The organism is uncultured Winogradskyella sp., assembly GCF_947495255.1.
Taxonomy (GTDB): domain Bacteria; phylum Bacteroidota; class Bacteroidia; order Flavobacteriales; family Flavobacteriaceae; genus Winogradskyella.
The window spans coordinates 115344-173014 of the sequence record NZ_CANLYI010000006.1; the positions used below are offsets into that span (position 1 = coordinate 115344).

The window sequence follows — 57671 nt, forward strand, 5'->3', positions numbered from 1 at the left end:
CAGCTAGGCATAAATACATTATTGAGAAATATCATGAAAGGTCTATCACTAATCGCTATTTCAAGTAAGGTTTTACAAAAACAGGAATAGACTAATATTCTACTTTAAAAACAAAGGTTGCTATTGTAACAACGATAGACCTCATACTAAATACATAAAAAATGACAGCTATAACAGCAGAATTAAAAAAGAAAACCAAAAAAGTGCCTGTAAGAGGTATGATGGATAATGTTATGGAGCAGTTTAATAGTGCTGCGAATCAAATTGATTTACATCCTAACATTAGAAAAATTTTAAGTATTGCTAATAATGAGATTATCGTCAATTTCCCTGTAAAAATGGATAATGGCGAAGTTGAAATTTTTACAGGTTACAGAGTGCAACATAATAATGCATTAGGACCTTATAAAGGTGGTTTACGTTACCATCCAACGGTAGATATTGATGCGGCAAGAGCTTTAGCGATGTGGATGACTTGGAAAACATCTTTGGCAGGATTGCCATATGGTGGAGGAAAAGGAGGCATAAAGATTGATCCTTCAAAATACTCGAAATCAGAATTAGAGCGTATCACCAGACGTTTTACGTTTGCTTTAGCAGATAATATTGGTCCTGAGCACGATATTCCTGCTCCAGATGTAAATACCAACAGCCAAACCATGGCTTGGATAGCAGATACTTATATGAGTACACGTCCACCAGCAGAACGTGCAGCAAACCAACATGTTGTTACAGGAAAGCCAGATGGAAGTGGAGGATTAGAAGGTAGAGATAGAGCGACAGGCTATGGTGTGTATTTGTCCATTAAGTTTTGGGCAGAGAAGAATAACGAATCATTAAAAGGTAAGAAATTCATTGTGCAAGGCTTTGGTAATGTTGGTTATTGGTCGTCTCATTTTTTAGAGAAAGATGGTGCAATATTGGTTGGTGTACAAGATGCTTTTGGTAGTCTTTATAATCAAAAAGGAATCACTGTAGAGGATTTGTTTAAGTACAGTAAAATAAACAATGGAAGTATTGTTGATTATCCTAAAGCAAAGTCAGTAAATAAGAATAAATTCTTTGCTTTAGACTGTGATATCTGTATTCCGGCTGCATTAGGAAATCAAATCACCAAAGAAATAGCACCAAGTATAAAAGCAAAACTTATTGCAGAAGGTGCTAATGGTCCAACAAACGTTGAAGGCGAAAAAATTCTATTAGATAGAGGAATTACTATCATTCCAGATATTTTATGCAATTCTGGAGGTGTTGTGGGAAGTTATTTTGAGTGGTTACAAAATCGTAATGGAGAACTTTGGCAATTAGATGAAGTGATGATGAAACTTCAGAAAAAACTAAAAGAATCTTTTGATAAAGTATATGCTTATTCGGAGCGTGAAGCAATTGATATGCGCACTGCAGCATATTGTATAGCTATACAGCGCATAGAGAAAGCGTATTTACAAAGGGGAATTTTTCCTTAAAAATAATTTAAAATATGTAGAGATGAAATACGGCAGTTTAATAATTGAAAAGAAAGAATATGTATACTTAAAACGTATACTTAACATATCTGGTTATGCAGAAGATCATGAAACTCAAAAATGCTTAATGAAACTATCTGACGAGCTTAAAACAGCACATATTGTAGATGCTAAAGAGGTGCCTTTAGATATTATAAGGTTTAATAGTAAGGTTACTGTAGTTTTTGAAAATGGTATAGAAAAGAAAGTGCAACTCGTGATTCCTATGGATAAAGATGTCACTAAGAATAAAATTTCGGTGCTTACACCAATGGGTTCTGCATTAATAGGATATTCTACAGACGATGTTATAGAATGGGATTTTCCAAACGGTAAGCAGCAGATTAAAATTACAGAAGTGTCTCAAGAAGAAGAAGCTTTTAGTAATAGTGACTTAGTAATTTAAATTAGAAAACATGACAACTTTAAACACCCAAATATTTCATCATGATTCTAATGTTGATGTTACTCACAAAATCAACACTATGGAATTAGATAATTGGATCAATCATCTAGAATACATAAATAAGGAATTGAACAATTTAATAAGTATTTGTACTAAAGACCTTAAGAACAAATTAAATGATGAGAGTGTGCAAGAGCGCTTTAATAAGAAGAAAATTGAAAACGAAACCTTATTAAAAGCACTTCAAAAATATGGAAACTCTAGAGCTCATATTGTAGAGTGTGAAGACACACAATGTGATATGGTTTATATTACAGAGCACGAAAGTTATAGAAGAAGTTATTTATATCATTTAGATAAATATAGAAGGTTAAAGGATGGGTTTTTTAATAAAATACAAGGTAAATTTACACTATTAAAATCGCACTAATCTATTATATATTAATTCGCATTTGACTTCAATTTCGCAACATAAAATAGACGTGCATAGACGACTGTGCATTCAAAAAGATTTCAATGAATTAAATTCATGGATTAATGCTATGGAGTGTTTTAATAGTGAGTTAGACCATTTTTCTGTCATTGAAAAACAGCTCATAAAAAATACTTCTGTTTCTGGTACTATACAAGCTATCCGTAGAAAGAATGTTTTAAGTATGGCGAATTTGTGTAAATACGAGCAAGAACTTAAAACGGAATATGAATACGGAAAATTAGAATATGATTATAGCAGATTAAAACTGCATGAGCAGAAACGTGCCATTTATAACAAGCTTTTTGAGGATTATAATGCGTTTAAAAATCAATTCTATTTAATAGTTAGAAAGTATCAACGTTAATTAGAAATCAATAAACATTTACTTGTGTTCACTTAATAATGAGCTTTAAAACAATATTTTAAAACGTTTAATTAAACAATCCTGAGTCCTAGACTTGGGATTTTTTGTGTTTATTCTGCTTTTTTAATAGTTAATTAATTGGTTTTAAGTAAAATACGTAGTTGTACGTATGCTGAAGTTATTTTATTTTATATAACTTCAACTCCTTGTTAATCAATTAAATATAAATTATGAAAGCTAAAATAACATTTGTATTCCTTCTGATTTTCTCAATTGTAGCTTTAGGATGTAAACAAAAAGAAGAAAAAGTTGAGATAGTAGAAGTAGAGGAGGTTAAAGTTGATTTAATCAATGACGAGTTTCCGGAAGCTGAAAAAGAAATAATGGAAACATGGGAAGCTATAGTGCAAAGTCTTAAAGATGGCGATTTGGATACGCTGATATCTTTTCATGCATATAGTTCAAAATTTACGGAATTTAAAGATGGTGCATTGCGTAATGGAAGTGAAGAAAATGAGCAATATGAGCGTAATACCTTTGGTGCAGTTACTGAAATTGTAAAATTCGATGCCAACGATATGCATATTGCCGTTTATGGTGATGTAGCTAATGTGACTATGCATACTGATTTTCATCTTAAATTTGGAGAAAAGTTAGTGGTTGTAAACGACCAAATGACGATTTTGTTTGTAAAAACAGATAAAGGCTGGAAAATTGTTAGTGAGCATCATTCGCCTTTAAAAGTGGAAGAGAGTTAAAACACCTTCCTGTTATCCCTTAATTGATTATTGAAAACCTAAGTCTTTGGCTTAGGTTTTTTTGTATGTAGCGCAACAGACTTGGACTATTACAGTTTATAAGAACTTGTTTTAGTATCTGCTGTAAATCCGATAATTACAAATATCGGCTCTAAAGACGATAAAATTGCATATTGGCAGAAAAACCGATATATTTGTTAGAAAGTCCTAAAAATGATAGCAGTAATAACAGGAGATATTATTAACTCTAGAGACGTAGAGGTGGAGAATTGGTTAAATTCCCTTAAAAAGATACTTAATTATTATGGTAAAGAGCCAAAAGATTGGGAGATTTTTAGAGGTGATAGTTTTCAGCTATCACTAGCTCCAGAGAAAGCATTGCTGGCAGCTATACATATTAAAGCAACAATTAAACAACTAAAATCGCAAGATGTTAGAATGGCAATTGGCATTGGAGAAGAAAAATATACGTCTCCTAAAATAACAGAATCTAATGGTTCTGCTTATATAATGTCTGGAGATTGTTTTGAGTCCTTAAAAAAGCAAACTTTGGCCATAAAAACAACAGATAACGATTTAAACGAATCCATTAATATTATGCTTAGTTTGTCGCTGTTAACTGCAAATAACTGGAGTAGTACAGTCGCTAACGTTATTAAAACAGCAATAGAAAATTCAGAAAAAAAACAACAAACCATAGCTAAACTTCTTCATAAGTCTCAAAGTAGTATTAGTGAAGCTCTAAAAAGAGGTGGATTTGAGGAAATAATGACTATGAATAATTTTTACAAAGCTAAAATCACTAAGCTATGATGGTACTAATCGTAAAATTTTTAATTGCTCATATCATTGGCGATTTTGTCTTACAGCCAGACAGTTGGGTAAAGGATAAAGCAATTAATAAGCACAAATCAAAATTTTTATATCTACATGGTTTAGTTCATTTTATAGCGCTACTTGTGTTATTTCAATTTAACTGGTACTTTTTACCCTATTTTATAATCATAGTTATCAGTCATCTCGTTATTGATCTAATTAAGATCAGCCTCGAAGGCAAAATTAATACAAGATGGTTGTTCTTTGCTGATCAAATACTTCATGTCATCATCATAGGCGCAGTGGTCTATTTTAAAGAACCCTATAAATTAGATGTTGACATTTTTTATTCAAAAACATCACTATTGTTTATACTCGCGCTATTATTAATTTCATTTGTATCTGCAATTATTATGAAAATGGTAATGAGTAAATGGAATTTAGAAGAAGATAATTCTGAAGACTCTCTAAAAAGCGCCGGAAAATATATAGGTATATTAGAACGTCTCTTTGTATTTAGCTTTATTTTATTAAATCAATGGAGTGCCATAGGATTGCTCATTGCAGCTAAATCTGTTTTTAGATTTGGTGATTTATCCAGAGCAAAAGATAGAAAGTTAACGGAGTACATACTAATAGGCACTTTAATTAGTTTTGGTTTAGCAATAGCTATAGGATTGTCATTTAAATTTTTACTCCAATTTGTAAAAGAGTAAAGAAAACTTGTTATTAAGAGTTAAGGTGTTACCTTATATAATAAGCACCTCAAAAAAATAAGATATTTTAATTGAAACCTTAACCGGAAATTCAGTATCATTAGCCACTAATTATTTAAAGTATATGACATACCAAGACGTTTTTGTAGAGTTCTGGGAACAAGTAAAGGAAAGCATTAAAGAAGAGACTTTTGCGAAATTAACCATGGCGAAAACCATAGGTAAACCCGAATTAAAAAATATATTTCTCAGACCAATTTATGCAGATGATGATTTTAGAGTATTGCTTAAATATAACTTTAGGCCAAGAGAAACTGAAGATATAGAAGAGGAGATGTCTTTAGAAGAGGCATTAGTGATTATAAAATCGCATTTAAAAACTTCATTTTTATCTGTTTTGTTATTTAGCACAACTAAGGATGTTGTTTTTAAAGTGAATAAAAAAGGTGTAGGAACTATTACAGAGAACCATCCGACTTTTAAAAATGTGAATTAATTGTTTAATTGAATAAAGGTCAATAGGTTTTGTAAAAGATGAAAACAATCTTCACTTTATTATTGTTAATTAATACAGTTGTGAGCTATTCTCAAATGGATAGCATAGCCATGAAGAAGCTTATTGATAAGTCTTTTGTTTCTGATGAAGATACTAATGAATTAAATTTTATTAATAAATTTGAATTAGATAGTTCAGAAGTTAAGATTTGGAAATATAAAACGAGAATTACATCTGAAGTGTTTTTGCCTAAGAGCGGAACTGAACTTTCAATAACCTTGTATTCTGATAATGATAGCATATATCTTATCCGAATAATAGAAAAAAGCTCAGGGAAGAATAAAATGGAAGAAGCTTTTAAAGAAACCGAATTATTCTATAACAATGATGAGTTAATAGAAGAAAGTGTAGTCTTTGGTATGCCTGCTTGTTTGTGGCAAGATCATATTAATGATTTTTTTGAGTACAATAAGAATTTGACAATTGAAGTCTTATCTCAGCTTGCATTCAGAATTTGTAAAATAGCTAAGGACTGAAACATGCAATTATTTTAGCTAAAAATCAACAAAGTGGCATAATAAATGTGAGGTTTTAGAACTAAACAAACCTAATCAATTATGAAAAACACTTTTTTACTTTTTGGACTATTATTACTTTTAACGCTTTCCTCTTGCACAGATAATGATGACTTGGCAACCACTGAGGTTTATCCCGAAAATCTATTAGCATATTATCCATTTAGCGATAATGCGCTTAATGAAGTGAGCTTAGATCATAACGGTATTGTTGAAGGTGCTATTTTAGCTTCAGATATTGGTAATTATGAAAGCAGTGCCTTCCTCTTTGATGGTGTTGATGATGTCATAGAAATTGCTCACAGTGAAGAATTAAATTTATCTAATGATTTTACAATTTCTGCACTTGTTAAACCAGAGGAAATTAAAACTCAAACTATTATTAGAAAAGGAACTAATACAAACGGAACAGGTTCTTGGCCTTATGGTGTTAGTTTTTCAGGAACTGGTGAGATTGTTTTTTCCCTTACTACTGAAAACGGAGAAACATTAAATCAAGTTAGAAAACAAGGCTATGAGATAGGCGAATGGCTTTTAATAACAGGAGTTTTTAAAGATTCAAAGATGTTTCTTTATGTTAACGGAGAACTTGAAGGATTTGAAATTATCGACGGTGAAAAAAACACAAATTCGTCACCTTTGCTAATTGGTTCAAGATTAGGTTTGCCAAGTGATACCTTTAAAGGCATTATTGATGAAGTTAGAATTTATACTTCTGGTTTAAGTGAATCAGAAGTAATAGAACTATATAATAGTCTTTGGTTTTAATTATATAAAAATAGAATAAATATTAAAGAGAGCCAGCTTAGTATAGAGTTTGGCTCTCTTTTGTTAAGTGAAAATTTTACAATCAGCGGTTTTACAGCATTTTTTTAAGCAGTGCGAGAACTTTAATTGTCATCATCTTTAGGTTTTATAAATTCGGACTGATATTTTTCTAAAAAGTCGCGCTGTCTCGCAATCATTTGTTGGCGCATTTGGTCTATATCCATAAAGTCTTTTCCAAAACTACTTCCAAAAAAATCGTTATTAAAAAAACGCTTGCTAAATAGCGAGTCTTCAGAAAAAATAGCGTCAAAGCCATCATTCTCAAAATGCGAAAAGTTTGAGAAAAACTTAGATTTAAAAGACTGCATCATACTATCTCTTTCTGTTAGCGATAAATCATCTAGCTTACCACCAGAAGACCATGAGTAAATGCTATCATATCTAATTAAATTTCCGTTTTCATCAAATTCTTTTTCAACTTTCCAATCGCCTTTAGGCACTTCAATACTTTGGTTTTCTTCTTTTTTTAGGTCTTTGTTTTTCTCATTATCTTTTTGTCCGCTGCAACTCACACTCAAAAAAGATAACATTAATAATAAAATATGTTTTTTCATCATTTTAAGTTTTACGTTAAACATCTTATGAGGTTTGTAAAACCTTAAGTTTTAAACAAACCACCAGTTTTAATCATTTTTATTAATCTATTCTGATGGAAAACTTCTAACTTTCGTTCACCATTTTTATACCAAACACACTTTAAATAGGTATCAGTATCAATCAAACCAAAAACAGCATCCTTTTTTGCTATATATTTTAGTACTTTCATTTGTGGTGCGGAAGCTCTCCCTTTTAATTTTACCCAATCACCAGGTGCAAACTTTCTTGGCATAACACAATCATATTTAAATTAGTAGTATAAGAGTAGAGGTGAGGCTGAAAAATCAACCTCACACTCTAAACCTAATAAAACCTCAGTGATACAATTAAGTGATCTTAATACTTCTTACTGGCTTTTGTTTTGCTTCTTCTTTTTTTGGTAAGAGAATACTTAAAATACCGTCTTTATAATTGGCATTAATCTTTTCATCATCTACAGTTTCGGGTAAGTTAAAGGTTCTTTTAAACGAAGCATAACCAAACTCTCTACGTGTATAGTTATCTTCTTTTTGTTCGTTTTCTTCTTTTGTTTCTGTAGAGATAGACAGCACCTCATTGTCTAGGTCTATATTAAAGTCCGACTTTTTAAAACCAGGAACAGCCATTTCTATCAAAAAAGCATCAGCTGTATCTTTAATATTAACTTTAGGTAAGGAAAGGCCTGTATTAAAATTAGAAGTTAATACAGAAGGCAAATCTCTATTAAAGATATCCTCTAACCAATTAGGTACAGAAGGGAAGTTTGTGTTTGAATTATTGTTTGACAAACTTCCGTTTTTAGGAACACTTACTAAATTGCTCATAATTACAAAATTTTAAATTAAACATTATTTCAAAATTGAAATCTTAATAGACTTCACAACAACTTTTGCAAATTAAATACCAAAATGAATTCATCGCTTTTTTATGCAAAAATTTCATAAAAACAAGATGAGTAAATGCCAAATTCTCAGAATTATTGACATTTTTTCACTCAAATAAATGTCAAATTGACATTTTAGTTACTAAGATTTATTTGTGCGAAAAATACGTAGATCTACGTATAGCAATTCTGTTTTTTAAATGGTAACTTCGTTTATCGGTTGAGATGAGTCATTGAAATGGACTTATATCATTAAAGTTAGGCACAATTACAAAAACCAGATATGGCAAGCATAGATCAAAAAATTGAAACATTTATAAATAATCACTTTCCTGATATAGATTATTCTATTCTAGGTAATAATTCTGAATCCGAAGCGCATCGTAAAGCTTTAAAATATGAGTATTTCGTAAACTCGATCGAATATTACACTTTACAAAAAGTAATTGATAGCGAGGAAATCAAATCAATTTCTACTGGAGATATGAGAGGAATTGATGGTCTATATGTTGTATTAAATAATCAATTTATTGGTTTCCCTGAAAAAAATGAAACAGACTTCTTTATAGATTGGAAAAATCGAATTATCGAAATAATTGATGAATCTTCTAAAATTGATGCAAAATTTATATTCATTCAATCAAAATCATCAAAAATAGAATTAGATAAGTTCAAAGGTGTTTGTGATGCTGTGTATGATATTTTTAATGAAGAACCATCTGACTTGCACTCTAATAAGCAAGTACAATCAGTCAGGTTTCTGTTTGAGAAGGTTTGTGAAAAAGAACATAACCTAGAGTTAGTTGTAAAAATATGTGCTATAAACAAAGACAACAGAACTCTTGAAAGGACAATTTCTAATATCCAATGGAGTACTGCAATTGCCAAGCAAAAAAAGGACTTAAAGTCAATCATTTTTTCAAATGTAGATATCGAAATAAAATCAGGTCAAGAATATCTAGAAAAGCTTGAAGGAATACTAGCACCAAACCAGCGTGATTATCCAGTTAAAGACCTAAAAGATCGTTTTATAGAAATAACTAATGAAAAAGCTACGTGCTTCATTGGTTATCTCAACCTAAATGAAGTTAATGACCTGATTACCTCAGAAGATGGTGATCTAGATGACGTATTCTTTGATAATATTCGATATTTCGAAGGTTTTGGCGGAGAAGATAGTGTCAATAATAAGATATTTAATAGTTTATCAGTAAATGATGATATTTTCCATCTTCTACATAACGGTATTACAATTACGGCTCATTCCAAGCATTTTAACCCTCAAAACGGGAACCTAGAAATAAAAGCATTTTCAATTATTAACGGGTGTCAAACATCTAATATCATATATGAATGGGTTAAAGAAAATACACACACAAGTGAATACTTAAAAACTTTGAACATTCCTGTTAAAATTATTATCACTGGAAACACTGATCTAAGATCTCTTATAACTGAAACTGCAAATACAGCAAATGATGTAAAAACAATTCAGCTCATTTCAATTACTGATGAAGCTAAAGCTGTCCAAGGTATGTTTAATAATGAAGTTAGAAGTGGAGATAGGTTGTATTATGAAAGATTATCTAACCAGTATCCTGAAGTTGGGAATGCCTATAAAATTCAAACTACCGATTTATTTAGAAGCTATTATTCATCTTTCGGCGTTGCTCCGCATAGATTAACTGTTGGATATGGCGGTTTTGAAAGAGAAATGCTGAAACAAAAAGATTTCTTAGGAACAAAAAATAATGGTCAAACAAAACAAGATTTAAGGTCATATTACATTTCTTCACTTGCCTTTAATTATTTGGATAGATTCTTAAGGTCTAAGTATCCATATCTATTAAGTTTAAGACACCATTTCCTATTATTACTCTTTATATCAATAGATAACGAATTCCACACAAAAGTGGATATTTACAAGAAAAATGTTCCTGATAAAATTATTACCGGAATCAAAAATTTAGCAGAATCAAAAACCAAATTTGATAAAATAATGACGAAGATTTGCGACTTATCTATTGAACATTTTGACTTCTTTATTGAGCAGACAGCTGAAAAAACCAAAGTTAAATCAAAAAGTTACTACACAGAGGAAGGGACAAATAAAATGATTGAAAAATTCTTAAAAAAAAAATAACAGTACACAACACTATGTATAGTGCATATGAACCCTCTGGGCTGTAAACGCACCATACTTTAAACGATAAGCACAACCCAAAAACCACTTTGTAATTATTCCAAAAACTTTTAACTCAACTATTCCACGAATTACTTACATTTGCACTCGCAAAAATAATATCTCATGAAAGCCGGAATTGTAGGATTACCAAACGTAGGAAAATCAACCTTATTTAACTGTTTATCTAACGCTAAAGCGCAGAGTGCCAACTTTCCGTTTTGTACTATAGAGCCTAATATTGGTGTGGTAAATGTACCAGACCCAAGATTAGAGAAATTAGAAGAATTAGTAAATCCAGAACGTGTATTGCCAGCAACTGTAGAGATTGTTGATATTGCAGGTTTAGTAAAAGGGGCTTCTAAAGGTGAGGGTTTAGGAAATCAGTTCTTAGCTAACATTAGAGAAACCGATGCTATTTTGCACGTATTACGTTGTTTTGATAACGAAAATATTGTGCATGTTGATGGTTCTGTAGATCCTATTAGAGATAAGGAGACTATTGATATGGAATTACAGTTAAAAGATTTAGAGACTGTAGATAAGAAATTAGAAAAAGTAAAGCGTGCTGCAAAAACTGGTAATAAAGAAGCGCAGAAAGAAGAAGCGATACTTTTAAAAATAAAAGAAAATTTAGAAGCTGGTATTTCGGTAAGAGCTTTAGAGTTTTCAGAAGAAGATTACGAAGATTACGTGGTACCATCTCAATTTATTACAGACAAACCAGTTATGTATGTGTGTAATGTAGATGAAGGTGCTGCCACTACAGGTAATGCTTATGTAGATAAAGTAAGAGAAATGGTTAAAGATGAAAAAGCGGAAGTTTTAGTCTTGGCTGTTGGTACAGAAGCAGATATTAACGAATTAGACGACTACGAAGAACGTCAGATGTTTTTAGCAGATATTGGTTTAGAAGAACCAGGTTCGGCAAAATTAATTCGTTCAGCATACAAACTTTTAAATCAGCAAACTTATTTTACAGCTGGTGTAAAAGAAGTTAGAGCTTGGACAGTAAATGTTGGTGCAACAGGACCACAAGCTGCAGGCGTTATTCATACCGATTTTGAAAAAGGATTTATTAGAGCAGAAGTTATTGCTTATAATGATTTTGTAGAATACGGAAGTGAAGCTAAAGTAAAAGAAGCTGGTAAAATGAGAGTAGAAGGGAAGAATTACGTTGTTAAGGATGGCGATGTAATGCATTTCTTGTTTAACGTTTAAAGAGAACAAGGACTGGTCTGCTTTTAAAAGTAAGAATCAAGACGTGTTATGTCATTGTGAGGACAAAGGACGTGGCAATTTCATAATCTAAATTAAATGCCAACTATAGAAATCAAAACCCTAATTAAGGCAGATATAAAAACCTGTTTTGATTTAGCGCGTAATATTGATTTTCACAAAGATTCTATGGCACATTCTAATGAACGTGCTGTAGCTGGTAAAACCTCTGGTTTTATAGAATTAGGAGAATGGGTCACTTGGGAAGCAACACACTTTGGTTTTAAACAAAAACTGACTTCAAAAATCACAGAATTTAAGAGTCCAACTTATTTTGCAGACGAAATGGTTTCTGGCGCTTTTAAATCCTTTAAGCACGAGCATATTTTTACACATCAAAATGGACAAACCGTAATGGTTGATAAATTTCATTTTCAATCACCTTTTGGTCTTCTTGGTAAATTAGCAAACGTACTTTTTCTAAAACAATACATGGCGAATTTGTTAAACACTAGAAATAAGCTATTAAAAACACAAGCAGAAGCGATTGTTGAGCTTGAACGTCGTAACTCATAAATTATCAATTTGTTATTAAAACAAGACTAGTCTAATTTCAATATATGAAATCTAAGGAAACTTTTATTTACGGTATTTTATTAGGTGTTTTAGGCATTGTTTTGTTTTCTTCTAAAGCAGTTATGGTGAAGTTAGCCTATCAATATAATATTGATGCGCTAAGCATGTTGCTGTTGCGTATGTTATTTGCGTTTCCGTTTTATATGGTTATTGCGTATATCTACAGAAAGGAACAAAAAGAAGATGTGCAAAAGAAAGACTATCTATGGTTGGTGTTTTTTGGGTTTGTAGGTTACTATTTGGCGAGTTATTTCGATTTTGTAGGACTCACATATATAAAAGCCAGTTTAGAACGTATTATCTTATTTGTTTACCCAACTATAGTGTTGCTGTTTAATAAGTTATTCTTAAAAAAGCCGATAACGAAACTTCAAAAATTAGCTATTTTAATCACTTATATAGGTATAGTAATTACGTTTGGTAGTGAAGTTTCTGTTTCTGGTGATAACACGTATTTAGGTGGCTTTTTTGTAATGCTTAGTGCAATTACTTACGCATCTTATTTAGTGGGTAGTGGTTGGTTGATTCCTAGATTTGGAGTGATGCGTTTTACCGCTTATGCGATGTTGGTGTCTTGTGTTTGCGTATTTGTTCATTACGGATTTTTTTTTAAAACTGAGATTTTCAATTACCCTTGGCAAGTCTATGTTTTAGGCTTGTGCATTGCCGTTTTTGCCACTGTAATTCCGTCGTTTTTAGTCTCTATTTCTATTAAATTAATCAATTCATCTAACTTTGCGGTTATTGCAGGTATTGGGCCAATTTCAACCATAATTTTAGCAGTTATTTTCTTAAATGAAAGTTTAACAACGCTTCAGATAATAGGAACTTTAGTAGTGATTTCAGGAATCCTTTTAATTTCAAAAAGTAAAAAATCTTAAGGATTTTTATTCAGATTTAAGCGTTTTACCATTCAATAGTAGCGTTTATCAATGTTCTCAACAGAATTATATAGATTATTGTTAATTACTTTACTCATTCCGTATTTCATTTTTTGCGGTATAGTATTATATTAGCGTTCCATCTAAAAATTTTACCCATTTCTATGTCAGAACAGTCTAATTATACCGAAGATAACATACGCTCACTCGATTGGAAAGAACACATCCGAATGCGACCTGGTATGTATATCGGAAAATTAGGTGATGGTTCCTCTCCAGATGATGGTATTTATATTCTTCTAAAGGAAGTTTTAGACAACTCTATTGATGAGTTTGTGATGGGAGCAGGTAAAACCATTGAGATTTCTATTCAAGGAGAACGCGTTATAGTTAGAGATTACGGTCGTGGAATTCCGCTAGGGAAAGTTGTAGATGTGGTGTCTAAGATGAATACAGGTGGAAAGTATGACTCTAAAGCTTTTAAAAAATCGGTTGGTTTAAATGGTGTTGGTACAAAAGCAGTTAATGCGTTATCATCTTATTTTAGAGTTGAATCTACAAGAGATAACAAATCGGCTTCAGCAGAATTTGAACAAGGAAATCTTACCAATCAAGAACTTTTAGACGAAACAAGCCGAAGAAAAGGAACTAAGGTTAGTTTTATTCCAGATGAAATCATCTTTAAAAATTATAAGTATAGAAATGAGTATGTCATTAAAATGCTTAAAAACTATGTATATCTAAATCCAGGATTAACCATAGTATTTAATGGCGAAAAATATTATAGTGAAAATGGTTTAAAGGATTTATTATCCGAAAATATTAAAGAAACGGATATGCTATATCCAATAATTCATCTTAGAGGTGATGATATTGAATTAGCCATAACACATAGTAAAACGCAGTATAGCGAAGAATATCATTCGTTTGTAAATGGTCAAAACACCACACAAGGTGGAACGCACTTAGCCGCTTACAGAGAATCTATAGTTAAAACAATTAGAGAATTTTATGGTAAAAGTTACGAAGCTTCAGATATTAGAAAGTCTGTAGTAACTGCTATTGCAATAAAAGTAATGGAACCTGTTTTTGAGAGTCAGACCAAAACCAAATTAGGTTCTACAGATATGGGAGGCGAATTGCCAACCGTTAGAACCTATATTAATGATTTTGTAAAGAAGTATCTCGATAATTTTTTACATAAAAACCCAGACACAGCTGAAAAAATCCAACGTAAAATTCTGCAAGCAGAACGCGAGCGTAAGGAATTATCTGGAATTAGAAAATTAGCAAAAGACAGAGCTAAAAAAGCGAGTCTTCACAATAAGAAATTGCGAGATTGTCGTGTGCATTTCGGAGATACTAAAAACGAAAGAAATTTAGAGACCACACTGTTTATTACAGAGGGAGATTCGGCTTCTGGTAGTATTACAAAATCGAGAGATGTTAATACACAAGCGGTTTTTAGTTTAAAGGGAAAGCCCTTAAACTGTTATGGGTTAAGTAAGAAGATTGTTTATGAGAATGAAGAATTCAACTTACTACAAGCAGCTTTAAATATTGAGGAATCACTTGAGGATTTACGTTATAATAACGTAGTGATTGCAACAGATGCCGATGTCGATGGTATGCACATTAGATTATTGCTGATTACGTTCTTCTTGCAATTCTTCCCAGAAGTGATTAAAGAAGGGCATTTATATATTCTGCAAACACCATTGTTTAGAGTGCGGAATAAAAAGGAAACGATTTATTGTTATTCTGAACAAGAACGACGTGATGCTATGGAAAAGTTAAAGCCAAAACCAGAAATCACTCGATTTAAAGGTTTGGGTGAGATTTCGCCAGATGAATTTGTTCATTTTATAGGAGAAGATATTCGTTTGGATCCTGTGATGTTAGATAAGGACATGTCTATTGAAGATTTACTATCGTTCTATATGGGAAAAAACACACCAACGCGTCAAGAATTTATTATTGATAATCTTAAGGTTGAACTCGATGTCGTAGAGGAAGCATAATGAGAACGGATAACAGGACTATAAAAAATACAATTATTTCCATCTATTTTATTTTGGTGTTATTTGCGATTTTATTCGCAACGGTTTTTAAGCCTATATTGATGTTTGATGGTCATTTGTTTCATATCATTATTGGGTTGTTTGTGGCTGTATTAATTGTATATTTTATTGCGAGATTCTTTGAGTATGATAGTGATGGAACTAATCTTATAATTAAAAATAAAGGTTTAATACTAACCGATTTTGTTAATTATAGGGAGCATAAAATAGAAATCCCGAAGCGTAAGGTGGTTGGTTTTAAAATATATAATTATTTGGTCTTTAAATCTTTAGTGTTGACTGTAAAAAACAGTGAGGGCAGTTCTATGAAGGTGCGGTTCAATATGACATTATTAAAGAAAAAGAAAACAAAGTACGTGAGGCAGTCTTTAAAAAAGATTATTAAAGAAAATAAAAAAGTTAAACTAGGATAATGGCAGAAGAACATGATGAGTTATTAAATGAAGACAACGGTAGCCAAGAAACAATTAAGAAGGTCACCGGAATGTATAAGGATTGGTTTCTAGATTACGCATCCTACGTAATTTTAGAGCGTGCTGTACCAGCAATTGAAGATGGTTTTAAGCCAGTGCAGCGTCGTATTATGCATTCTATGAAAGATTTAGATGATGGTCGCTATAATAAAGTAGCAAATATTGTTGGTCATACCATGCAATATCATCCACATGGTGATGCAAGTATTGCTGATGCCATGGTGCAGATTGGTCAAAAGGATTTGTTAATAGACACCCAAGGAAACTGGGGAAATATCTTAACAGGTGATCGTGCTGCAGCTTCACGTTATATTGAAGCAAGATTATCTAAGTTTGCTTTAGATGTTGTTTACAATCCTAAAATTACTGAATGGCAAGCATCTTATGATGGGAGACGTAAAGAGCCTATAAATTTACCTGTAATGTTTCCGTTGCTTTTAGCACAAGGAGGCGAAGGAATTGCAGTTGGTTTGTCAACTAAAATTTTACCACATAATTTTATAGAATTAATTGATGCTTCTGTAAAACATTTAAAAGGCAAACGATTTACAATATTGCCAGATTTTCCAACAGCAGGAATTGCAGATTTCTCTAATTATAACGATGGGTTAAGAGGAGGAAAGGTTAGAGTGAGAGCAAAGATTTCGCAACGCGATAAAAATTCTTTAGTTATTACGGAGATTCCTTTTAGTACCACAACGTCGTCTTTAATTGATTCGATTCTAAAAGCGAATGATAAAGGGAAAATTAAGATTAAGAAAATTGAAGATAATACAGCAGCAGAAGTTGAAATCTTAATTCATTTACCTTCTGGTTTGTCACCAGATAAAACGATTGATGCACTTTATGCATTCACAAATTGTGAAACTTCAATATCACCTTTAGGCTGTGTAATTGAAGACAACAAACCTTATTTTGTTGGAGTTACAGAGATGTTACGTCGATCAACGGATAACACAGTAGAACTTTTAAAGAGTGAATTAGAAATTCGATTAGGTGAGTTTCAGGAGCAATGGCACTTTGCGTCTTTAGAACGTATTTTTATTGAGAAACGAATCTATCGTGATATTGAAGAAGAAGAAACTTGGGATGGTGTTATTGAAGCCATTGATAAAGGCCTTCAACCGCACATAAAACATTTAAAAAGAAAAATTACAGTTGAAGATATTACACGTTTAACTGAGATTAGAATTAAGCGTATTTCTAAATTTGATATTGATAAAGCACAACAAAAAATCGATGCTTTAGAAGATCAAATAGCTGAAGTAAGACATCACTTAGCGAATCTAATTGATTATGCTATAGCTTATTTCGAAAGATTAAAAAAGGAATATGGCGAAGGTAAGGAGCGTAAAACAGAAATTAGAATCTTTGATGATGTTGACGCAACCAAAGTGGTTATTAGAAACACAAAACTTTATGTAAATAGAGAAGAAGGTTTTATTGGTACAGCTTTAAAACGTGATGAATATGTTTGTGATTGTAGTGATATTGATGATATCATTGTTTTTACAAATAATGGAAAAATGATGGTGACAAAAGTAGATTCTAAAACCTTTATTGGTAAGAATATAATACATGTTGCTGTTTTTAAGAAAAAAGACAAGCGTACTATTTATAATATGATTTATCGTGATGGTAAAGGCGGTCCTTCTTACGTGAAGCGATTTGCAGTTACTAGTATGACTAGAGATAGAGAGTACGACCTCACAAATGGAAATAAAGGTTCTGCTCTATGGTATTTCTCAGCAAATCCTAATGGAGAAGCAGAGGTTGTTTCAATTTCATTGCGTCAAGTAGGTAGTATTAAGAAATTGAAATGGGATTTAGATTTTGCAGACGTACTTATAAAAGGTAGAGCTTCAAAAGGAAATATTGTTACAAAATATGCTATTAAGCGTGTAGAGTTAAAAGAAAAAGGTGTTTCTACATTGAAGCCAAGAAGAATTTGGTTTGATGACACTGTACAGCGTTTAAATGTTGATGAAAGAGGTGAGTTAATCGGAGAGTTTAGAGGAGAGGATAGATTGCTAATTATTAGCCAGTCTGGAATAGTGAAAACAATAATTCCGGAATTGACTGCACATTTTGATAGTGATATGATTGTTATGGAAAAATGGATTCCTAATAAACCAATTTCAGCAATTTATTATGATGGTGAGAAAGAGCGTTATTATGTGAAGCGTTTTTTAATAGATCAAGAAGGGAAAGAAGAGTCTTTTATTTCTGACCATGCAGATTCTCAATTAGAAATTGTTTCAACGGATTGGCGACCAATAGCAGAAGTGGAATTTACAAAGGAACGCGGAAAAGAGCGCAAGCCAAATCTAGAAGTTAATCTTGAAGAATTCATTTCGGTAAAAGGTATTAATGCTCTTGGAAATCAGTTGACTAAAGATAAAATTAATCAGGTTAGTTTGTTGGAGTCTTTACCTTATGAGGCTCCTGAAGAAGTACATGCAGATGATTTAGAAGTGGTTGATGAGGAAACTGTAGATTTAGGCTCAATGAGCGATTCTAATTCGGAAAAATCAACAAATGAAAAGACTAATGATGACGATGATTTAGATACGGATGATCAAGGTCAGGTGACTTTGTTTTAAAAGGATTGTTTTTTAATCTTTCTTTTTAACTGTTTTAAAATTCAAAAATTCAACTAATAAAGAAAACGCTATTGCGAAGTATAAGTAGCCTTTTGGAATTGCACCAACGGATTTTCCAAATAATTCAGTGTGAGATAAATGTGCTGCTTCCGTGATTAGCATAAAACCAATTAAAATTAAGAAAGCAAGTCCTAAAATCTGAATACTAGGATGGTAGTCTATGAATTTTCGTATTGGATTTGCAAAACCTATCATTATACCAATAGAAATCATTACGGCAATAATCATTAGTGCTAATGTGTAATTGTGATTTTCATGCAATCCATTAGTCATACCAACTGCAGTAAGAATAGAATCTATTGAAAATATAAAGTCTATTATTACAATCTGAACAATGGCATTGCTAAGTGACTTTATTACTTTTGATTTTGCTTCATCTTCATCATGCGTTGGATCTTCTACTTTTTCTCTTATTTCAGTTGTGCTTTTATAGATTAAAAACAATCCGCCTACAAATAGAATTACAGCTTGCCAGCTAATCTTAATAGTTAGCCATGATGTTTCTATAGTGTAAAATGGTTCGCTAAGTCCTACTAAGAAAGATACGAAAAACAGCAAGATAATTCGCTGTACCATGGCTAATAAGAGCCCTATATTGGTCGCTTTACTTCGTTGTTCTTCTGGTAGTTTATTTGCTGCAATAGAAATAAAGACAATATTATCTATACCTAGAATTATTTCCAGGAAAGTTAGAGTTAATAATGCCATTATAGCATCTGAAGTAAATAGAAAATCAAGCATAATGTTAATCTATTTTTTTTGCAACACCGTGTTCTACATTTAAAGGTTTATTGGGTCTTTTTACCGCTAGTTTGTAATCAAAGGTGTATGAATTTGCTGTTGTGTTTAAGATTTTCATATGAATAGCGTCTTTTTCAGAATTACTAGTTGGGTGTAGCTTCTTGAGTATAAACTCACAATCATTTATCCAACGTATAGATGATGAATCAGCTTTGCCTTCGTGGTAATCGATATTAAAATCTTCTGTTCGTTTAAATTTTGTTGTTTGTTCAATACCATCTAAGGTATAAGTGAATTCAAATGTCCCAGTTTTAAAATCAGAACATTTCCGTTCAACAGAGTAGCAGCTTGTGAGTAGTATTAATATTAATAGGGTTGAAAACACCTTCATATTTATTCTTTTTACAAAGATAATAAATAGCCCATTGAAAATTATGGTTTGTAACTTTTAAAAGTGCCGTCTTTATAAAAGATAACGATTTTTTCAATTGCAGAATCCTTAGCTGAATCAGAATCTAAATTAGTAATTGGGAGGTTTGGTTTGGTTTCGGTTTCTTGGAGATTAGAATTTGGTGATGCTGAGATTTTAGCATCATTAGGAAAATCACCTTTGCCATTTAATAACCAATATAATTCAACCTCAGGATAGGTGTGTAGCACCTTCATTACAAAGTCTAAGCTGGGTTTATTTCTACCTGATAAAATATGGGAAATACTAGAGCGTTGTACACCTATTTTTTCGGCAAAACTAGAAGCGCTTTCATTGTAAAAATCAATCACTTTTTGGAGTCGTTTTGTAAAATCAGTTGAGTTTATCATTGTAAACTTTAGAATTGTAAATTTATCTGCACAAATGTAAACAATTGTTATTTGAATAACGCTAAAATTCCTTTTTTAGTATATTTAAACTTAAATTCAATTATTGGTAAATGAGTTTAATTAACTGAAATAAAGTGTTTTAGTTCGTTTATTATATGTTGGTTGATTTTTATTCAATTAACATTAAAGCTTTCAGTCAATACTTCTTGAGATTCGTTTAACATTGTAACAAATCGTATATTTTTTAATGTTTACAATTGTAAATTTTCAAATGATTACATTTGTATCCAATTAATTTGTGATATGAATTTAGAGCTTTTAAATAATACGTTTTCTTTGGTAAAAACTTTAGAATTAAGTGGTCGATATATTACCAATTCTCATATCGAAAAATGCTTCGATAAATATTCAAAATATAGAATTTCTATACTTGGAGATTCAGTTGAAAAGCGACCTATTTATAGTTTCAAATTTGGTAATGGACCTATTAAAATTTTAATGTGGTCTCAGATGCATGGAAATGAATCAACATCAACCAAAGCTCTTTTTGATTGTTTTAATTTATTTGAGTCAAAAGATATTCTTGTTAAATCAATTTTAGATTTTTCTACCATATTTGTAATTCCGATTTTGAATCCGGATGGTGCAGAAAAATATACTCGTATTAATGCAAACCAGGTAGACCTTAATAGAGACGCCCAAGATTTGAGTCAGCCAGAAAGTAAAATATTGAGACAAGTCTATAATGATTTTAAACCAGATTATTGTTTTAACCTTCATGGTCAACGTACTATATTTAGTGCAGGTGAAACAAATAGTATAGCAACACTTTCATTTTTATCACCAGCAGAAGATGAAGAGTGCTCTTTAACTGATAATAGAAAGGTAGCAATGACTATTATATCTGAAGTGAATGATATGCTACAAGATGAAATTCCGAATGCCGTAGGTCGCTATGATGATGGCTTTAATATTAATTGTGTAGGAGATACGTTTCAGAATTTTGGAGTTCCTACCTTATTATATGAAGCTGGTCATTTTAAAAACGACTATGAAAGAGAAACCGTAAGACGTTTAATGTTTATTGCTATGTTAAAAGGTCTCGATGTTATTACAAATGGTATTAAAGAAGATAAACATCTTGATTATTTAGCAATTCCTGAAAATGCAAAGGGTTTTTACGATGTAATCATTAGAAATGCTAAATGTAAACCATCAGATAATGAACTTACAGATATAGCTATTCAATTTAAGGAGGTATTAATAGATGGTATTGTAAAATTTATTCCAAAAATTGAAGCTATTTCAAAAATGACATTAAAATTCGGCCATAAAGAGATTGAAGCTAAAGGTGGCATTGTAACAACTTTAAAAAATTCTGAGTTAAAAGTAGGTTACGAAATCGATTTCGTATTGTTAAATAATGAAAGAATCTCATTATATTCTTAAAATAATTCAATTTTAATGAGTAATCGTTAGGATAAATGTCTTATTTTTGCGTTTAATCTAAAGATTATTAAATAATGGCAAAGTTTAAATTAGATGAAGTTGATCATCAAATTCTCGATATGCTTATCGATAATACACGTATTCCTTTTACAGATATCGCAAAGAAATTATTGATTTCTGCTGGTACTGTGCATGTGCGTGTTAAAAAAATGGAGGAAGCAGGTATTATTAAAGGTTCATCTTTAACATTAGATTATCATAAGCTTGATTATTCATTTATTGCTTATGTTGGTGTTTTTCTTCAGAATACATCACAAACCAAGTTTGTGTTAGAGCGTATTAATGAAATCCCTTATGTAACTGTAGCACATATCACTACCGGAAAATTTAATATTTTCTGTAAGATTAGAGCTAAAGATACTATGCATGCTAAAGAAATTATCTTTATGTTAGATGATATTGATGGTGTATATAGAACAGAAACTATGATTTCATTAGAAGAAAGTCTTAATGATAAAAAACGTTTAATGCATACTATTTTTAATGAGTTGTAATTAAACTAATTTATATAATAAAGGCCCTATGTTTAATTACTTAGGGCTTTTTTGTTAAACTAATATTACATATGTATTATGGAAGTTAAACCTAACGAGTATAATGCTTATTATAAATCTTATATTGAGAAATCTTCTGGAAACTCTATTATAGAAGGATTAAAAAATAACTTAAAAAAAGTAGTTGATTTTTTTAAGGCAATACCTTCCGAAAAGCATGATTATTCTTATGTTAGTGGCAAGTGGACCATAAAAGATGTACTTCTTCATCTTATTGATACAGAACGTGTTTTTGCTTATCGGGCATTGCGTATATCTAGAAATGATAAAACTTCATTGTCTGGTTTTGAACAAGATGATTATGTATTAAATGGATTTGCGAATAATCGCTCACTAGAAAGTCTTTTAGATGAGTATATAGCTGTTAGAAAATCTACAATAGCATTATATAGTAGTTTTAATGCAGGTGCATTATTGCAGCTAGGAGAGGCTAGTGGCTATCCTATATCAGTGAGAGCTCTGGGCTACATTATTATAGGTCATGAGAATCATCACTGTGAAATAATTAAGGAACGCTATCTTTAAATAGCGTAATAATCGAAAGCTTCAGTGATAAGTTCATTGCTTACAACACAATCTATCTTAGGTTGCCCAATAGCTTCTAGTAGAACAAATTTAACTACACCATGACTATTCTTTTTATCGTACTGTAGAAGGTCTATTATAACTTTTTGGTCATTTTTAGTGATTTCTACTTTGGAAAAAGTTTTTAAGATGCCATCAGTAATAACTTTTAAGTTCTCATTGGTTAAACCACATATTTTTGTTGATAAATAAGCTTCTAAAAGCATACCAATTGCAATAGCTTCACCATGTAATAAAGGTGTTTTGTCTGCATTTTCTAGAAAATAGCTTTCTATAGCATGACCTAATGTATGTCCGAAATTCAGTATTTTCCTTAAACCTTGTTCTGTTGGGTCTGAAGTGACCACTTTGTTTTTTATTACCACAGAATCGTAGATTAATTGATCTAAGTCTGAAATATCTAAAGCTTCAAGATTTGTTAAGGTATTCCAATAATTTTTATCAAAGATTAAACCGTGTTTTAGCATTTCGGCAAAACCAGAGACCATTTCTTTAGGCGGAAGTGTGTCTAAAAAAGATGTGTCTACTGCAACCATTTCACCTTCATTGATAACACCAACCTGATTTTTTAATGCACCTAAATCAACACCAGTTTTTCCTCCAACGGAAGCATCAACCATTGCTAATAGCGATGTTGGGACATTTATATAAGAAATTCCACGCATGTAGGTACTAGCTACAAAACCACCTAAATCTGTAACAACGCCTCCTCCTAAATTTATTAACAAGCTTTTTCTGTCTGCATTATATTCTGATAGGGCTTCCCAAACACCTGAGCATATATCAATAGTTTTATGTTCTTCGCCATTTGGCATTTCCATAACTTCAATTTCAATATCGCCTGATTCTATCTGTTCTAAGAATTTAGGTAAGCAATAATCATGCGTATTCGTATCTACTAGTATGAAAATTTTAGATGGTTGAGTCGTTTTAATATAATTATTTAATTCAGAGTAAACTTCAGAATTAAAATAAACGATTGCATTTTTAGTTGAAATAGAATTCATTATATATTATCTAAATTGATACCGTGAAAATACTTCCTTTTTCAGAAAAAATAAACCTAATAATAAATATATTTGTAGATATAACTTATTTATAATGATAAATCGTTCACTTTTTGAAAACACGAAGACTGCTTTTATATTAAAGTCAGATTCAGCTTTAGAGCGCGCCTATTTTTTGTTTAAAATGATTTCTTCTGAGCCTTTAGTGCGCATAGGAACTGCGGCGACAAATTTTGCATTAAAAGCACATTTACCAGTTGAAGGTCTGATAAGATCAACAGTGTTTGACCATTTTTGTGGTGGTGTAAATGAAGATGATTGTCTTTCTGTTATCGATAACTTATATACTGAAGGCGTAAGTTCTGTGCTAGATTATTCGGTAGAAGGGAAGGCAGAAGAAGCACAATTTGATAATGCCTTGGAGAAAATATTAAAGATTATTAATTTTTGCGACGAGAAAGAAGCTATGCCAATTGTTGTGTTTAAACCAACCGGATTTGGGCGTTTCTATTTATATCAAAAGAAATCTGAAGGTATTGATTTTAATGAGACAGAACGGGCTGAATGGAATAGGATAGTAGAGCGTTTTGATGCAGTTTGTAAACTAGCTAAGGCAAAGGATGTTGAAGTCTTAATCGATGGAGAAGAAAGTTGGATGCAAGATGCCGCAGATGATTTGGTAGAAGAGATGATGAGACGTTACAATAAAGATGTGCCTATTGTTTATAATACATTACAATTATATCGTTGGGACCGTTTTGATTATTTGAAAAGTTTACATCAACGTGCTAAAGAGCATGGTTTCAAAATCGGAATGAAGATTGTAAGAGGAGCTTACATGGAAAAAGAGCGTGAAAGAGCGTCTACTAAAGGATATGAATCTCCAATATGTGAAAATAAAAAAGCAACAGACGATAATTTTGATAAGACTTTAGAATATATTATTAATAATTTAAAAGACATATCCGTTTTTATAGGTACGCATAATGAATTGAGTTGTTATTTAGCAATGGAACTTATGGAAACTTATAACATTTCTAAACAAGATAATAATGTTTGGTTTGGTCAATTATATGGGATGAGTGATCATATAAGTTTTAATTTGGCAGCAGAAGGTTACAATGTAGCTAAATATATACCTTTTGGACCTGTAAAAGATGTTATGCCTTATTTAATAAGAAGGGCGGAAGAAAATACTTCAGTCGCAGGACAAACTAGCAGAGAGTTAACTTTAATAAAATCTGAGAAGAAGAGACGCAAGTTGTAAGCCTATAATAAGAAAATAAATTAGTGAATAAAAATCCGTTATAAAGGTATTGTGATACCCATATTTACTCTATTAAGTGTATTAATTTAGGGATGTAATTTATAAAATAAATTGTAATTTTCGATCAAATTAAAAACACATGAAATCGAATCCGTTTTCTTCTTCGACCTACGAAAAAATATGGTTAAACCATTATGGTAGTGACCAAAAAGCTCAAAAATTTGAGTTTATTAATGGAGTAAAATTTATTAAAGGAAATAAACCTTCTCTGTTTACTAATATTGGAAAAAATTTTACAAATGGGATGTTTTATCAAATTAACGATAAAGCAACTGATTACAAAGGCAAATCCTTTGTAATATATGATGTGCCAAAGTATTTAGATTCTGATACTCCAAATGATTCTTCAAATCTTAAAATTCTTAAACTAAAACAATATAAAGGTTTATTTGTTGATATTACTCAATATGAATCTATTGATGATGTTGTTTTGAAATGTTATAGTTCAAGTAAGAGTAGATATAACTTTAGAAGATCAGTGAAGCAGCTAAATCAGAAACATGAGATAACTAAAAAAATGTTTTTTGGTGATATTGAAAAAGAAGAGTATTATAATCTTATAAATAACTTTGAAAGAATACTTGAAACAAGGTTTGATGCTATTAATACGCATAACACTGTTTTGCCAATGTGGGATTTTTATAAAGAAGTTCTTTTTCCTATGATTTTAGAAAAGAAAGTAGCTTTATTTGTAATATATGATTCTGGTAATCCAATTGCGATGTCATTCAATTTTGTATATGACGAAAATCTAGTTGTTGCGCTTAGAACTTTCGATATTAATTATTCTAGAATGGGACTTGGAAATATTGAAATTTATTATTTAATAGAGTGGTGTATTGAAAACAAAATAAAGATATTAGATTTTTCTAAGGGAGAAAGCGATTACAAGGAAAGATGGTGCGATGAAGAGTATTTTTATGAACATCATATTATATATGATAATAAATCTTTAATAGCAAAAACCACGGCCAAAACTATTGCTAGTGTTTATTCTTTTAAGCAATACTTACGAGACAAAAATATTAATACTATGGTGACAAAATGGAAATATAAATTAAAGCAATTAAAAAAAAAATAACGTTTCCTATTTAATTATGACAGATTGATGTTGTAAAAATTAATTGTCGTTTTTTGTAAAAAAAAGGAAAATCTCAAATTATTAAATAATTTGAGATTTTCCTTTTTATAATCTTTATTATTGACTAAGATTTTCCGAATTTATACCATTTTTTCTTTTTTTGAGAGTTATCACCATAACCATAACCATAGCCATAACCGTAACCACCTCCTTTACCAAGTTTTACTCCGTTAAGTAACATTGTCATATTTGGTAGTCTATTTTTACTATAAAGAGGTTGAGCAATATGTTTTAATAAACGTCTGTCAACATTATCTACACTAACTACATAAACAAAAATATCAGCATATTTTGATATCAGTAATGTATCACTAACAATTCCTACAGCAGAAGTATCGGCAATTATATAGTCGTACTTATCTTCAAAGTAATTAAAGAGGAAATCTACTCTTTCACTCATTAATAATTCAGATGGATTAGGAGGTATTGTTCCGGAAGGAATTATATCTAAGAAATCATTATCTTTATGTTTAATAACAATATCTTCTGGTTTTAAAGATTTGTCTGCGATAAAATCAGAAAGCCCATATTTTGGTTTATCAGTAAGATTTAGATAATCTAAAATTTTAGGAACTCTAATATCCGTTTCTATTAATAGAACTGATTTTTCTGAATACGAAATTGAAGTAGCTAAATTTGTGCTGGTATGTGATTTTCCCTCTTGAGCTTTAGTTGAAGTGACAAATAATTTTTTAGCTCTACCAGTAATATCTTTTAACATAAAATCAATATTAGATCTTACGATTCTAAACGCTTCGGCTTTAGGTGAGTAGTCTACTTTTTTGACTAATTTATGTTTTTTAGAAGATTTTGGAATGTCACCTAAATATGGAATATCAATTAAATTAGTTAAATCTTCTTTTCTATATATTTTAGTGTTTAATAAATCTCCTAAATAGATTAAGCCCATTGGCATAGCTAAGCCAAACATTATAGCTGCTAAATATGTAAATAGTGGATTAGGCGAAATTGGTTTATGAGAGGAGAAAGCTGAATCAATGATTTTAGCATTAGGAGAATACATACCTAGTTTAATTGCAGACTCTTCTCGTCTTTCTAATAAATATAGATATAAGGATTCTTTTATATCTTGCTGCCTCTTAATATCCCTAAACTGTCTAGCTTTAGTTGGTGCAGCGTAAATCTGTCCACTAATTCGGGCTCTCTCTTTATTTAAATTATTAAGAGTTAGCTCCGATGTTTTTTTCATGTTATTCAGCGAATTTGTAAGATTTTGTTTTAATGCGCTGATTTGGGCATTTAAATTAATTACAACTGGGTTTTTTTCACTAGAATTTCTTAAAATCTTATCGCGCTGAACAACTAAATCATTATAGCTAGATGTCACTTCAGATGTGCTTGCGTCACCAATACCAATATCAGACGGGATTAAGTCTGAATTTCTATTTGGATCCGTTATTTCATTTTGTAAGTAAGAAATTAATTGAATTTTATTTGCCGTATTAGCTATTTGAGATTCAGTCTGTGTTTCACTTTGAAGATTTATATCGGCTTGAGATGTCAACGATGTAAGTCTATTTTTTTTCTGGAGTTGCTCAGCAGTATAATCAACCTCCTCTAATTCTATAGAAACTTGTTTTAACCTGTTATTTATAAAATCTGATGTTACTTTAACGACTTCTTCTTTATCTGCTAGAACATCTAAATTGTATTCTTTAATAATTTCATTTAGAATATCTATTGCTTTATGTGAATTACCTTCTTTTAGTGAAAGTACAATTACATTAGAACCCTCACTATGTGATAGCTCTAAGTCACGCATATATCTTCCTACAACACTACCAACTCTTGCAATAGATATTCTTAAGTTACTGTCTTTTTTTGGAGCATAACGACCAACATTAGGCGTGATTACAAATCCACCAAAATCTGTTTCAATTTTATCACCAAAAGAATAACGTTTTCCTTCTTTTTTATCTCTATCAATCAATGATTTTTTTTCATCCTTAAACATTATAAATTCAGTATCAGATATTACGTTGATAAAAATATCATGATTTATTTGATGAATTATTGAATCACTTTTGAAAAAACTTAGAGTTACTGGCGGGTTTTTATACCTTTCAAGCTCTTTAATATTTCCTACCTCAACACAAGTTATATTGAGTTTAAGGTTTTTTACTACATTTTCAATTAAAGAACGTGATCTTATAGTTTGTAATTCATCTTTAATCTTATCAGATGCACCAAATAAATCTCCATTACCTGCTTCTAAAAGACTGGATGGTAGTTTTTTAGATTGGTTTTCGTCTTTTATTTTAATAGTAGCACTAGCTTTGTATAAATTTGAGGTGTATCGTAAATATGTAAATGCCAAAAACAATGCACAGACCAAACATAGAAATATGATTTTCCAATTAGATACAAATAAATCTATTTTTTTTCTGAGATCTATTGAGTTTGAAGTAGGATTAACTTCCATAGCAAATTCTATTTAATGATGTATTATTTAATTAAGAAAACAGTAATAATTGTAGTTAATGTTCCAATTGCTGATAGTAATAGACCGTTGTTTTGGTTATAAGTAGATGATCTAATCTTAGCTCTATTCTGTTCTACGTAAATAACGTCATTTTGTTGTAAATAATATATTGGTGAATTTAAAGTATTAATACTTGTCAAATCTATTTTAGCATATTTCTTTTTGCCATCTATTTCTCTTATTAATAGTACGTTTTTTCTTTTACCAAATATGGTTAAATCATTAGCAAGCCCAAGAGCTTCAAGTAAAGTTATTCTTTCATCTTGTATTGTAAATGTACCAGGTCTAGCAACTTCACCAAGAACTGTCACAGTGAAATTTGCCAATCTAATATTTACTATTGGGTCATTTGCATATTCTTTAATACGTTCTTTAAGCATAGATGTTAAATCCGTTCTTGTTAATCCTTCAACTTTAATAGTACCTAAAACAGGAAAATCTATATTTCCATCATAATTCACTAAATATGTTTGTAACTGTAAATTTCCTTGTACACCTGTAGCGTTAGCATTATTGTTTGATGAAACAGTTAAATTAAAAGGTCTCACTGTATCTGGATCTAAAGCAGAAACATTGATAATTAAAATATCATCTGGCTTATATGTTAATTGACGAGGCTTTGAAGGTAATTGTTCCTCTTGAAGCTGTTCATCTTGAAAATAAACGATGTTTTTTCTTGAAGCACATGATGTAGCAGTAAGTATTGCAAATACTAGGATATAGAGGATTCGTGTTTTCATCTGGATTATATTATTGATTTCTTTCAAATTGAATTATTTTTTTAAATCTAACACTTCGTAGGTAGAATTATTAGATATATACTCTGGAATTAATTTTTTAATTGAACACACAATCTCTAATGGCTGCGTTAATGTATCCACATCAGTTAAATTGTTTATCTGATTCTCAACACTGATAATATCTACATTTCTAGATTTTGCAATCATAATTTTGTCATGATAGGTTTTCTTAGTATTTTCACCATCAGCCAATAGTTCTTCGTATATTTTTTCACCAGGTCTTAATCCTGTTATTTTAATATCTATATCTTCAGGATAGCGCAATCCCGACAAAATTATCATATTAGTTGCAAGATTGAAAATTTTAATCGGTTCTCCCATATCAAACACAAAAATCTCTCCACCATTACCCATAGCCGCTGCTTCTAATACTAATTGACAAGCTTCAGGTATTGTCATAAAGTATCTTGTGATTTCTTTATGCGTTACTGTTAATGGACCACCTTTTTCTATTTGTTTTTTAAACAATGGAATTACAGATCCATTAGATCCTAGAACATTACCAAATCTTGTGGTGATAAACCCAGTTTTACCTTTTCCTTTTAAACATGTTACATAGAGCTCAGCAATTCGTTTAGTTGCTCCCATAACATTTGTTGGGTTAACAGCCTTGTCTGTAGAAATTAAAACAAATTTATCTACACTATGCTTAACAGCTATATCGGCAACATTCTTTGTGCCGCCAATATTAACACTAACAGCTTCAAAAGGATTATTTTCCATTAATGGAACATGTTTATATGCTGCTGCGTGAAATACTATTTTTGGTTTATTCTGATTAAATATTTGATCTATTCTGGTTTTATTACGAACATCGGCAACTATAGCTTCAATGTTTTCAAGACCTTGTTGTCTAAATTCTTGTTGAATATCATAAAGTGCAGATTCTGCATTATCTACTAAGATTAATTTTTTAAAATTATATAGACTTGCTTTTCTTGCTATTTCGCTACCTATTGATCCAGCAGCTCCTGTTATTAGAATAACTTGATTATCGTATTGATCTTCTAAATCAGGATTTTTAATGTTTATTGGATCCCTACCTAGTAAATCTTCAATTTTTACTTCTTTTATTTGTCCAACACTTAAATCACCATCAATCCAGTTTTGAACGGGAGGAACAATCTTTACTTTAAGTCCTAGTGAAAATAAATTTCCAGTAATTTGAAGTAACCTAGATGGGTCGATGTTTTGAATAGATATTATAACATCTTCAACATTATACTTATTGATGAATTTTTCATTGATACTATCAATATTGTATACTTTTAGCAAGTTTATTTTTTTACCTACTTTTTGTTCATCATCATCAATAAAACCAACAACTTCTAATCCGTTTTTAGTGTCATTAACAATAGCATCGTATGTTAACATACCAGAGTTTCCAGCTCCAAAGATTAAAACATTTGAAACAGATTGAAAATCTTGTGTTATATAATTATAAATTGATTTTATAAATAATTTAGATCCTACTAAGAATAATATATTTAATAATAAATGGATATAGACTATAGATCCAGAAATACTAAACACACTATCTTCTCCAATAAATTTTCTGCTTAAAAAAGTAATACAAATAAGAATTGTGGCCAAAATGTTTGCCCCAATTATAATATTTACTATATCCTTAAAGCCAGTAAATCTTACAACCCCTTTGTATGTGCCAACAGCAATTAAACTGATTGCACCAACTATTGCAACATAAGGTATTTGGTCTAGTAGTGTTATATAGTCAAAACTTATTGTAAAATTGTATCTAATTAAATAAGCAACAAAGAACATTGTTACCACTATGACTATGTCAAATAGTAGGACCAACCATTTTGAGGCGTATTTCTTCGATATTTTATTTAAATATTTTATTAACATGCTGCAAAATACGAGTTTATAGCTAAAACTACTCTATTTAGTTCATTTTCAGTTAGATTAGAACCGCTAGGAAGGCATAATCCTTTTTCAAATAATTCATCTGAAACACCATTTAAATAACGCGGAGAATCTTTAAATACAGGCTGTTGGTGCATTGGTTTCCACAATGGTCTAGACTCAATATTTTCCTTTTCTAAGGCTAATCTTAATCCTTCTCGTGTAGATTTTGAATCTAATAAAATACATGTTAACCAACGATTAGAAAAATAACCTTCAGGTTCCGCTAAAAAAGTTATTTCATTAATATCTTTAAAAGCATTTTTATAAAACTCGTGGTTAGAGCGACGGTTTGCTACGTGGCTATCTAAAATAGTCATTTGACCACGGCCAATACCTGCAACAATATTAGACATTCTATAATTGTAACCAATTTCGGAATGTAAATAATGTGGTGCATCATCTCTAGCCTGTGTTGCTAAAAATACTGCTTTATTTTTCAATTCAACAGTAGGTGCTACTAAAGCGCCACCTCCAGAAGTTGTTATAATTTTGTTGCCATTAAACGATAAAATTGATAAATCACCGAATGTTCCACAGTTTTTGCCTTTATAATGGCTACCAAGAGACTCAGCACTATCTTCTATTATAGATATGTTATAATGTTGAGCTACTTTATTTATTTCATCTACTTTATATGGCATTCCATATAGGTGAACTGCTATTATAGCTTTAGGTTTCTTTCCTTTAGCAATTCTATCTTTAATAGCAATCTCTAATTGAATTGGACACATATTCCAAGTTTCTCTTTCGCTATCTACAAAAATTGGTGTTGCGCCTTGATAGACAATAGGATTTGCAGAAGCAGAAAATGTCTTGCTTTGACAAATTACCTCATCACCATATTTTACTCCTAATAATATAAGACTTAAGTGTAGGGCAGAAGTACCAGATGCTAAAGCTGCAACGTGACTATCTTCTTTAAGGTAAGATTGTAAATCATTTTCAAAGCCGTTTACGTTTGGTCCTAAAGGAGCAACCCAATTAGTATCAAAAGCTTCTTTTACGTAAGATTGCTCATTACCACTCATGTGTGGTGATGATAGCCATATTTTTTCGTTCATAGGTTAATTCTTTAAGTTAATACCTAAAGTTATAATTAAAGGTGTTTGGGACCCGTATAATTAATAGCATTTACATTGCTAATATAAGTCCATAAAATTTAAACAAAGAAACAAAAATAATAATTTACGATGAACTGTTTGCTTTACACGATATATAAAAAATAAAAAAACTTAATTGTATAAAAATCAGACGAAAAGCATTATGATTCTTTGAAATTCTTACCTAATTTCTCCATTGTTATGCTTTCAAAATTATACTTGTTTTTTAATTCATTATAATGCTTTACAATTTTTAAAAAATTATTAAAGTTTTCCTCAATGTTATTTGCGAAGTTATGAGGGTGCCACCATAAATGATATACTTCATTTCGTTTGGCAGCTTTGGTCATTGCTCTTTTAATTCTATTAATTTTTAATGACTCTATCATTTTTAACTTAGGATTAAAAGGTCTTAAGAACCTACTAGCAGGAATATTTATAATAGTTGCATTTTTTGAATTGAAATCTTCTAACTTAAAACTATTAGAACCAGAAATGTTAAAGTATGTATCAAACACGCGCAGCGCTACAAGTCCAAATTCTTTAAAAATAGTTTTTTTAGAAGCAAAATTGAAGTTAAACCAACAATTACCTCTATAAGTTTCTATTCCTAAGTTTGCACAAATATCCAAGTAACTATTTTGTACTTGATTTCTTGGAAAAACGATGCTTTTCGTTGCAATATTTAAATCATTTGCAATCATTATAGCAGAAGTTAAATCGGCTTTAAAATCTTCTGCTGACTGTCCTTTTTCATAACAATAGTAATGGCAAAAAGTATGCGTTCCAACCTCATGCAATGGATCTTTATCAATTTTTTTTACTAAATCTTGGGTAAAGTAAATTGAGTTATCCTTGTCTGAGATATTATCTAATAACTCATAAGCGTCCAAAGCTATATTATTATATTTAGGTTTTATTTCAGGTATATATCTGGTAATATCAGTTTTATCTTTGGCGAATAACATACCAACAGTAGCGAAGGTAATACTTAAGTTGTGTTGCTGTGACTCTTCTAATAATCTATTAATAACCAATTCCGTATTTAGTAATTGGGATCTACAATTGTCTAGACTTTTATTATCAAAAAATCCCCAATGTGTTTCAAAATCTAATGATATTACAAATTTGCCGTTTTTCATTATTATCTGTATTTAAGAAAAAAAGTAACTCAACAGGGTGCTTAAGGGATAACAGTAATTAAGTTTAATTTTTTTTATAAAATTTATATGTCTACAATAGTAGGTGATTATTGTTAATCGTTTTAGATTGATTAATCTACTCGTTGTTTTTAGGTTTAGAACCAGTAAACATTGGCATATCTATTGTTTCAGAACTATTTATATCACTTTTTTTTATAACCTTATAGAAAGTCTGCCATAATATTTTTACATCAAATAAAAACGATTGATTATCAACATAATAAACGTCGTATTCAAATTTTTGTTCCCAAGATATTGTATTTCTACCATTAATTTGTGCCCAACCAGTAATTCCAGGCATAACCTCATGTCGTCTATTTTGTTCTTTACTATAATGTTCTAAATATTGAGGTAATAAAGGGCGAGGACCTATTAAGCTCATATCTCCTTTTAAAATATTAAATAGTTGTGGAATTTCATCTAGTGAGTACTTTCTACATATATTTCCCGTTTTTGTTACTCTTTCTAATGCTGGTAACAGTTCATCATTATCATCCGTTTTGTCTGTCATAGTTTTTAACTTAAGAATAGTAAAAAGTTTGCCGTTTTTACCTGTTCTTCTTTGATAAAAGAATGGTTTTCCGTTGTTTGAAATACTTAATATGATTAAAAGTATAATTAATATTGGAGAGATTAATATTAGCCCAACAAAAGCTGCAGTAAAATCTAAAATACGTTTTATGAAATTTCTATATAGTTTTTTCATCATTTAAATTATTATATAAAGTTAGAAGCTCTTCCCAAATGAATTCTCGTCTGTATTTATTAACAATATTTTGCCTTGAATTTTGGGCTAATGTGTTAACTAAGTTAGGAGAGTTAATAATATCTAGCATTGCAGTTTTAAGGGCTTTTGAATTTTTAGGTGGAATTATTAGCCCGTTATGGCCATGAGTAATTATTTCATTACAACCGTTTATATCAGAAACAATACAAGGTATTCCCATGCAATTGGCTTGTAAAACAACATTAGGAAAACCCTCTCGATAACTAGGGAAGGTTAAAACATCGCTGATAGCAACATATGGTCTAATATCTTCGACTAAACCAGTTGTATAAATGTTATTGTGATTTGCTATTAATTCTTCGGTATTTGGATCTATAGGGTCTAATTCTTTTTCGCTAGGACCAACTATAATAAGTTTGACATTATCATTTGTTTTACTTATTTCATTGAATGCGGTAATTAATTCATTAATACCTTTATCTTTTACTATTCTACCTATAAAAATAAAAACAGTGTCTTGGGCTTTAATAGAGAACTTTTTTATTAAATCATTCTTTTCTTTAGTTGAAACATTATCTACTTTGTAGTGATCAACATCAATACCATTAGAGCTTCCATTAGCAATGACTTTTAATTTTTTTGTAGAGCAAAATTTTTCTTTTAGGATAATATCTCTCATTGCGAAAGAATTTGGAAGAATCAAAGTAGCACAACTATATGTGATTTTTTCTACGAAATTAAGAAGTTTTCGTTTTGCTCCGGTTGCTTCTAATAATGGTAAACCAGCTATGGTGTGTAATCTGTGAGGTACACCAGCAAATAGAGCAGCTAGCATTCCTAGTGTTCCTGCCTTTGGCGTGTGGGTGTGGACTATTGAAGGTTTTTCCTTTTTTAAATATTTATAGAGTATAAATGCTGCTTTTAAATCTTTTAATGGAGATATGCTACGAGTCATATTTATTCCATGTGTTTTTATCCCCTCTTGATTTTCTACAACTTTAAGGAATTTATCTTTGCTAGATACTCCGATTACCTCATAGTGTTCACTCATATACTTAAGCTGTCCTTTAAGTAGGACTGCTAATGATATTGGAACTGTGGTGATACGAATTATTTTTTTCTTCATCTCGATTAATTACAGAATTGAATATGTGTTTAAATACCATTTTTGAAAGGCATAAAAGCTCCATACTCTTAAACTATTATCTTCTTTACCTGAAATATGATTTTTAACTAAGTTAGTTATGTAATTTAAATTAAATATACCTTGAGACTCTAGGAATTTTGGTTCAATATAAGATTCTAATTCTGGTTTTAAACTCGACCTTAACCAGTCTCCTACAGGTACTCCAAAACCTTGCTTTGATTTGTCTAAAAATCCAGGGCTAAATTTATCCGCGAAAGCTTCTTTTAAAATATATTTCTTATTCCAACCTTTCATTAAATAATTTTCAGGTAGTGAATTAGTTAAATCCCAAATGGCTTTATTTAAAAACGGAGCTCTACATTCTAAGGAATTTAACATACTTGTTCTATCTACTTTTACAAGCATATCACCTTCTAGGCTTACGTTTTTATCCACCATTCTAAAATCTGTTAAATTTTTTGGATTCTGTTGGTTGTATTTTGTTTTGAATTCTGAAAAGGTGTCATTGATTAAACTGTTACTTTTTAATAGTTGTACCTTTTCTTGGTCGGTAAAGGCTAAAGAAATTATATTCCAATATTGATTTCCATCGTAATTAAAGGCTTTTAACAAACGATTTAATTTAAAACGTTTGCCTCTATTATCATCCTTAGTACTTAGAAGACCAGAAGTTAATTTAATAATTTGACGGTGTAAACCTTTAGGTACTATGGATGTGTATTTATTATTTAATTTACCCATATAGTATTTATTGTAACCTCCAAATACTTCATCACCACCATCTCCGGTTAATGCAACTTTTACGTAATCACTAGCATGTTTAGATACTAAGTGAGTAGGAAGGGCAGAAGAGTCAGCAAAAGGTTCATCAAAATTTAGTAGGATTTCATCAATCCCATTCATAAAATCACTTTCCTTTACAATAAACTCATGATGATTACTATTTACTAATTTTGCTACAACTTGTGATTTGTCTGTTTCATCAAATTTTTTCTTTTCAAACCCAATAGAAAATGTTTCAATTTTCTCACTAGAGATTTCAGATAAGCAATGTGTAACTACTGATGAATCTACACCTCCAGATAAAAAGGTGCCAATTGATACATCTGCGATAGATCTACTTTCAACACTTTTAATTACTTCATTATAAACTTCTTTTTTTGCATCGTTAAATGAAATTTTTCGTTTTTCAACTGGTGTTATTTTATTAATTTCATTAATTGTAAAATCATCAGTTGCTAAATCATAATCGATATAACTGTTACTGGGTAATTTTTTGATGCCTTCATATATTGAATATGGTGCAGGTATATATGTTAACCTAAAATAAAGATTTATACCCTCCTTACAAATATTGGGTTTAGCGGGTAAATAACTAATTAAAGATTTTAATTCTGACCCATAAACAAAATCTGTTTTTGTTTTTGTATAATATAAAGGTTTCTCACCAAAAAAATCTCTAGCAATAAATACTTTGTTTTTTGTTTTATCATGTATGCTAAATGCAAACATACCATCTAATTCCTTGAAAGCCTCAACACCTTTTTGCTCATAGAGTTTAAGGATTACTTCAGTATCACTCGTAGTATTAAAAGTTACACCTGAAAGTTCTAATTGTTGTTTTAAAATTCTGTAATTATAAATTTCTCCATTAAATACAATACCAATTTTATTATTATCAGTATACATCGGTTGCTTGCCTGTACTTAAATCTATAATAGATAATCTTCTCATCGCCATTGCAACAGATGTTGACTCTGAAGAGGCTATATAAAAGCCGTCTTCATCTGGTCCACGATGAAAAATGAGTTGATTCATTACGGTTATTTTTTTTCGTAATTCACCCTCGTCTAATTTTATATTACTTATAATTCCATTAATTCCACACATATTATTAGCCTTCTAAAAGTTCTTTTACTTTATTATAAATACTTGGTAAATCATTTTGTTTTGCACGCTCAAAACCAAGTTCACTATATTTTTGTCTTACTTCAGGATTATCTCTTAGATAAGTTAAAGCCTTAGCTAAAGCATTAGTATCATCAACATTAATTAATATACCATATTTACAGGTAACATATTCACCTTCTTTTATATCAATTGGTTCGTTGTCATTCAACAACTCTAGAGGTCCAGACATGCAATTAGTAGAGATGACAGGTAAGCCAACTGACATAGCTTCTAAAACAACATTTGGAAACCCCTCTGTTTTTGATGATAGTACAAAACAGTCGTGCTTAATTAGTTCTTCTTTTACATTTTTAATTAATCCTAAAAATGTCACTTGATTTTCTAGCCCAGATTCCTTAACATAATCTTTAACTTCTTCTTCCATTGTTCCGACTCCTGCTTGTACAAAATGAAAGTGATTTTTGTCTAATAGAGGTAGAGTATTAATAATCATTAACTGATTTTTAGCTTTGTAAATACTACCAACATTAATAAAGCTTAAAGTTTCTTTTGCAACTATAGTATTTGGTATTTTTCTTATATTTTCATCGACAGTAATTGGATTATAAATTACTGACATAGGCATTTTTACATTGAAAGATTCTTTTAAATCTTTATTTATATAAACAGAATTTGAAAATAAAAAATTATTCTTAGGATAAAAATAAGGGAACATATATTTAGCTAAGAAAAGTGATGATCCATTTGTTCTATACATAATAGAAGGGAAGCAACGTTCGCTAATTACTGTTTTTAAATTTTTATTAAGCATAGCCATAATTCCGTTAATAATATTTGGTAAGGCTAAAAACGCTAGTGAAATATCAATATTTCTTTTTTTAATTAAGCGGTTGTATTTCCAAATGTTAAAAAGTGTGTCTTTTCCTTTTCTGTAAATATTATTATCTCTGCAAAGTGATTTTGATAATACTACTAATTCGACACCTTCTGGTATTTCATAGTCTATATACTCGTAAAAAAGTACTAATGTAACGTTGTAATCGTTCACCAAATGCTTAAGCAAAAGGCTAGTTACACGTTCCGCACCACCTGCTCCGTAATCGATACTTAAAACACTTAAGTTTTTTTTTGCTTTCATAATTATTTTATTAGATTTATAAATAAATCTTCATATTTTTTTATAATAATTTCTTCACTATAACGGCTACTTATTGTTTTACTAACATCTTCAGGGTTAAACTTATAACTTTTATTTATGTTATTAAGCTGTTCTATAAAATCATCCTCAGTTTTTACTACAAAACCATTTATGTCCGATTTAATAATTTCGTTTATTCCTCCAGGAGCATCAAAAGCAATTACAGGAGTGCCTACCATGCAACTTTCAATTATAGCATTAGGAAACCCTTCTACAAAAGAACCTTGCAGATAAACATTACTGTTTTCTAAGTATTTACTAACTTGATCGGTAAAGGGTATATTGGTTACATTTTTACCAAATCCTAGTTCTTCAATACGATTAAAAAGAGTATTTTTTTCAGGGCCATCTCCAATTATGGTATAATGAAATGGGAAATTTAACTTACCTAAAACTTCAATTAATCTAGCATGTCCTTTCTGTTTTACTAATCTAGCAACTGTAATAAAATGTAGTGGTTTTATTGTTTTGTTTGATTTTTTTGTTTTAAATCCAGAAGTTACGGGATTGTTTATTACTACCAGTTTATTTTGTTTGATATTGTTCGATTTGTTTAAATCATTAAGCATATCTTGAGATTGACATATGACTTTGTCGAATCTATTGAAACGGTATTTTTCTATAAATTCAAAAACACTAAATTTATTAGATTGCTCATTAAATTGTGCTAAAACACTTAAAACATTGACCTCTCTAGCAACAAATTTAATTTTTGGAAAAAACCAAGACATATATGCTGTAACAGTATTTAGATGACCAATTGCACTAAAAACAATTTCTGGCTTATTCTTCTTTATAAATTTATATAATTCTGTTATGCCTGATTGTACCCTAGGTTTGTTAAAATAAATTACATTTATACCCTTAATATCATAAGCTGCTTCGCTTTCATTTCCTATAATTATTAGAGTAGTTTCAAATTTAGAAGTATCAAGTTTTTGCGCTATAAAAGACATAACTCTTTCTGCACCACCAGCTCTAAGATTTGGTAAAACAAAGCATATTTTTATTTTTGAATTTTTCAATGTTGTTTTGATTTTAAGCGTTGGTTTGATTAGGAACTAAATTGATAGGGTTAATCAATTTTATTTGAGTTTTGTAAATTTGACTATCAAAAAATGCTAAACAGACTAAGATTGATCTCTCATGAAAAATACTATGTGTAAAAAATCCTTCTAGGAAAAACAGAAGTGCAAAAATGAGATAATAGAATTGATTATGTTTAAATGCGAGTCTAATATTGTATGCGTTAAAAATTATGTATAACAATAAAGCTAAAAAGCCCAAATTCACAGCTAAATACAAGTAATAATTATGAGTGTTTAATTTTCCTCCATTGGCTTTTTTGTCAGAACTATAACCAGTTCCTAGACCTAATGGATTTTGTTTGAATTCGTCAAAATATTCTAAGAGTAAAGTTCCTCTACCTCCTTCTATAGCATCACTCGAAATATTACTAGCTTCTGATTGACCCGTCAATAAATCTAATCTTTTCCCAGCCTCTCCTCTTGTAAATTGCGGGAAATTTGCTCTAATTACATTGGCTAAAACAACAAGGGAAATTGCAATAAAAATAAAAAGAACAATTAGCTTAAAGAAACTTAGAATCATGGCAACTGGATCTTTTTGAAATTGATTACTCCAATTATTAATAGCTCCTAATGCTAAGATAAAAAAGACAGATACAAGTCCACTTCTAGAAAATGTTACAAAAACTGTAATTAGTAAAAATGTAAGAACAAAAAATCGTGCATATTTTTTATTCCATATAAGAACTAAAGCGCAAAGGGCTAAAAATTTTATACCAGATGCTGCCTGGTTTGGATTTTCACCAAAACCACCTTTTCGTACACTTTGAGCTAATTTTAAAGATTGATTAGGTAATCCAAACATTAGGTCATAAACCACACTACCTCCACAAAGTAGTAAACCAACGATTATTACAGTCGTTACAAGGGGTTTACTTTCAGTTCTAAAAAAGTGTACGGCTATTATGTAAAGTAATAATGTAATGAAATTTAAGCTAATTTCTGTGATAATTACCTCTTCACTAGCCTTGGTAAAGACAGAATATAATATGGTTAATAATGTGATAAATGCAAAAAACCTGAAAGTGTGAGATTTTAAAATATCATACATGTCAGTAATTGAGTACTTTAGAAAACCGATTACAATAAATAATGGAATTAAAAACATTGAAGGCTCTAAAGGAACTACGTTTACCCTAAACAAGAAAATATCTGCATAGGAAGCAAACAATACCAAAAGTAAACCAAGAAGATATTTCATAAATATGTCTACTTTTTATTCATTTTTTGTTTTACAAAAGAAATTATTCTAATGTTAATATTTCTAAAACCTTTACTGAAAACACTTAAAATTAAATAATAGATAATAGAAAATAAAGTACCTAACTTAATAAGCTTCAATATTAAATATAATAAATTGGAAGTTGTGTCAAAATTAATAAAATCAATTAAAATATAGAATAATAGAGCAGCAGACAGTAAATATAGTAAATGACCACAAAAGCCTATCCAGTATTTAAAATGGTTAATTTCAAATCCTTTGGTAAATAAGTAATATGGCCGCCAAATCATTATTATTGTTGCTTGACTAATAATTGTACCTATAAATATCCCAATAACACCGAATTTAATAACAAATAAAATTGAAAACACTAAATTTATAATACTCTGAGCTAAAGGAGCCCAAACATCTGCATAAAGTCCATAAGCCTGTATATAGGTATCAACAGGATTTCTTACTTGTAATATAAAGAATATAGTTATTAGTGCAATTAATACATTATGAGACATTAAGTACTTACTATCTTCTAACCATATCATAATTAAATCATCAAAGCCAACAAAAAGCATAACAGAGGCGCATCCTGCAAGAAAAAAGCGTAATGCCATCATTTCCCAAAACACTTTAATCATACTCTTAATGTCATTTTCTGCAACTAAGTTTCCTACAGCAGAATTAGTACCATTAAAAATTTGACTAACGAGTGTATTGATATTATTCATTACAAGTTGGTAATTACCAACAAAGGCAACTGTAGCCGGATTTATAAAAGAAAAAATCACAATATTATCTGTTCCATTAGATACAAATCCACCTATTTTATGAAAGCTTAATTGCTTAATTTTCTTTAATAATTCATGATTTCGTTCTCTAACCTCTTTTGTTGTTTTAAACTTAAAATTTAACCATGGATAAGTTTTTTTGATTTTTTTACGCAATAAATATATATATATAAATGGGGTAGAAAGTTCTAAGAAAATCCATAATAATATACTTTCAAAATAAATTAAAACTAAACATTGCAGTCCAAGACGTAGAACAAAAATAGATTGATTGATTGTAATATTCATATAACCTTTTTGATCTGCCTCCATAAGGAATACATGATAAGCAAAGAAATAGGTCAATAAATTACTAGAAAGTAGGGATAGAAATAAGAATATTATTATACCTAAACTAATCTCTGTAGTTTCAAAAATATAGGGAAAAAATACAATTAAACAAACACCTACGGATAAAACAAAAAGACCAATACGTTTATATAAAAAACCAAGATAACCGATAATTTCATTTATTTTATCTTGATTGTTCTCGTAAATAGGTTTGTAAAGCGAAAATCCTACGGCAGCTCCAATACCTAACTCTGAGAGATTTAAGAATTGTAATATGCTTTTTAAAACACCAACAACTCCCATAAATTCATCACCTAAATTATCTAAAAATATATTTCTAGAATAGAATTGAATAACTATGTATACAAAATGGAAAACTAAAGAAATCCAAGCATTTTTGAATGTTAATGACAATCTTGACATATCAAATTAGCTTTTAAGGTTGTTTAGACTTAACTGCTTTATAAGATACAGATATAAATTCAATAACTTTTCTTGGTAAAACTATTACCATAAAGGAGCGCAATGAAACATTTGAAACATTTAAAGATTTTAAAATAGAAGTTCTCAGTTTCTTTCTATAATTACCATTTTGGTCAAAATTTGTATTTCTGCTTAATAAAAAATAATGATCGGTATAGTAACCAACAATATAATTATTGACTACTTTATTTAGTTCAATATCATCAGCAATATTAGATTTTATATATTCTGTAGCTCTTATAGCGATATCTCTTTTCATTTCTGAATAGTTACTTCTAATAATACCTATACTTTCTCTATTATATTGGTAAAGAGGACTGTTTAAAAAACCGATTGAATTAACTTTATTAATAACGTCAATGGTAAAGAAAACATCTTGGTGAATAATGTTTGGAATAAACCTCATGTTTTCAACAATAGATCTTTTGTAAAGTCTTTTCCAAACTTGAAAACTTGTTGTATTTATAATTCTTTTTGTAGCAGTTATTGAATTTTCAATCTTAAAACTATCGTCAAAAACCACATTGTTCTCAGCTGAATTTCTTTCTATTTCTACAACTTCAAGATTATTTTCAAGCAATAGATTAAGCATTTTTTCTAGCATAATAGGCTCTATATAATCATCGCTATCTATAAACGAAATAAAATCACCTTTAGCAATTTCTAACCCAGTATTTCTAGCAATACTAGAACCTCCATTTTGCTGATTTACAACAGTTATACGAGTATCATTTGTAGCGAAAGAGTTACAAATGGTTTTACTACTATCAGATGAACCATCATTAATTAAAATAATTTCTAGGTTTCTGTAGGTTTGGTTCGCTATACTATTAATACAACGCTCTAAATATTGTTCTGCGTTGTAAACTGGTACTATAACTGATATTAAATTGGTCATGTGATAATTAGCCTTTAATACAAAAGTGCTTTTGTAGATTATTTTTTAATCTTAATTCCTGAATCTTCAAAGATGATATTAGATAGTATTTCGATTCCTTTTTTATTTAAATGATCTTCATCATCAAAGTAAATAGGGTTTGTAATTTTAGTAGAATAGTCAAGGTTTAAATCTAAATTTAGAGTCTTTATAAAGTCGTCTACTTTCTTTCGTTCATCGTTTTTACATTGATTAATATAATTTTCATTTACAGGAAATCTTACACCTATAACTTTAATATTATTGGTTTTACATATTTCAATAATAGTTTTATAAGTGTTAATAAAACTTTGGTTTGTCATTACTGACGAATGATCAGAGATACCGGTATTCGTAGCTATTTCAATTCTTTCCTCATTAGATAATTCACTCCAAACTTTTTTGTCACTATTACTACTAGGCTTTAAGTTTGAGTAAATTTCATTTAACGCAAAACTTATGTAACTATCATTAAATAATGGCACTTTCTCAGTTATTAAATTAAGCTTAGACTTATTATATACATTTAAAGTGTCATCAAGTTTTAGAAGGTACTTATTTAAAAACGTGCTATTTGATGAGCTTGAATTATTAAATATTTGCGGTTCAGTTGCAATAAAGACGTATTTTAAATTTTTATTGTATTTAATCATTGACAATACCTTAATATACATCTCGTAAACACCGTCTGCTCCAAAAGCTAGATTTCCTAAATTATTTGAGAGGTTTAAAAGTTTAATAGTCTCGACATGGGAGTCTCCAAGAAAAACTATTTCAGATTGTGAATCTAAAACAGAATCAATTCTTTCAATATACTTTTTTTCTTGCTTAAAGAAATCACTCGTTTTAAAGGAATAAATATTTACGATTATAAAAACAATTATATATGGAGTTAATTTTATAAATATACTTTTCATAACTAATTGATTTAAAATTGAAAGTAAATGAAGTCTATGGCTCCTCCTGTTGCTCTAAAGAAAATTATTAACAGAATTAGTGAGGAGTACAAAACAGTTCTTACAGGAGCTCTGAAATGGCCTACTTGAAAAGAATAGTTTGAATCTCTATTGAAAATTTCAAATAAACTTAAATAAATAAGGCCAATAACAATTATAAAAGGTTTTACAGTAGACCCCATTGTTTTTATATAGCTCATAGGGTTTGTTAATATTGAACTTGATATTATCTCTGAAATATAACTAATAGCATGGCTAAATGAGTCTGCTCTAAAGAATATCCAAGCAAATGTCACGGCAATAAAAGTTATTAGGATACTAAAAAATTTCACAAATTTTTCTGGTAGAATTTTTACCGTTGCCATGTTTCGACTATAACTAGTCTGAATGAAATAAAATAGTGAATGTAAGGCACCCCAAATAATAAATGTCCAATTTGCTCCATGCCAAAATCCGCTAACAGTGAAGGTAATAATAATATTTAAAGATCTTCTAAAACTTGAATCGACCTTACTACCACCTAGAGGAATATAAACATAATCTCTAAACCATGTTGACAATGAAATATGCCAACGTCTCCAAAAGTCTTGTATGTTCTCAGATAAATATGGGGATTTAAAGTTTTGCATTAAATCAATTCCCATCATTCGAGATATACCTATAGCTATATCAGAATAACCAGAAAAATCACCATAAATTTGAAAAGCAAATAAAATAACACCAATTACTAAGACACTACCAGGATAACTATCAGAGTTTTCAAATATTTGATTAGCATAAAAAGCACAATTGTCAGCAATAACGATTTTCTTAAAAAGTCCCCAAAGTCCTTGTTTCGCTCCTTCTTTAAATTCATAAAGGTTAAATGTTCTTTTCTTAGAAAATTGTGGGAGTAGGTGAGAAGCTCTTTCTATTGGACCAGCAACTAATTGAGGAAAGAATGATACAAAAGTCATAAACTCCAATAAATTTTTATTAGATTTCATTTTTCCTTTGTAAATATCAATAGTGTAGCTCATTGTCTGAAATGTGTAAAAACTAATACCTACAGGTAATACAATATTTAACAAGAATGGATTAGTTTCAAATCCAAATAGAGCTACAAAGTCTGAAAATGATTGTGAAAAGAAATTATAATATTTAAAGAACCCAAGAATACCTAGGTTAATAGTTAGGCTTAAAATTAGTAGCTGTTTTCTTTTCTTTTTATTATCAGATTCATCTATAGCTTTTCCAATAATATAGTCGCTTAAGGAGCTAATAACTATTAATGTTAAAAATTTCCAATCCCACCAGCCATAAAAAATATAACTAGAAACTAATAATAGGATATTTTGAAATTTTAAGTTATTGTAAGATTTGTAATAGATAAAAAATACAATACAAAAGAAAATAACAAATTCAAACGAATTAAAAAGCATACTCTATTTTTATAGTTTAAAAATTAAATTGCAATCTATAAATTGCTTTGTGTATTCTATCATTAAGGTGGCAAAAAGTAAAATCGTTTCTAAATATTATAGAGGTTGAAATTGATCTTATTTGCACAATATTTAATAAAAAATTGAGGCAGGCCAAATATACATCACAAATAAAGTAATAAAAGAGCGAGTAGTTAGGTTTTTTTCGAAAAAGAAACGTACTTAAAATGGCATTAAATTTAGCTTGCCTATATTTCATTTAGACTTGGGGTAAATTAAATAAACAATGCAAATGTGTAAGAATTAAAACAATTGATAAAATTTTTTACATTAAGTACTGGTTTTAACGTTAAACACCTTGAATATCAAGGAAATTCTATTAAACTCGATGAAATGTAATAAAAAAGCTTCATGAAATTAGATAATAACCCTTAATAAGGTATTTTATCCATTTAATCAATTGATTTTAAGAGTTATATATATATATATACGATAGCTGTTAATACTTTTTCAATAAGATTATTATGAAAAATAAGAAAACGAATAAATCAAGAAATGTAAATCTTGATTTATTACGCTTTTTGGGTGTCTTAATTATAATGGTTGCACACGCCAAACCTCCATCCGTTTTTTTTCAATTAAGAAATTTCGGTACGCCTTTGCTAATAGTGGCGTCATCTCTAACTTATGCGTTTATTTATAAAAATAAATCTATTGAATTGATTCCATTTTATAAAAAAAGAATTACTAAGCTTACACTTCCAGCATGGATATTTTTAATAGTCTTTTTTTTACTTTTTTATGTGGTTACGTTTATTTTTAACCAAGATTATCCTTTTAATATTAACACAGTAATTAGTACTTTTTTGTTTTATGAAGGAATTGGATTTGTTTGGATATTAAAAATATATTTGATGCTAGCGCTTTTAACACCATTTGGTCTAAGGTTTAGCAATTCTAAAATAAGAAACCGAGCTTATTTTTCAATCATTTTTCTTTTTTATGTTCTTTACGAATTGGGAAATTATTTTGTATCAGATTATATTCCGGTTGAATCGTTACATTTAATTGAAAATACTATTTTATTAGTTTTTCCCTATACAGCTTTGTATTTGTATGGTTTAAGATTAAATAATATGAAAACCCATCATGTTATTTATGTAACCATATTTTCATTATTGATATTTATCATCATGGCAATAAAAAAATATTACAGTAATGGTATATTTGTTTCAACTCAAAATTATAAGTATCCACCTACGCTATACTATCTTTCTTATGCATTGTTTTGGGTTAATTTAATCTATTTGATGATTTTTAGATATTCAGTTATAAACTTTGTAAAATATAAAAAGGTTTTAATATGGCTTTCTTCAAATTCCTTGTGGATCTATCTTTGGCATATACTAGCATATTATTTATGGAAAAACTTCTTTGGTCACTATGAAATAATAGGGTTGTTTATTTTGAAATTTATATTTTTATTATCATTTGGAATTATTATTACAAAAATACAGCTTGATTTAGTGAATAGAATGTTACCAACGAAAAATAAAATATTAATTAAGATAATACCATATATAAAATAAAATATTAAAGGAAATTAAATTCTTTATACCATTTTCCGAGAACATATAATTTCCAAATGTGAGGTGTGTGGTTTTCACCTTTATTCATGTGTTCATCTAAAAGAGTTTTAAATTTATTGACATTTAAATTTGGGACTTTATTTAAAAAGTCATCATTTAAAGTACTATAAAATTCATCGCGTAATTCAACTCTCATCCAATCACCTATAGGTGCTTTAAAACCTCTTTTTGGTTGGTTAAAAACTTCTTCTGGTATATATTCTTTTAAAATGTCTCTAAGAATTCTTTTCTGTCTTCCTTTTTGGTATCGATATGAAACAGGTAAAGTTCTTGCATATTCAATTACCCGATAATCTAAAAAAGGGCTTCTTACTTCAACGGAATAAGCCATACTGGCTCTGTCCACTTTTACGTTACTGTCATTCTCTAACCAAAGCTTAATGTTTAGGTCAGCTGCTTTTTGCAAAAAGTTAGTAGACCATTTTTTATACCCTTGATAATGGGACATCCAGCCTTGTTTTTTTTTATTTAAAAGAAGGCCTTTTCTTGAAAAAATATTTTCAATAAAGTCATTTCTAGTTTTAGTATTTAAAGCATTTCTAACTCTATGCGAATTTTTCCCTATTAAATTTAAAAAGAAAGGTTTAGACAATAATTTTCTAATTGTAAAAGGGATATCTATAATTGCTTTGTTTTTTATTAAAGAATCAAAATGATCATATCCTAAAAAACTTTCGTCACCACCATCACCAGATAAAGCAACTGTGACATGCTTTTTAGCAACAGAATTTAATAGCAATGTAGGTAAGGCAGAACTGTCCGCAAAGGGTTCATCATAGACCTTAGCTAATTTAGGAACTAAGTTAACAATGTCTTGTTGATTACAAACGGTAGTTTTATGGTTAGATTTCATGATCTTTCCAAATTTCTCAGCTATCTTACTTTCATCAAATTCTGGGTCGTCAAAACCTATACAAAATGTATTTATTGGTTCGGTAGATATTTTTGAGGCTAGGCTTGATATTAGGGCAGAATCTATACCTCCTGATAAAAATGAACCTATGGGAACATCCGATTGCAGTCTTATTTTTACAGAATCTAATAATAATTCATGTAATTCACTAACGGCCGTTTCATAACTTATTTTTTTAGTTTCAACTTTCTTTAGATTCCAATATTCTTCTATTTTTAGTTTATTGGAATTTAAATCAAGCTCACAATAATTACCAGGAGGTAATTTAAAAACATTTTCTACTATTGTAAAGGGACTTGGAACGTACCCACAATCTAAAAATATAGAAATTGAATTTTCATCAATTTTTTTATCACCTAATAACGGTCTTATTTGACTACAGATTTCAAATTTTTCACCATCCCAAGAATAATAAAATGGTTTAACACCTAATCTATCTCTAGCAGAGAACAATATATTTGTTACAGAATTATAGATGCTAAAAGCAAACATTCCGTTTATTTTATGAAGTATTTCTTTTCCCCAGTGCTTAAATCCTATTAATAACACTTCAGTGTCGCTTTCGGTATTAAATGAGTAACCTAATTCAATTAATTCTTTTTTAACATCTTTATAATTATAGATTTCTCCATTAAAAACAATAGTTAATTCTTTGTGCGCCATAGGTTGATTTGAGCGAGGGTCTAAGTCTAATATTGAAAGACGAAGATGACCAAACGTTAAACCATTAATTTTTTCAATCCCAGTAAAATCAGGACCTCTATACGATATTGAATTTAATTTAGTTTTAATTTCCTCTCGTTCAAAAGGTATGTTGGTTAAATATATGCCGCACATATTTTTTAATTTTTGTAAAAAAACACATTTTAATTTTATGAAAACACATTTTAATTGAAAATTCGTTGTAAGTTAATATTTTACGTTTAAACATATAATGCTTATTTTTGGGATGTTATAAAAATATTCAAGTTTTAAGTTTTAATGTACGTTAGATTTGGTTTAAATGTTAATTTTTCCCCTTTAACATCTAAACCTTATTTTATACCGTATATAGATAGTATTTATATTAGATTACATATTTGTAAATTAATACTTACAAATAAAAACGTTACATCGAAATATTATACTTTTAAACTTTGTTATACTTTTTATTTTTATAGATTGCTATTGAATTATACGCTAAAATCGCGAATTTTATGAAATCCCCTAATTTACTAATAGGTTATCCTTATAGCCTAAGATATATTGTTTTACTATTATTTTTACTCCCCAATTTTATCTCGTTTGCCCAACAAAAAGCATTTCCATCGGCTTATGGAGGCGGCGCTTTTGCATCAGGTGGAAGAGGTGGTTATGTTTATCATGTAACTAGTCTTTTAGATGATAATTCTGAAGGTACGTTTCGATGGGCTCTTGCTCAGCCAAGACCTTCTACGATTGTATTTGATGTAAGTGGGATTATAGATTTAACCTCATGGCTAACTTTAGGAGGTTCTGATGTTACAATTGCTGGACAATCTGCTCCGGTTGGAGGTATTACAATTACTTCATCGACTTATCAAAGATTTAGAGGACAGGATATTAATAATTTTATTGTTAGGTATTTAAGATTAAGACCAAGACAGTCTGGAGATGATGCTTTTGAATTTTATGGAAATTCAGCAGGTGCATCAAATATTATCATGGATCATTTATCCGTCAGCTATGGAGGAGATGAATGTATTAGTTTAAGAGGACAAGGTACACACAATGTAACATATCAAAGATTATTAGTTGCAGAGGCTAAAACTGGATCATTATTTGGAGATTCTGCTACTCCCGGAAATAGTTATGATAATAGTTATTTAAATTCTTTATTTTATAATATTTCGCACAGAACTCCTAATGTCGCTACAAATGGAAGAGTAGATATAATTAATAATGTAACCCATAATTGGCAATATCGATTGTCAATGGTTGAAGGTAATACTAAATTAAATCATATTAATAATTACTATTCATTAGGGAGTCGTAATTCATTGACGGGTGGTGGTTCACAGATCCAATTAAATCCGCTTGTTTCTTCTTATAATAACCAAATTTACACAGCAGGAAATATTGCAGATAAAGGTGCTTTTACAGACCCTAATGCAAATAATGAGGTACTTTGGGTTGAGTTTTCAAGTGGAGCTCAAACATCATATGCACCTTCTTCAGAATTTGTAAGTTCACCGTATACTCAAGTTGGTGTTCCTATGGTAATAAAATCTGCTACCGACGCTTATAATGATGTTATATCTGATGTTGGAGCAAATGCTTCCTTAAATGCAGATGGTACAGTAACTTATTATACAGATATAAATGATACAGACTATTTAAATATTATGTCTCAAGGAGAGGGAGCTTTTGAAGCTTATGAAATGTATGGTAGTGTAAGAAGTTGGTTTTCAGAACAGAGATATATTGATTTTGTTAATTCAATTAATTCTAATGTAATAAACTCTAGACCAGATAATTTTTACGTCTCTAATCCACATATTCCTGAAACATGGTTTATAGCTAATGTGCCTGAAGGTGAAGATCATAATGATATTGCACCTAGTGGTTATACTTGGTTAGAAGAATACTTAAATAGTGTTGATGCACCCGAGGTCATTATTGCATTAGAAAATTTAGAGGTAACGCCATCTACGTCGGAGATTGAATTATCGGAAACATTGCAATTAGAAGTAGCTTTTACACCTTCAAATGCAACATACATTAGTGGCGAATGGAGTTCTAGTGATGAATCTATTGCCACGGTTGATGAAAACGGAGAGGTTTCACCTGTATCAGTAGGAAATGTTATTATAACTTTTACAACTAGTGATGGAGAGTTTTTAGATTCTGCGGAAATAACGGTTTTTCCCGAAGCGCTCGAAGCAAGCGCAGGTATTGACCAACAGATTTGTGAAGGGGAAAGTACTACATTAGAAGCAACTGGCGGAACGAGTTATTTATGGAATACAGGAGAAACAACAGCTATAATTGAAACAACACCAGAAGCAACATCAACTTATTCTGTTGTTGTTTCGGATGAATATGGTCAGTCAGAGGAAGTGAGCGTTACAGTAACTGTTAATGAAAATCCATTAGCATTTGCAGGTGAAGATAGAACAATCTGTATTGGAGAATCAATTACACTTACAGCAACCGGAGGTATATCGTATTTATGGAGTACTGGAGAAACAACAGAGTCAATAGTTGTTAGCCCATTGGAGGATACTACATATACTGTTGATGTTAGTGATGATAGTTGTTCTAGTTCAGATGAGGTTATAGTTTTTGTTAATGAATTACCAGAAATTTCAGTTACTGAAGATTTGGTTATTGTAGAAGGAGAATCTACAATTCTTACAGCAACAGGGAATAATAATTACTTATGGAATACTGGTGAAACAACAGAGTTTATTTCTGTAAATCCAACAGTAACGACAACTTATTCTGTAACTACAGATGGTGAGGAAAATTGTTCTAATACTGCTTTTGTTACAGTTACAGTAATCCCAGAGGTAATAGCAAATGCTGGTGAAGATGTAACAATATGTAATGGTGAAGTGGTTACGTTAACAGCCTCAGGTGGCTCAAATTATTTATGGAATACAGGAGATACAGTACCAGAGGTTATTGTTAATCCAAATGAAACGACGACTTACTTAATTACAGTAGAGGATGATTATGGTTATAGTGATACGGATGAAGTGACTGTTTTTGTAAATGAAGTACCTGAAATTATAGTTACCGAGGATGTTGTAATTGTAGAAGGTGATTCGGTTACTCTTTCAGTATCTGGAAGTGATAATTATGAATGGAGCACAGGAGAAACTGAAAATTCTATTACTGTATTTCCATTAGTTACTACAACATATTCTGTAAGTACTTTAGGGGCAAACGGTTGTTCTAGTACTGTCAATGTTACTGTAACTGTTGTACCAGAGATTGTCGCATTTGTTGGTGAAGATATTACTATATGTCAAGGAGAAACTGTTACTCTTAATGCATCTGGAGGATATACTTACACATGGAATACTGGTGATGAAGGTGAAGAAATTATGGTTTCCCCTAATGAGACGACGGTTTACACCGTAACGGCTGAAGATGAATATGGTTTTACTGATACTGATGACATTACTATTTTTGTAAACGAATCACCTAATCTCTCAGTAAGTGATAATATTTATGTTATGATAGGTGACTCAGCAACTCTTGTTGTTTCTGGAGCTGATTTTTATTTATGGGATACTGGCGAAACCACAAATGAAATTACTGTTACTCCAGATATCACTACTACATATACTGTCGTAGGTGAAGGACTAAATGGTTGTCAAACAACTTCTGAAGTTATAGTAACGGTAGTTGAAGTTTTGAATGCTAATGCAGGAGAAGATATTTCAATTTGTCAAGGAGATACGGTAACTCTAAATGCTTCAGGAGGTGTTTCTTATACTTGGGATTCGGGAGAGACTGTAGCAACACCATCATTTACTCCAACAGAAACAACAACTTATACTGTAACTGTTGCTGATGGATATGGTCATACAGACACAGATGATGTAACGGTAACGGTAATACCAGTTCCAATTGCAAATGCAGGAGAAGATCAAATAACATGTCAAGGAGAACCAGTAACACTATCTGCAACAGCAGAAGGTGGTGATGTATTCCTATGGAGTACAGGTGAAACTACTCCAACTATTACTGTAAATCCATTGGAAGATGCAGTCTACACGGTAGAGGTATCAAATAGTCTTTGTTCACATGCGGATGAGGTTTCTGTATTTGTACTTCCAATAGCTGAATTATCAATAAGTGAAGATATTGTAATTATTACAGGTAATTCTACTACACTTGAAGTTTCAGGAGGAGAATCATATTTATGGAGTACAGGTGATACCTCAGGAACTATCGTAGTAAACCCAACAGAAACAACAACTTATAGTGTTATAAATTTTTCAGGAAACGGATGTGAGAGCACTGCAGAAGTGACTGTTAGTGTTATACCTCAAGTCGTCGCTTATGCTGGAGAAGATATTTCTATATGTGAAGAAGAGAGTATAACATTGAATGCTTCGGGTGGAGGTAGTTATTTATGGAGTACAGGAGAAACTAGTGCTTCAATAACTGTAACACCATCTGAAACTACAATATATACAGTAACAGTTAGTGATAGTTATGGGTTTTCGGATTCTGATGATTTAATAGTTACTGTAAATGATTTACCAAATATTTTAGTAAGTGAGGACATAGTTATTTTTGAAGAAGAAAGTACAAATTTAACAGTAAGTGGCGCTGACACCTATTTATGGAGTAACGGAGAAACAACAGCTTCAATTGTAGTTAGTCCAATACAAACAACAACTTATAGTGTTATTGGCTATACTTTTAGTGGATGCCAAGTTATAGAGGAAATTACAGTTACAGTAATTCCTGTTGTTAATGCATTTGCAGGGAATGATATTGAAATTTGTTCAGGAGAAAGCATAACTTTAATAGCTACAGGAGGTAGTAATTATGAGTGGAGTAATGGAGAAATGAATGACACTATAACTATAAGCCCAACTGAAACAACAACATATATAGTTAATGTAAGTGATAACTATGGTAATTCAGATTCAGACAGTGTTACAGTTACAGTTAATGATTCACCAATATTAACAATAAGTGAAAATATTTTGATTATAGAAGGTGAGAGTGCTATACTGAATGTAGATGGAGCTGATTCTTACCTTTGGAGTACTGGAGAAACTTTAAATTCGATAACGGTTAATCCAGTAGAAACAACTATATACAATGTAACTGGTTATTCTGAAAATGGATGTGTTATTACAGAAGAAGTTACGGTTACAGTTATTCCACAAGTAATTGCTGATGCTGGTAGTGATACTAATATATGTTTAGGTGATAGTATAACCCTAAATGCGTCAGGTGGAGCTAATTTTTTATGGAATACAGGTGAAAATAATTCAAGTATAACAGTTAGTCCTATTGAAACAACATCTTATACAGTTACTGTTTCTGACAACTATGGAAATTTTGATTCAGATACTGTTACAATAGTCGTAAATGAATCTCCAACAATAACAACAAGTGAAAATATAACGATTTTGGTTGGTGAAAGCACTAGTTTAACTGCAAATGGAGCAGAATCTTATTTATGGAGTACTGGTGAAATATCGAATATAATAAGTGTAAGCCCATCAGAAACTACTATATATGGTGTAACTGCATATTCAATAAATAATTGCGAGGTATATAGTGAAATAACAGTTGAAGTAATACCAAATGTAATTGCTGATGCAGGGAACGATGTAGTAATATGTGAAGGAGAAAGTGTAACTTTAAATGCTTCGGGTAGTATATACTATACATGGAGTACTGGAGAAATAGAGAATCCGATTACTGTTACCCCTTCAGAAACTACAACTTATGTGGTTGAGGTCTCAGATGAATATGGTACTTCTGCTATAGATAGTGTTACTGTATTTGTCAATGAATTACCAAATATAGATGTAGTTGGAAATTTAACAATTTTTGAAGGAGAAAGTACAAGTTTAAACGTTTCTGGAGCTGAATCATATTTGTGGAGTACTTTGGAAACTTCTAACACAATAGAGGTTAGTCCAATCGTTACAACTACATATACGGTTACTGGTTATTCTTCAAATAATTGTGAAGTAACTGAAGAAATTACCGTTATTGTATTGCCAGAATTCACAGTGAATGCTGGAAGTGATTTAACCATTTGCAGTGGTGAGAGTATTACTTTAACGGCTACAGATAGTGCTAGTTATTTGTGGAATACAGGAGAAACCACTGCCTCAATAACAATAAGTCCTTTAGAAACTACTACTTATAATGTAACGGCTACAGATACTTATGGTAACTCTGATTCAGATAGTGTTACAGTTATGGTTAATGATTTACCAACCATAAATGTTTCTGAAAATGTTACAATATTAGAAGGAGAAAGTATTAATTTATCTGTAGATGGTGCGTTAACATATTTATGGAGTACAGGAGAATCTTCTAATACAATAACTGTTGGTCCTACTGAAACGACAACATATACAGTTATTGGGTCGACAAACTCATGTGATAGTTTACAGGAAGAAGTAACAGTTACTGTTATACCATTATTTGTAGCTTCAGCAGGTGTTGATGAACATATTTGTGATAATTTGAGTTATGAAGTTGTTTTATCGGCTAATCAAGGTGATAGTTACTTGTGGAGTACTGGTGAAACTTCTCAATCAATTATTGTTAACCCATTGTCATCGACAACATATAGTGTAACAATAACACAGGGAGAACAAATAGATTCAGATTCAGTTACAGTTTATGTTGAACCAAGTCCCGAAGTTGTTATTGAAAATGGTGAGAGTGTAGATATTATGAATGGAGACTTTATAACATTATCTGCTTCTGGCGCTAATACGTTTGAATGGAATAATGGTGCTACTCAACCAAATATTGCAGTGAGTCCTTCTATTACAACTACATACGAGGTTAGGGGATATATTGGTGATTGTTATGATGAGAAAGCAGTAACCGTTAATGTATTAAATCCAGTTATTGCAGATGCAGGAGAGGATGTTATAATATGTCCTGAAGAATTAGTTTCGTTAACAGCTACAGGTGGTGATGATTATGTTTGGAGTACTGGTCAAACGACAGAAACAATTCAAGTCTCTCCTTCAGAAACCACTGATTATACAGTTACAGTGTTTAACGCTTTAGATTTTGATGAAGCAACAGTTAGGGTAGAAGTCGATTTAGATTGTACAACTCAATCCGATTTACCTACGAATGCTGATGAAATAGATTTAGATGTTTATCCGAATCCTGCTTTAAATGAAGTAAATATTAAATTAACTGGAGTATTTGAAGGATCATATATTCACATTTTTGATGTAACTGGTAAGTTGGTTAGTAAAATTCAAATTTTTAACGATGAGTTAAATCCAACGACAACCACTACAATCAATATATCATCTCTACAATCAGGAATTTATTTTGTTAAGTTTTTGGACGAAACAAGGGATATAACAAAGAAGTTAATTGTAAATTAAACAGAAATATATAACAAAAAAAAAGCACTTAAATCTATTTGATTTAAGTGCTTTTTCCGTTAATAAAAATACTTCTTTTATTTCCCTATGGATGAGTATTCAAATCCAATACTTGTCATTTCTTCTTTGTCTAAAATGTTTCTACCATCAAAAATAAATGCAGGTTTCTTCATTTGGTTATAAATCTTTTGCCAATCGTATGTTTTAAATTCATCCCATTCTGTCATAATAGCAACGGCATGGGCATCTTTAGTAGTTTCATAAGGATCTAAGAACGTATCAACTAATTTGTTGTTTTCTTCTTCCGATCTTGTATTTAAATAATTAAGATCAGCTTGTACTTTTTCACAGCTAACCTTAGGGTCATAAACAGCAATATTTGCTTGTTCGTTTAATAAATGATCTGCAACATATATAGCAGCTGACTCTCTAGTGTCGTTGGTGTCTTTTTTAAATGCCCAACCTAACATTGCTATTTTTTTTCCAGAAACGGTATTATATAAAGTACTTATTAAATTATCAGAAAAACGTCTTTTTTGATGGTCATTTAAAATAATTACTTGTTCCCAATAATCAGCAACAGCGTTAAGGCCATAACTTCTAGCGATGTATACAAGGTTTAAAATGTCTTTTTGAAAACATGAACCTCCAAATCCAATAGATGCATTTAAAAACTTAGGTCCAATTCTAGAATCCATACCTATTGCCTTCGCTACTTCATTAACATTAGCTTCTGTATGTTCACATAATTCTGAAATTGCATTAATTGAAGAAATTCGTTGCGCTAAGAATGCATTTGCTGTCAGCTTTGATAATTCTGAAGACCAAACGTTAGTTCTTAATATTCTGTCTTGAGGCACCCAACTTCCATATACACTAGCTAAACTTTCAATCGCATCTTCAGATTCTCCACCGATTAATACGCGATCTGGATTCAATAAATCTTGAATTGCAGTTCCTTCTGCTAAAAACTCAGGATTAGATAAAATACTAAAATTCACATCGCTTCCGGTATTGTGTAATATACTTTTAATTGCCTGGGCCGTTCTAACAGGCAATGTAGATTTTTCTACAACAATTTTATCTGTAGTG

At 30.4% G+C, this 57671-nt stretch carries 48 protein-coding genes (1 of these 48 only partly in view); 24 read left to right on the top strand and 24 right to left on the bottom strand.

Annotated features, from left to right (window positions below; all coding sequences use genetic code 11):
* Positions 1–161: 161 nt before the first annotated feature.
* The 10 genes from Q0807_RS10835 to Q0807_RS10880 all read left to right on the top strand — a co-directional run bounded on the left by Q0807_RS10835 (position 162) and on the right by Q0807_RS10880 (position 6879).
* On the top strand, positions 162–1466 hold the full coding sequence (locus Q0807_RS10835; RefSeq protein ID WP_299109640.1) for a Glu/Leu/Phe/Val dehydrogenase: 1305 nt from the start codon (positions 162–164) through the stop codon (positions 1464–1466).
* 22 nt (positions 1467–1488) lie between these two features.
* The gene (locus Q0807_RS10840) at positions 1489–1911 is read left to right on the top strand and encodes a GreA/GreB family elongation factor (RefSeq protein WP_299109642.1); all 423 of its coding nucleotides are present in this window, start codon (positions 1489–1491) and stop codon (positions 1909–1911) included.
* A gap of 10 nt (positions 1912–1921) precedes the next feature.
* The gene (locus tag Q0807_RS10845) at positions 1922–2341 is read left to right on the top strand and encodes a hypothetical protein (protein WP_299109644.1); all 420 of its coding nucleotides are present in this window, start codon (positions 1922–1924) and stop codon (positions 2339–2341) included.
* Between the two features lie 22 nt (positions 2342–2363).
* Positions 2364–2750 carry a hypothetical protein gene (locus Q0807_RS10850; protein ID WP_299109646.1) on the top strand — a complete coding sequence of 129 codons (387 nt, stop codon included), beginning with the start codon at positions 2364–2366 and terminating at the stop codon, positions 2748–2750.
* Between the two features lie 230 nt (positions 2751–2980).
* Positions 2981–3508 (top strand): nuclear transport factor 2 family protein, encoded by a 528-nt coding sequence (locus tag Q0807_RS10855; protein ID WP_299109648.1) that lies wholly within the window; start codon positions 2981–2983, stop codon positions 3506–3508.
* Between the two features lie 213 nt (positions 3509–3721).
* The gene (locus Q0807_RS10860; protein ID WP_299109650.1) at positions 3722–4321 is read left to right on the top strand and encodes a SatD family protein; all 600 of its coding nucleotides are present in this window, start codon (positions 3722–3724) and stop codon (positions 4319–4321) included.
* Positions 4318–5040 (top strand): DUF3307 domain-containing protein, encoded by a 723-nt coding sequence (locus Q0807_RS10865; protein ID WP_299109652.1) that lies wholly within the window; start codon positions 4318–4320, stop codon positions 5038–5040. The genes Q0807_RS10860 and Q0807_RS10865 overlap by 4 nt, the downstream gene beginning before the upstream one ends.
* Positions 5041–5164: 124 nt before the next feature.
* Positions 5165–5536, top strand: a complete 372-nt coding sequence (locus Q0807_RS10870) for a hypothetical protein (protein ID WP_299109654.1) — start codon at positions 5165–5167, stop codon at positions 5534–5536.
* A gap of 38 nt (positions 5537–5574) precedes the next feature.
* Complete coding sequence (locus Q0807_RS10875) at positions 5575–6072, top strand: hypothetical protein (protein WP_299109656.1); 498 nt, start codon at positions 5575–5577, stop codon at positions 6070–6072.
* 81 nt (positions 6073–6153) lie between these two features.
* Entirely contained in the window at positions 6154–6879 is a 726-nt protein-coding gene (locus Q0807_RS10880) for a LamG domain-containing protein (protein ID WP_299109658.1), read from the top strand.
* A 122-nt stretch (positions 6880–7001) separates the two neighbouring features.
* Here the strand turns inward: Q0807_RS10880 and Q0807_RS10885 are convergent, their stop codons facing one another.
* From Q0807_RS10885 to Q0807_RS10895, 3 genes are all read right to left on the bottom strand, one after another.
* Positions 7002–7517, bottom strand: coding sequence for a hypothetical protein (locus tag Q0807_RS10885; RefSeq protein WP_299109663.1), 516 nt, complete (start codon positions 7515–7517; stop codon positions 7002–7004).
* 20 nt (positions 7518–7537) lie between these two features.
* Positions 7538–7768, bottom strand: coding sequence for a hypothetical protein (locus Q0807_RS10890; protein WP_299109666.1), 231 nt, complete (start codon positions 7766–7768; stop codon positions 7538–7540).
* A gap of 94 nt (positions 7769–7862) precedes the next feature.
* Positions 7863–8339 (bottom strand): Hsp20/alpha crystallin family protein, encoded by a 477-nt coding sequence (locus Q0807_RS10895; protein ID WP_299109671.1) that lies wholly within the window; start codon positions 8337–8339, stop codon positions 7863–7865.
* Positions 8340–8681: 342 nt separating this feature from the next.
* Here Q0807_RS10895 and Q0807_RS10900 point away from each other — a divergent pair, with 342 nt between their 5' ends.
* The 7 genes from Q0807_RS10900 to Q0807_RS10930 all read left to right on the top strand — a co-directional run bounded on the left by Q0807_RS10900 (position 8682) and on the right by Q0807_RS10930 (position 18472).
* Positions 8682–10541 carry an AIPR family protein gene (locus Q0807_RS10900; protein ID WP_299109673.1) on the top strand — a complete coding sequence of 620 codons (1860 nt, stop codon included), beginning with the start codon at positions 8682–8684 and terminating at the stop codon, positions 10539–10541.
* A 165-nt stretch (positions 10542–10706) separates the two neighbouring features.
* On the top strand, positions 10707–11801 hold the full coding sequence (gene ychF / locus Q0807_RS10905) for a redox-regulated ATPase YchF (protein ID WP_299109676.1): 1095 nt from the start codon (positions 10707–10709) through the stop codon (positions 11799–11801).
* Positions 11802–11897: 96 nt separating this feature from the next.
* On the top strand, positions 11898–12374 hold the full coding sequence (locus Q0807_RS10910) for an SRPBCC family protein (protein WP_299109679.1): 477 nt from the start codon (positions 11898–11900) through the stop codon (positions 12372–12374).
* Between the two features lie 44 nt (positions 12375–12418).
* Positions 12419–13315, top strand: a complete 897-nt coding sequence (locus Q0807_RS10915) for a DMT family transporter (RefSeq protein WP_299109682.1) — start codon at positions 12419–12421, stop codon at positions 13313–13315.
* Between the two features lie 164 nt (positions 13316–13479).
* Complete coding sequence (locus Q0807_RS10920) at positions 13480–15336, top strand: DNA topoisomerase IV subunit B (protein ID WP_299109685.1); 1857 nt, start codon at positions 13480–13482, stop codon at positions 15334–15336.
* Positions 15336–15809 (top strand): hypothetical protein, encoded by a 474-nt coding sequence (locus tag Q0807_RS10925; RefSeq protein ID WP_299109688.1) that lies wholly within the window; start codon positions 15336–15338, stop codon positions 15807–15809. Before Q0807_RS10920 ends, Q0807_RS10925 begins: the two co-directional genes overlap by 1 nt.
* Entirely contained in the window at positions 15809–18472 is a 2664-nt protein-coding gene (locus tag Q0807_RS10930) for a DNA gyrase/topoisomerase IV subunit A (protein ID WP_299109690.1), read from the top strand. Before Q0807_RS10925 ends, Q0807_RS10930 begins: the two co-directional genes overlap by 1 nt.
* Before the next feature lie 12 nt (positions 18473–18484).
* On the opposite strand, the gene Q0807_RS10935 is transcribed toward Q0807_RS10930, so the two are convergent.
* From Q0807_RS10935 to Q0807_RS10945, 3 genes are read right to left on the bottom strand one after another with little or no spacing between them, the layout of a single operon-like run.
* Entirely contained in the window at positions 18485–19273 is a 789-nt protein-coding gene (locus tag Q0807_RS10935) for a TerC family protein (protein WP_299109692.1), read from the bottom strand.
* Between the two features lie 4 nt (positions 19274–19277).
* Positions 19278–19664, bottom strand: a complete 387-nt coding sequence (locus Q0807_RS10940) for a hypothetical protein (RefSeq protein WP_299109696.1) — start codon at positions 19662–19664, stop codon at positions 19278–19280.
* Between the two features lie 41 nt (positions 19665–19705).
* Positions 19706–20092: a helix-turn-helix transcriptional regulator gene (locus tag Q0807_RS10945; RefSeq protein ID WP_299109699.1), complete on the bottom strand. Its 387-nt coding sequence runs from the start codon at positions 20090–20092 to the stop codon at positions 19706–19708.
* A 303-nt stretch (positions 20093–20395) separates the two neighbouring features.
* On the opposite strand from Q0807_RS10945, the gene Q0807_RS10950 reads away from it, so the two are divergent.
* From Q0807_RS10950 to Q0807_RS10960, 3 genes are all read left to right on the top strand, one after another.
* Entirely contained in the window at positions 20396–21541 is a 1146-nt protein-coding gene (locus Q0807_RS10950) for a M14 family zinc carboxypeptidase (RefSeq protein WP_299109701.1), read from the top strand.
* Positions 21542–21615: 74 nt separating this feature from the next.
* Complete coding sequence (locus Q0807_RS10955; RefSeq protein WP_299109704.1) at positions 21616–22095, top strand: Lrp/AsnC family transcriptional regulator; 480 nt, start codon at positions 21616–21618, stop codon at positions 22093–22095.
* 78 nt (positions 22096–22173) lie between these two features.
* Positions 22174–22680, top strand: a complete 507-nt coding sequence (locus tag Q0807_RS10960) for a DinB family protein (protein WP_299109707.1) — start codon at positions 22174–22176, stop codon at positions 22678–22680.
* Here the strand turns inward: Q0807_RS10960 and aroB are convergent.
* On the bottom strand, positions 22677–23747 hold the full coding sequence (aroB, locus tag Q0807_RS10965; RefSeq protein WP_299109710.1) for a 3-dehydroquinate synthase: 1071 nt from the start codon (positions 23745–23747) through the stop codon (positions 22677–22679). The genes Q0807_RS10960 and aroB overlap by 4 nt on opposite strands.
* 94 nt (positions 23748–23841) lie before the next feature.
* Here aroB and Q0807_RS10970 point away from each other — a divergent pair, with 94 nt between their 5' ends.
* Positions 23842–25014: a proline dehydrogenase family protein gene (locus Q0807_RS10970; protein WP_299109713.1), complete on the top strand. Its 1173-nt coding sequence runs from the start codon at positions 23842–23844 to the stop codon at positions 25012–25014.
* 139 nt (positions 25015–25153) lie between these two features.
* A complete protein-coding gene (locus Q0807_RS10975; RefSeq protein ID WP_299109716.1) occupies positions 25154–26155 on the top strand; it encodes a GNAT family N-acetyltransferase in 1002 nt (333 codons plus the stop codon).
* Positions 26156–26279: 124 nt separating this feature from the next.
* Here the strand turns inward: Q0807_RS10975 and Q0807_RS10980 are convergent, their stop codons facing one another.
* The 15 genes from Q0807_RS10980 to Q0807_RS11050 all read right to left on the bottom strand — a co-directional run bounded on the left by Q0807_RS10980 (position 26280) and on the right by Q0807_RS11050 (position 45930).
* Entirely contained in the window at positions 26280–28658 is a 2379-nt protein-coding gene (locus Q0807_RS10980) for a GumC family protein (RefSeq protein ID WP_299109719.1), read from the bottom strand.
* Between the two features lie 23 nt (positions 28659–28681).
* Positions 28682–29458, bottom strand: a complete 777-nt coding sequence (locus tag Q0807_RS10985; RefSeq protein ID WP_299109722.1) for a polysaccharide biosynthesis/export family protein — start codon at positions 29456–29458, stop codon at positions 28682–28684.
* Between the two features lie 33 nt (positions 29459–29491).
* Positions 29492–31300, bottom strand: a complete 1809-nt coding sequence (locus Q0807_RS10990; protein ID WP_367180245.1) for a polysaccharide biosynthesis protein — start codon at positions 31298–31300, stop codon at positions 29492–29494.
* Positions 31301–31380: 80 nt separating this feature from the next.
* The gene (locus Q0807_RS10995) at positions 31381–32508 is read right to left on the bottom strand and encodes a DegT/DnrJ/EryC1/StrS aminotransferase family protein (RefSeq protein ID WP_299109728.1); all 1128 of its coding nucleotides are present in this window, start codon (positions 32506–32508) and stop codon (positions 31381–31383) included.
* A gap of 200 nt (positions 32509–32708) precedes the next feature.
* Complete coding sequence (locus Q0807_RS11000; RefSeq protein ID WP_299109732.1) at positions 32709–33689, bottom strand: polysaccharide deacetylase family protein; 981 nt, start codon at positions 33687–33689, stop codon at positions 32709–32711.
* 136 nt (positions 33690–33825) lie between these two features.
* Entirely contained in the window at positions 33826–34458 is a 633-nt protein-coding gene (locus tag Q0807_RS11005) for a sugar transferase (protein ID WP_299109735.1), read from the bottom strand.
* Positions 34439–35602, bottom strand: a complete 1164-nt coding sequence (locus Q0807_RS11010; RefSeq protein ID WP_299109738.1) for a glycosyltransferase family 4 protein — start codon at positions 35600–35602, stop codon at positions 34439–34441. The genes Q0807_RS11005 and Q0807_RS11010 overlap by 20 nt, the downstream gene beginning before the upstream one ends.
* A 9-nt stretch (positions 35603–35611) precedes the next feature.
* On the bottom strand, positions 35612–37513 hold the full coding sequence (asnB, locus tag Q0807_RS11015; RefSeq protein WP_299109741.1) for an asparagine synthase (glutamine-hydrolyzing): 1902 nt from the start codon (positions 37511–37513) through the stop codon (positions 35612–35614).
* Between the two features lie 4 nt (positions 37514–37517).
* The gene (locus Q0807_RS11020) at positions 37518–38672 is read right to left on the bottom strand and encodes a glycosyltransferase (RefSeq protein ID WP_299109744.1); all 1155 of its coding nucleotides are present in this window, start codon (positions 38670–38672) and stop codon (positions 37518–37520) included.
* Positions 38673–38674: 2 nt separating this feature from the next.
* Complete coding sequence (locus tag Q0807_RS11025; protein WP_299109747.1) at positions 38675–39757, bottom strand: glycosyltransferase; 1083 nt, start codon at positions 39755–39757, stop codon at positions 38675–38677.
* 13 nt (positions 39758–39770) lie between these two features.
* A complete protein-coding gene (locus tag Q0807_RS11030; RefSeq protein ID WP_299109750.1) occupies positions 39771–41021 on the bottom strand; it encodes an O-antigen ligase in 1251 nt (416 codons plus the stop codon).
* 8 nt (positions 41022–41029) lie between these two features.
* Positions 41030–42577: a lipopolysaccharide biosynthesis protein gene (locus Q0807_RS11035; RefSeq protein ID WP_299109753.1), complete on the bottom strand. Its 1548-nt coding sequence runs from the start codon at positions 42575–42577 to the stop codon at positions 41030–41032.
* Between the two features lie 13 nt (positions 42578–42590).
* Positions 42591–43535: a glycosyltransferase gene (locus tag Q0807_RS11040; protein ID WP_299109756.1), complete on the bottom strand. Its 945-nt coding sequence runs from the start codon at positions 43533–43535 to the stop codon at positions 42591–42593.
* 38 nt (positions 43536–43573) lie between these two features.
* The gene (locus Q0807_RS11045; protein WP_299109759.1) at positions 43574–44470 is read right to left on the bottom strand and encodes a hypothetical protein; all 897 of its coding nucleotides are present in this window, start codon (positions 44468–44470) and stop codon (positions 43574–43576) included.
* 11 nt (positions 44471–44481) lie between these two features.
* Entirely contained in the window at positions 44482–45930 is a 1449-nt protein-coding gene (locus tag Q0807_RS11050; protein WP_299109760.1) for an MBOAT family protein, read from the bottom strand.
* A gap of 524 nt (positions 45931–46454) precedes the next feature.
* Between Q0807_RS11050 and Q0807_RS11055 the strand changes: the two genes are divergently transcribed.
* Entirely contained in the window at positions 46455–47519 is a 1065-nt protein-coding gene (locus tag Q0807_RS11055; RefSeq protein ID WP_299109762.1) for an acyltransferase, read from the top strand.
* A 4-nt stretch (positions 47520–47523) separates the two neighbouring features.
* On the opposite strand, the gene asnB (Q0807_RS11060) is transcribed toward Q0807_RS11055, so the two are convergent.
* Positions 47524–49329 (bottom strand): asparagine synthase (glutamine-hydrolyzing), encoded by a 1806-nt coding sequence (gene asnB / locus Q0807_RS11060; RefSeq protein ID WP_299109765.1) that lies wholly within the window; start codon positions 49327–49329, stop codon positions 47524–47526.
* Positions 49330–49688: 359 nt separating this feature from the next.
* Here asnB (Q0807_RS11060) and Q0807_RS11065 point away from each other — a divergent pair, with 359 nt between their 5' ends.
* A complete protein-coding gene (locus Q0807_RS11065; protein ID WP_299109768.1) occupies positions 49689–56579 on the top strand; it encodes a T9SS type A sorting domain-containing protein in 6891 nt (2296 codons plus the stop codon).
* A gap of 77 nt (positions 56580–56656) precedes the next feature.
* On the opposite strand, the gene Q0807_RS11070 is transcribed toward Q0807_RS11065, so the two are convergent.
* On the bottom strand, positions 56657–57671 hold the 3' portion of the coding sequence (locus Q0807_RS11070; RefSeq protein WP_299109771.1) for a nucleotide sugar dehydrogenase. The gene runs 365 nt beyond the window's last position; the window shows 1015 of its 1380 coding nt (coding positions 366–1380); the start codon falls outside the window, past its right edge; it ends in the stop codon at positions 56657–56659.

Coding starts and splice junctions, on each gene's coding strand:
- Q0807_RS10835 (WP_299109640.1), top strand. CDS start 162: ATGACAGCTATAACAGCAGAATTAAAAAAGAAAACCAAAAAAGTGCCT.
- Q0807_RS10840 (WP_299109642.1), top strand. CDS start 1,489: ATGAAATACGGCAGTTTAATAATTGAAAAGAAAGAATATGTATACTTA.
- Q0807_RS10845 (WP_299109644.1), top strand. CDS start 1,922: ATGACAACTTTAAACACCCAAATATTTCATCATGATTCTAATGTTGAT.
- Q0807_RS10855 (WP_299109648.1), top strand. CDS start 2,981: ATGAAAGCTAAAATAACATTTGTATTCCTTCTGATTTTCTCAATTGTA.
- Q0807_RS10860 (WP_299109650.1), top strand. CDS start 3,722: ATGATAGCAGTAATAACAGGAGATATTATTAACTCTAGAGACGTAGAG.
- Q0807_RS10865 (WP_299109652.1), top strand. CDS start 4,318: ATGATGGTACTAATCGTAAAATTTTTAATTGCTCATATCATTGGCGAT.
- Q0807_RS10870 (WP_299109654.1), top strand. CDS start 5,165: ATGACATACCAAGACGTTTTTGTAGAGTTCTGGGAACAAGTAAAGGAA.
- Q0807_RS10875 (WP_299109656.1), top strand. CDS start 5,575: ATGAAAACAATCTTCACTTTATTATTGTTAATTAATACAGTTGTGAGC.
- Q0807_RS10880 (WP_299109658.1), top strand. CDS start 6,154: ATGAAAAACACTTTTTTACTTTTTGGACTATTATTACTTTTAACGCTT.
- Q0807_RS10885 (WP_299109663.1), bottom strand. CDS start 7,517: ATGTTTAACGTAAAACTTAAAATGATGAAAAAACATATTTTATTATTA.
- Q0807_RS10890 (WP_299109666.1), bottom strand. CDS start 7,768: ATGCCAAGAAAGTTTGCACCTGGTGATTGGGTAAAATTAAAAGGGAGA.
- Q0807_RS10895 (WP_299109671.1), bottom strand. CDS start 8,339: ATGAGCAATTTAGTAAGTGTTCCTAAAAACGGAAGTTTGTCAAACAAT.
- Q0807_RS10900 (WP_299109673.1), top strand. CDS start 8,682: ATGGCAAGCATAGATCAAAAAATTGAAACATTTATAAATAATCACTTT.
- ychF (WP_299109676.1), top strand. CDS start 10,707: ATGAAAGCCGGAATTGTAGGATTACCAAACGTAGGAAAATCAACCTTA.
- Q0807_RS10910 (WP_299109679.1), top strand. CDS start 11,898: ATGCCAACTATAGAAATCAAAACCCTAATTAAGGCAGATATAAAAACC.
- Q0807_RS10915 (WP_299109682.1), top strand. CDS start 12,419: ATGAAATCTAAGGAAACTTTTATTTACGGTATTTTATTAGGTGTTTTA.
- Q0807_RS10920 (WP_299109685.1), top strand. CDS start 13,480: ATGTCAGAACAGTCTAATTATACCGAAGATAACATACGCTCACTCGAT.
- Q0807_RS10925 (WP_299109688.1), top strand. CDS start 15,336: ATGAGAACGGATAACAGGACTATAAAAAATACAATTATTTCCATCTAT.
- Q0807_RS10930 (WP_299109690.1), top strand. CDS start 15,809: ATGGCAGAAGAACATGATGAGTTATTAAATGAAGACAACGGTAGCCAA.
- Q0807_RS10935 (WP_299109692.1), bottom strand. CDS start 19,273: ATGCTTGATTTTCTATTTACTTCAGATGCTATAATGGCATTATTAACT.
- Q0807_RS10940 (WP_299109696.1), bottom strand. CDS start 19,664: ATGAAGGTGTTTTCAACCCTATTAATATTAATACTACTCACAAGCTGC.
- Q0807_RS10945 (WP_299109699.1), bottom strand. CDS start 20,092: ATGATAAACTCAACTGATTTTACAAAACGACTCCAAAAAGTGATTGAT.
- Q0807_RS10950 (WP_299109701.1), top strand. CDS start 20,396: ATGAATTTAGAGCTTTTAAATAATACGTTTTCTTTGGTAAAAACTTTA.
- Q0807_RS10955 (WP_299109704.1), top strand. CDS start 21,616: ATGGCAAAGTTTAAATTAGATGAAGTTGATCATCAAATTCTCGATATG.
- Q0807_RS10960 (WP_299109707.1), top strand. CDS start 22,174: ATGGAAGTTAAACCTAACGAGTATAATGCTTATTATAAATCTTATATT.
- aroB (WP_299109710.1), bottom strand. CDS start 23,747: ATGAATTCTATTTCAACTAAAAATGCAATCGTTTATTTTAATTCTGAA.
- Q0807_RS10970 (WP_299109713.1), top strand. CDS start 23,842: ATGATAAATCGTTCACTTTTTGAAAACACGAAGACTGCTTTTATATTA.
- Q0807_RS10975 (WP_299109716.1), top strand. CDS start 25,154: ATGAAATCGAATCCGTTTTCTTCTTCGACCTACGAAAAAATATGGTTA.
- Q0807_RS10980 (WP_299109719.1), bottom strand. CDS start 28,658: ATGGAAGTTAATCCTACTTCAAACTCAATAGATCTCAGAAAAAAAATA.
- Q0807_RS10985 (WP_299109722.1), bottom strand. CDS start 29,458: ATGAAAACACGAATCCTCTATATCCTAGTATTTGCAATACTTACTGCT.
- Q0807_RS10990 (WP_367180245.1), bottom strand. CDS start 31,300: ATGTTCTTTGTTGCTTATTTAATTAGATACAATTTTACAATAAGTTTT.
- Q0807_RS10995 (WP_299109728.1), bottom strand. CDS start 32,508: ATGAACGAAAAAATATGGCTATCATCACCACACATGAGTGGTAATGAG.
- Q0807_RS11000 (WP_299109732.1), bottom strand. CDS start 33,689: ATGAAAAACGGCAAATTTGTAATATCATTAGATTTTGAAACACATTGG.
- Q0807_RS11005 (WP_299109735.1), bottom strand. CDS start 34,458: ATGATGAAAAAACTATATAGAAATTTCATAAAACGTATTTTAGATTTT.
- Q0807_RS11010 (WP_299109738.1), bottom strand. CDS start 35,602: ATGAAGAAAAAAATAATTCGTATCACCACAGTTCCAATATCATTAGCA.
- asnB (WP_299109741.1), bottom strand. CDS start 37,513: ATGTGTGGAATTAATGGAATTATAAGTAATATAAAATTAGACGAGGGT.
- Q0807_RS11020 (WP_299109744.1), bottom strand. CDS start 38,672: ATGAAAGCAAAAAAAAACTTAAGTGTTTTAAGTATCGATTACGGAGCA.
- Q0807_RS11030 (WP_299109750.1), bottom strand. CDS start 41,021: ATGAAATATCTTCTTGGTTTACTTTTGGTATTGTTTGCTTCCTATGCA.
- Q0807_RS11035 (WP_299109753.1), bottom strand. CDS start 42,577: ATGTCAAGATTGTCATTAACATTCAAAAATGCTTGGATTTCTTTAGTT.
- Q0807_RS11040 (WP_299109756.1), bottom strand. CDS start 43,535: ATGACCAATTTAATATCAGTTATAGTACCAGTTTACAACGCAGAACAA.
- Q0807_RS11045 (WP_299109759.1), bottom strand. CDS start 44,470: ATGAAAAGTATATTTATAAAATTAACTCCATATATAATTGTTTTTATA.
- Q0807_RS11050 (WP_299109760.1), bottom strand. CDS start 45,930: ATGCTTTTTAATTCGTTTGAATTTGTTATTTTCTTTTGTATTGTATTT.
- Q0807_RS11055 (WP_299109762.1), top strand. CDS start 46,455: ATGAAAAATAAGAAAACGAATAAATCAAGAAATGTAAATCTTGATTTA.
- asnB (WP_299109765.1), bottom strand. CDS start 49,329: ATGTGCGGCATATATTTAACCAACATACCTTTTGAACGAGAGGAAATT.
- Q0807_RS11065 (WP_299109768.1), top strand. CDS start 49,689: ATGAAATCCCCTAATTTACTAATAGGTTATCCTTATAGCCTAAGATAT.